The sequence below is a fragment of the Acinetobacter sp. CAU_H_56 genome, assembly GCF_058599425.1.
Window position 1 is genome coordinate 2,998,073 of record NZ_CM178654.1, and the last position, 45,114, is coordinate 3,043,186.

36 protein-coding genes, 2 tRNA genes, 3 rRNA genes and 2 pseudogenes (1 of these 43 running past the window's edge) are annotated in these 45,114 nt (G+C 44.1%); 19 read left to right on the top strand and 24 right to left on the bottom strand.

Translation table 11 applies throughout. The features are described 5' to 3' along the window. The 3 genes from ssuC to AC4MCC_RS14175 form a co-directional block, all read left to right on the top strand. Positions 1–548: the 3' portion of an aliphatic sulfonate ABC transporter permease SsuC gene (gene ssuC, locus AC4MCC_RS14165; RefSeq protein ID WP_419374899.1), read on the top strand. It extends 268 nt beyond the left edge of the window; the window shows 548 of its 816 coding nt (coding positions 269–816); its start codon lies beyond the left edge, outside the window; its stop codon occupies positions 546–548. A gap of 25 nt (positions 549–573) precedes the next feature. Further along, positions 574–1,380: an ABC transporter ATP-binding protein gene (locus AC4MCC_RS14170; RefSeq protein ID WP_180011124.1), complete on the top strand. Its 807-nt coding sequence runs from the start codon at positions 574–576 to the stop codon at positions 1,378–1,380. Between the two features lie 349 nt (positions 1,381–1,729). Next, complete coding sequence (locus AC4MCC_RS14175) at positions 1,730–2,353, top strand: TetR/AcrR family transcriptional regulator (RefSeq protein ID WP_005232857.1); 624 nt, start codon at positions 1,730–1,732, stop codon at positions 2,351–2,353. Positions 2,354–2,425: 72 nt separating this feature from the next. Here the strand turns inward: AC4MCC_RS14175 and AC4MCC_RS14180 are convergent, their stop codons facing one another. Continuing rightward, positions 2,426–2,989, bottom strand: coding sequence for a 5'-methylthioadenosine/S-adenosylhomocysteine nucleosidase family protein (locus tag AC4MCC_RS14180; RefSeq protein WP_491885471.1), 564 nt, complete (start codon positions 2,987–2,989; stop codon positions 2,426–2,428). 255 nt (positions 2,990–3,244) lie between these two features. Here AC4MCC_RS14180 and ribF point away from each other — a divergent pair, with 255 nt between their 5' ends. The 5 genes from ribF to AC4MCC_RS14205 all read left to right on the top strand — a co-directional run bounded on the left by ribF (position 3,245) and on the right by AC4MCC_RS14205 (position 8,840). Then, positions 3,245–4,246, top strand: a complete 1,002-nt coding sequence (ribF, locus tag AC4MCC_RS14185; RefSeq protein ID WP_104426775.1) for a bifunctional riboflavin kinase/FAD synthetase — start codon at positions 3,245–3,247, stop codon at positions 4,244–4,246. A 64-nt stretch (positions 4,247–4,310) separates the two neighbouring features. Beyond that, positions 4,311–7,157, top strand: a complete 2,847-nt coding sequence (ileS, locus tag AC4MCC_RS14190) for an isoleucine--tRNA ligase (protein WP_419365434.1) — start codon at positions 4,311–4,313, stop codon at positions 7,155–7,157. After that, positions 7,150–7,689: a signal peptidase II gene (gene lspA, locus AC4MCC_RS14195; RefSeq protein ID WP_004781354.1), complete on the top strand. Its 540-nt coding sequence runs from the start codon at positions 7,150–7,152 to the stop codon at positions 7,687–7,689. The genes ileS and lspA overlap by 8 nt, the downstream gene beginning before the upstream one ends. Beyond that, on the top strand, positions 7,682–8,164 hold the full coding sequence (locus AC4MCC_RS14200; protein WP_125278879.1) for an FKBP-type peptidyl-prolyl cis-trans isomerase: 483 nt from the start codon (positions 7,682–7,684) through the stop codon (positions 8,162–8,164). The genes lspA and AC4MCC_RS14200 overlap by 8 nt, the downstream gene beginning before the upstream one ends. Positions 8,165–8,297: 133 nt before the next feature. Beyond that, positions 8,298–8,840: an NADPH-dependent FMN reductase gene (locus AC4MCC_RS14205; RefSeq protein WP_005232867.1), complete on the top strand. Its 543-nt coding sequence runs from the start codon at positions 8,298–8,300 to the stop codon at positions 8,838–8,840. A 256-nt stretch (positions 8,841–9,096) separates the two neighbouring features. On the opposite strand, the pseudogene AC4MCC_RS14210 reads toward AC4MCC_RS14205, so the two are convergent. The 10 genes and pseudogenes from AC4MCC_RS14210 to tyrS form a co-directional block, all read right to left on the bottom strand. Beyond that, a pseudogene (locus AC4MCC_RS14210) lies at positions 9,097–9,492 on the bottom strand (tautomerase family protein). Between the two features lie 351 nt (positions 9,493–9,843). Next, positions 9,844–11,001 carry a PQQ-dependent sugar dehydrogenase gene (locus AC4MCC_RS14215; protein ID WP_491880455.1) on the bottom strand — a complete coding sequence of 386 codons (1,158 nt, stop codon included), beginning with the start codon at positions 10,999–11,001 and terminating at the stop codon, positions 9,844–9,846. 143 nt (positions 11,002–11,144) lie between these two features. After that, positions 11,145–12,539, bottom strand: coding sequence for a GGDEF domain-containing protein (locus tag AC4MCC_RS14220; RefSeq protein ID WP_491885472.1), 1,395 nt, complete (start codon positions 12,537–12,539; stop codon positions 11,145–11,147). A 578-nt stretch (positions 12,540–13,117) separates the two neighbouring features. Further along, positions 13,118–13,232: ribosomal RNA gene (gene rrf, locus AC4MCC_RS14225) — 5S ribosomal RNA — on the bottom strand. Positions 13,233–13,466: 234 nt separating this feature from the next. Beyond that, positions 13,467–16,358 (bottom strand): 23S ribosomal RNA (locus tag AC4MCC_RS14230). A 461-nt stretch (positions 16,359–16,819) separates the two neighbouring features. Continuing rightward, positions 16,820–16,895: transfer RNA gene (locus tag AC4MCC_RS14235), tRNA-Ala, on the bottom strand. A gap of 57 nt (positions 16,896–16,952) precedes the next feature. Next, positions 16,953–17,029 (bottom strand) — tRNA-Ile (locus AC4MCC_RS14240). 61 nt (positions 17,030–17,090) lie between these two features. Beyond that, a 16S ribosomal RNA gene (locus tag AC4MCC_RS14245) occupies positions 17,091–18,628 on the bottom strand. Together the 16S, 23S and 5S rRNA genes with 2 tRNA genes alongside form the textbook arrangement of a ribosomal RNA operon. A gap of 730 nt (positions 18,629–19,358) precedes the next feature. Further along, positions 19,359–19,649, bottom strand: coding sequence for a hypothetical protein (locus tag AC4MCC_RS14250; RefSeq protein ID WP_104426812.1), 291 nt, complete (start codon positions 19,647–19,649; stop codon positions 19,359–19,361). A gap of 501 nt (positions 19,650–20,150) precedes the next feature. Beyond that, positions 20,151–21,383: a tyrosine--tRNA ligase gene (tyrS, locus tag AC4MCC_RS14255; protein WP_161792066.1), complete on the bottom strand. Its 1,233-nt coding sequence runs from the start codon at positions 21,381–21,383 to the stop codon at positions 20,151–20,153. Between the two features lie 63 nt (positions 21,384–21,446). Between tyrS and AC4MCC_RS14260 the strand changes: the two genes are divergently transcribed. Next, positions 21,447–22,574 carry an anhydro-N-acetylmuramic acid kinase gene (locus AC4MCC_RS14260; protein WP_180105176.1) on the top strand — a complete coding sequence of 376 codons (1,128 nt, stop codon included), beginning with the start codon at positions 21,447–21,449 and terminating at the stop codon, positions 22,572–22,574. A gap of 103 nt (positions 22,575–22,677) precedes the next feature. Here AC4MCC_RS14260 and AC4MCC_RS14265 read toward each other — a convergent pair whose 3' ends face one another. From AC4MCC_RS14265 to AC4MCC_RS14280, 4 genes are all read right to left on the bottom strand, one after another. After that, positions 22,678–23,973, bottom strand: coding sequence for a lytic murein transglycosylase (locus tag AC4MCC_RS14265; protein WP_491885473.1), 1,296 nt, complete (start codon positions 23,971–23,973; stop codon positions 22,678–22,680). A 711-nt stretch (positions 23,974–24,684) separates the two neighbouring features. Further along, the gene (locus tag AC4MCC_RS14270) at positions 24,685–25,806 is read right to left on the bottom strand and encodes a 5-(carboxyamino)imidazole ribonucleotide synthase (RefSeq protein ID WP_419365841.1); all 1,122 of its coding nucleotides are present in this window, start codon (positions 25,804–25,806) and stop codon (positions 24,685–24,687) included. A gap of 28 nt (positions 25,807–25,834) precedes the next feature. After that, on the bottom strand, positions 25,835–26,347 hold the full coding sequence (gene purE / locus AC4MCC_RS14275) for a 5-(carboxyamino)imidazole ribonucleotide mutase (RefSeq protein ID WP_180004433.1): 513 nt from the start codon (positions 26,345–26,347) through the stop codon (positions 25,835–25,837). A 197-nt stretch (positions 26,348–26,544) separates the two neighbouring features. Beyond that, positions 26,545–26,886: a DMT family protein gene (locus AC4MCC_RS14280; RefSeq protein ID WP_004780323.1), complete on the bottom strand. Its 342-nt coding sequence runs from the start codon at positions 26,884–26,886 to the stop codon at positions 26,545–26,547. Positions 26,887–27,127: 241 nt separating this feature from the next. Between AC4MCC_RS14280 and mpl the strand changes: the two genes are divergently transcribed. Continuing rightward, positions 27,128–28,492, top strand: coding sequence for a UDP-N-acetylmuramate:L-alanyl-gamma-D-glutamyl-meso-diaminopimelate ligase (mpl, locus tag AC4MCC_RS14285; RefSeq protein WP_491885474.1), 1,365 nt, complete (start codon positions 27,128–27,130; stop codon positions 28,490–28,492). A gap of 346 nt (positions 28,493–28,838) precedes the next feature. Further along, complete coding sequence (locus AC4MCC_RS14290) at positions 28,839–29,921, top strand: zinc-dependent alcohol dehydrogenase family protein (protein WP_491885475.1); 1,083 nt, start codon at positions 28,839–28,841, stop codon at positions 29,919–29,921. A 57-nt stretch (positions 29,922–29,978) separates the two neighbouring features. Here the strand turns inward: AC4MCC_RS14290 and AC4MCC_RS14295 are convergent, their stop codons facing one another. Next, positions 29,979–30,449, bottom strand: a complete 471-nt coding sequence (locus tag AC4MCC_RS14295) for a BLUF domain-containing protein (protein WP_491885476.1) — start codon at positions 30,447–30,449, stop codon at positions 29,979–29,981. Between the two features lie 202 nt (positions 30,450–30,651). Here AC4MCC_RS14295 and AC4MCC_RS14300 point away from each other — a divergent pair, with 202 nt between their 5' ends. Beyond that, positions 30,652–31,005 (top strand): hypothetical protein, encoded by a 354-nt coding sequence (locus AC4MCC_RS14300; protein WP_419365837.1) that lies wholly within the window; start codon positions 30,652–30,654, stop codon positions 31,003–31,005. On the opposite strand, the gene AC4MCC_RS14305 is transcribed toward AC4MCC_RS14300, so the two are convergent. Continuing rightward, positions 30,998–31,285 (bottom strand): GNAT family N-acetyltransferase, encoded by a 288-nt coding sequence (locus AC4MCC_RS14305; protein WP_004780333.1) that lies wholly within the window; start codon positions 31,283–31,285, stop codon positions 30,998–31,000. The two genes, AC4MCC_RS14300 and AC4MCC_RS14305, sit on opposite strands and share 8 nt — an antisense overlap. Before the next feature lie 292 nt (positions 31,286–31,577). On the opposite strand from AC4MCC_RS14305, the gene AC4MCC_RS14310 reads away from it, so the two are divergent. The 5 genes from AC4MCC_RS14310 (at position 31,578) to AC4MCC_RS14330 (ending at position 36,813) form a co-directional block, all read left to right on the top strand. After that, on the top strand, positions 31,578–32,771 hold the full coding sequence (locus AC4MCC_RS14310; RefSeq protein WP_491876870.1) for a sugar transporter: 1,194 nt from the start codon (positions 31,578–31,580) through the stop codon (positions 32,769–32,771). A gap of 331 nt (positions 32,772–33,102) precedes the next feature. Then, positions 33,103–34,068, top strand: coding sequence for a TerC family protein (locus AC4MCC_RS14315; RefSeq protein ID WP_419365836.1), 966 nt, complete (start codon positions 33,103–33,105; stop codon positions 34,066–34,068). A 252-nt stretch (positions 34,069–34,320) separates the two neighbouring features. After that, positions 34,321–35,640, top strand: a complete 1,320-nt coding sequence (gene guaD, locus AC4MCC_RS14320; protein ID WP_491885477.1) for a guanine deaminase — start codon at positions 34,321–34,323, stop codon at positions 35,638–35,640. A gap of 211 nt (positions 35,641–35,851) precedes the next feature. After that, complete coding sequence (gene hpt, locus AC4MCC_RS14325) at positions 35,852–36,379, top strand: hypoxanthine phosphoribosyltransferase (RefSeq protein WP_004780337.1); 528 nt, start codon at positions 35,852–35,854, stop codon at positions 36,377–36,379. 176 nt (positions 36,380–36,555) lie between these two features. Beyond that, entirely contained in the window at positions 36,556–36,813 is a 258-nt protein-coding gene (locus tag AC4MCC_RS14330) for a GlsB/YeaQ/YmgE family stress response membrane protein (RefSeq protein WP_034171345.1), read from the top strand. Between the two features lie 84 nt (positions 36,814–36,897). Here AC4MCC_RS14330 and AC4MCC_RS14335 read toward each other — a convergent pair whose 3' ends face one another. Together AC4MCC_RS14335 and dmeF are read right to left on the bottom strand one after the other, a co-directional pair. Continuing rightward, complete coding sequence (locus AC4MCC_RS14335) at positions 36,898–37,596, bottom strand: DsbC family protein (RefSeq protein ID WP_419365834.1); 699 nt, start codon at positions 37,594–37,596, stop codon at positions 36,898–36,900. 136 nt (positions 37,597–37,732) lie between these two features. Further along, positions 37,733–38,669: pseudogene (dmeF, locus tag AC4MCC_RS14340) on the bottom strand (CDF family Co(II)/Ni(II) efflux transporter DmeF). A gap of 56 nt (positions 38,670–38,725) precedes the next feature. Between dmeF and AC4MCC_RS14345 the strand changes: the two are divergent. After that, complete coding sequence (locus AC4MCC_RS14345) at positions 38,726–38,989, top strand: metal/formaldehyde-sensitive transcriptional repressor (protein WP_491885478.1); 264 nt, start codon at positions 38,726–38,728, stop codon at positions 38,987–38,989. Positions 38,990–39,128: 139 nt separating this feature from the next. Then, positions 39,129–40,307: an MFS transporter gene (locus AC4MCC_RS14350; RefSeq protein WP_491885479.1), complete on the top strand. Its 1,179-nt coding sequence runs from the start codon at positions 39,129–39,131 to the stop codon at positions 40,305–40,307. A gap of 43 nt (positions 40,308–40,350) precedes the next feature. On the opposite strand, the gene mnmE is transcribed toward AC4MCC_RS14350, so the two are convergent. The 5 genes from mnmE to rpmH all read right to left on the bottom strand — a co-directional run bounded on the left by mnmE (position 40,351) and on the right by rpmH (position 44,456). Next, positions 40,351–41,706 carry a tRNA uridine-5-carboxymethylaminomethyl(34) synthesis GTPase MnmE gene (gene mnmE, locus AC4MCC_RS14355; RefSeq protein ID WP_104426795.1) on the bottom strand — a complete coding sequence of 452 codons (1,356 nt, stop codon included), beginning with the start codon at positions 41,704–41,706 and terminating at the stop codon, positions 40,351–40,353. A gap of 91 nt (positions 41,707–41,797) precedes the next feature. Next, positions 41,798–43,561: a membrane protein insertase YidC gene (gene yidC / locus AC4MCC_RS14360; protein WP_491885480.1), complete on the bottom strand. Its 1,764-nt coding sequence runs from the start codon at positions 43,559–43,561 to the stop codon at positions 41,798–41,800. 5 nt (positions 43,562–43,566) lie between these two features. Then, positions 43,567–43,887, bottom strand: a complete 321-nt coding sequence (gene yidD / locus AC4MCC_RS14365) for a membrane protein insertion efficiency factor YidD (protein ID WP_419375191.1) — start codon at positions 43,885–43,887, stop codon at positions 43,567–43,569. Positions 43,888–43,896: 9 nt separating this feature from the next. Next, entirely contained in the window at positions 43,897–44,292 is a 396-nt protein-coding gene (gene rnpA, locus AC4MCC_RS14370; RefSeq protein WP_034706193.1) for a ribonuclease P protein component, read from the bottom strand. A gap of 29 nt (positions 44,293–44,321) precedes the next feature. Beyond that, positions 44,322–44,456 (bottom strand): 50S ribosomal protein L34, encoded by a 135-nt coding sequence (rpmH, locus tag AC4MCC_RS14375; RefSeq protein WP_000831329.1) that lies wholly within the window; start codon positions 44,454–44,456, stop codon positions 44,322–44,324. Positions 44,457–45,114: the final 658 nt, after the last annotated feature.

The following is a 45,114-nucleotide window of genomic DNA, read 5'->3' on the forward strand; positions in this document are numbered from 1 at the left end:
GTGGTCTAGGGCTAATTTTGGGTCTACTGAATGGTTCATCCAAAATGGCCTCTACCCTGCTGGATACCACCTTACAAATGATCCGTAACATTCCGGCTTTGGCCTTAATTCCACTGGTCATTCTCTGGTTCGGAATTGATGAATCAGCCAAGCTGTTCCTGGTCGCGATTGGTGTGTTCTTCCCGATCTATATCAATACCTATCATGGCATTCGTTCAGTCGATCCCCAGCTGATTGAAATGGGTAAAAGCTATGGCCTGACCCGCTGGCAGCTTTATAAAGAAATCATCCTGCCAGGGGCAATGCCTTCAATTCTGGTCGGTCTGCGTTTTTCACTCGGTCTGGTCTGGGTACTACTGATTGTGGCGGAAACGATTTCTGCCCAGTCCGGTATCGGTTATATGACCATGAACGCGCGTGAATTCCTGCAAACCGATGTCGTCCTGGTGGGTATTTTACTGTATGCCCTGCTAGGTAAACTGGCAGATGTCCTGGCCGTGGCCTTAGAACGATTCCTGCTGCGCTGGCATGCTGGCTATCAAAAATAATTGAAAAAATATTGAGGAGCATGTGATGACTGATCTCAGCTTAGGGCGTCTTGCCAATGATCCGACTGCAGTGCAGGAGCCTGCTGCAACCGATATCAATCCCAATGCAGTTGCCGGTGCCGAAATCATTATTGAACAGCTGCACAAGTTCTATGGTTCGGTGAAGGTACTGGAAGATCTGGACCTGCATATTCAGCCGGGTGAATTTCTGGCGATTGTTGGACGTAGTGGCTGTGGTAAAAGTACCCTGCTTCGTCTGATTGCAGATTTAGAAAAACAGAGCTACGGCGAAATTAAATTCAAGTCTGCACGTCATATCCGTGAAGGCATTACCGCTGATGATATCCGCGTGATGTTCCAGGATCCGCGTTTATTGCCATGGCGCAGCATCGAACAGAACGTGCAACTCGGCCTACCCAAAGACCAGCATGGTAATGCTTCACAAATGCTGGAGAAAGTCGGCTTAAAAGAAAAAGCTGGGCTTTGGCCTTCACAACTGTCTGGTGGTCAGCGCCAGCGTACTGCTCTGGCACGTGCCTTGTCACATAAGCCACGTATTTTATTGCTAGATGAACCACTTGGTGCGTTGGATGCCCTGACCCGTCTGGATATGCAGAACCTGATTGAAAAATTATGGACTGAACAGGGCTTTACCGCGATTCTGGTCACCCACGACGTCAGTGAAGCCGTACAACTGGCAGACCGGATTATCCTGCTGGACAAAGGCCATATTGCCAAAGAGTTTAAAGTTGATCTTCCGCGTCCACGCCAAAAGAATGTGAAATTCGCCGAACTTGAACAACAGGTTCTGAATGCCGTTCTTGCAACCTGAAATGCGTGGGAATCTGGAATAGCTGGTTATTCTGGATTCCTTATTTCGAATCAAGAGAATATCTGTCTTACTGATTATTTATTCAGCAATTGGCAAAATTTCAACTTAATTCATTAATTTTATTTTAACTTTATGATGCTTCAAGGTAATAAGTACCCCTTAAAAAATTATCAACCTTTTCAAAAGCTTGGTTTTTAATTCCTGCGCCTTAAACCGATACTAATTGTATCTTTAATCTAAAGAATAAATCATCATTATTCATAAAATTAGCACCTGACTTGATGCACAAATCTGATGATTTGACGTACAATTAAAAATTCCCTTTTTTAATTGTTTTTAATATTTGCTGATGGAACAAAAAAAGAGTACTCAAAAACGCAACCAGCTGCTGAATGCCGCACTCGATGTTTTTTCCCTATACGGTTTTAATGGGGCGAGTTTAGATGAGATCGCACAAATCGCAGAAATGCATAAGTCGAATATTTTCTATTATTACGAAAATAAAGAGGCGCTCTATGTAGAGGTTTTAACGACTGTTCTACAAAAATGGCTGGCACCTTTACAAATGCTAGAAGCCGATCTTGAGCCTGAAGAAGCGATTACCAATTATTTGATGCAAAAAATTGAAGTATCGCGTACCCAGCCTAAAGCTTCACGCCTGTTCGCTCTGGAAGTGATTCAGGGTGCGCCGCACATTTTAGAAATCTTAAAAGGCCCATTGAAAAAACTGGTCAAGCGTAAAGCCAAAGTGATTTCAAACTGGCAGGAACAAGGTAAGATTTCTAAAGATATCGATCCTGAACTGCTGATTCTGAATATCTGGGCGGTAACCCAGAACTATGCAGATTTCGCGACCCAGATGGAAATGGTGACGGGCAAGACCTTGCGTAACCGCAGCATGCAACAACGGATTATCCAGCATACTGTACATATGATGCTGTACGGCGTACTTCCGCGTACACAAGAAAAATAGGTCAACGCAAAAATTATTTGGCATACGACCATAAATTTTATGGTCGCCGACCCCTTCTCTCACCCTTTATTATTATTTTAACGTTTGATATAAATTCAATAATTTCTGCGCACCCAGCAGCAGATTCTCTTCCCAGTCCAAATGAGCGCTATCATCTGCACCGTCAGTAATATATTTGACTGAAATCAGGCGCACATCCAATTTTCTGCATACCTTGGCCAGCGCATAGCCTTCCATATCGACCAGCTGACAAGCCACTTTCGGCAAGCCTGTTTCAAAGCTATCCCCTGTTCCACAAACCCCTTTCGGTAAATGGACAAAAAATGGTTCCAGATCAATTGCGCCTGGCAAATGATCATCCATCGGGGTAATACCAACTTCAAATCCTAGGGGTGAAACATCCATATCACGTTGTACAAAACGCTTAACTTCGACCAGTTCATGCGCCTTGAAATGGGAACTGCCTGCTGTGCCGAGATTAATCAGGGTTTTACAGCAGGTTTTCTGAATCACTTCAAAAGCCTTAAAAGCAGCATTCACCTTGCCGATGCCACTATAGTGGACTTCTACACCTTCTGCTTCGAACAAACCTTTGGATTCACTGGCCAATGCCATAATGAGCACTGAATCTGACATGCAAACTACCTGAGACTGAGAAAACCGTGACATTAGAAAGCAAAATCCAGGCAATGAAAAGCGGGTTTTTAGATTTCTGTTTTGCAGATCTTTCACTTAAATAACCACAGAAGATTCTTGGATGGCACACTTTCTTCTTGATGTGTTTCGTGATTTTTCAATAATTTTTTTGCATAAAAACACAACAGCAAGACGAATCGTTGAGATTATGGCAATATATAGCCTTTCCTATTTTTCAATTCCCTGATTTCGCCTATGCAGCTGCTCCGTCTCAATGCTTTAGCGTCACATTCTGAATTGCCAAAAACCGCCGTTACAATTGGTAATTTTGACGGCGTGCATCTGGGTCATCAGGCCATGATCAAACAGTTAAAAGCTGTTGCAGAAGCTGAGCAACTAAAAACTGTTGTGATGATCTTCGAGCCACAACCGCTTGAATTTTTTAAAGGTTATGAAGCACCGCCGCGTATTTCTTCTTTGCGTGAAAAGGTGGAATATTTAAGCGAACTGGGTGTGGACTATATTGCGGTCGCCAAGTTTGATCATCATTTTCGAAGCCTGAGTGCCGAAGCCTTTGCCGATATTCTGAAAGATAAACTGAATGCGGCACATCTGGTCTTGGGGGATGATTTTCACTTTGGTAAAAACCGTCAAGGCAATAGTGAATTCCTGCGAGATTATGGATTTAAGGTCACCAACCTGCATACCATTGCCTTGGATGGTGAACGGGTCAGTTCTACCCGCATCCGTCAGACCCTGCAAGCGGGTGACCTGGCTCTGGCAGCCAAATTGCTGGGACGTCCTTATAGTATTACCGGCCGGGTGCAATACGGCGACCAGATTGGCCGTACCATTGATTTCCCGACCATTAATGTCCGGTTGAACCGGCATAAACCCTGCCTGCAGGGCATTTATGGGGTTGAAGTCGTCTGTGAAACCGGATCACTCAGCGCCAAGGTTCAGCAGGAAAATCCTGAACAGCCGGGTATTGCCGGCTATGATCAGGGCAGCCTGTTTGGTGCCGGTCATGTGGGTACCCGCCCTGCGATCAAACAGACTCATCCGGAATGGCGATTAGAAGTACATTTTCCTGATGTTTCTGCTAATCTGTATGGCCTGTTAATGCGGGTAACCTTCTTGAATTATCTGCATGGCGAAAAAGATTATCCTTCGCTTGAAGCGTTAAAGGCCGGAATTGATGATGATGTTGAGAAACTGCTTGAGTTTCGTCGAAAACACCCCACATTTCCCTTTTAATGTCCCGTATTTTTATTGTAAAACGTGTCAGTCTAATGACTGATTAAATTGGAAGACAACTTGCATGAGCGATAAGCAAACTCCTGAAAATGCAGTGGATTATAAAGCCACGCTGAACCTCCCAGGTACTGACTTTGCAATGAAAGCAAATCTGGCAGTACGTGAAGCGAAATGGTTAGAAGAGTGGTATGCCGATGACATTTATCAGCAGATTCGTGCATCGCGAATTGGCAAGAAAAAATACGTGCTTCATGATGGCCCTCCATATGCCAATGGCCAGATTCACTTAGGTCATGCAGTCAACAAGGTACTTAAAGACATCATCATTAAAAGCCGTATCATGGACGGCTTTGATGCGCCTTATGTACCAGGCTGGGATTGTCATGGTCTTCCAATTGAACTGAAAGTTGAAGAAAAAGTCGGTAAGGTCGGCGTTAAAGTAGATGCGCCTACTTTCCGTAAAGCTTGCCGCGAATATGCATTGAGCCAGGTGGAGCTACAGAAAAAAGACTTCATCCGTATGGGTGTATTTGGTGACTGGAGCAATCCTTATCTCACCATGAACTTCAAGCAGGAAGCCAACATCGTGCGTTCACTCGGTGAAATCGCGAAAAATGGCCATATCCAGCCAGGCCTTAAACCGGTGAACTGGTGTCTGGACTGTGGTTCAGCACTGGCTGAAGCTGAAGTTGAATATGAAGATAAAAAGTCAGACGCGATTGACGTGGGTTTCACCGTGGTGGATCTGGCGGATCTGTCTGCACGTTTAGGTGTTGAAGTTAAAGACTCAACCGATATCGTGATCTGGACGACTACGCCTTGGACCCTGCCTGCGAACCAGGCAGTTGCCTTACATGCTGAAATTGAATACCAGCTGGTCGTTGCACGTGGTGAAGATAAAGCTGCACAAAACTTTATCCTGGCCAAAGATCTGGTTGAGTCTGCAACTGAGCGTTATGGCTTTAACGCGGTTGAAGTGATTGCCGATTTTGCCGGTGCAAAACTTGAGAATCTGGTACTGCAACATCCTTTAATTGCTGAGCGTCAAGTGCCAGTCATTCTGGGTGAACACGTTATCGCAACCAGCGGTACTGGCGCTGTACATACTGCGCCTGGCCATGGTGTGGACGACTATAAAGTTGGTCTGCTGTATAACCTGAAAGTGGATAATCCTGTAGGTGGTAATGGTGTGTATTTACCGACTTCACCACTATTTGCAGGCGAACATATCTACAAGGCCAATCCACAAATTATTGCGACGCTTGGCGAAGCTAACAAGCTATGGGCACATAAGCCTATTAAGCATAGCTACCCGCACTGCTGGCGTCATAAAACTCCGATTATCTTCCGTGCGACCCCACAATGGTTCATCAGCATGGATGAAAAAGGTCTGCGTCAGGGCGCGTTGAATGCCATTGAAAATGACATCAGCTTTGTACCGGATTGGGGTAAAAACCGTATTCAGGCGATGATCGAAGGCCGCCCGGACTGGTGTATCTCACGTCAACGTACTTGGGGCGTACCAATCCCATTCTTCGTGCATAAAGACACCAATGAACTGCACCCGCGTACACCTGAACTGATCGAAGAAGTCGCGAAACTGATCGAACAGGAAGGTATTGATGCCTGGTATAACCGTGAAGCCAAAGACTTCATTGGTGATGATGCTGAGCAGTACAACGCGGTTCGCGATACCTTAGACGTATGGTTTGACTCTGGTACAACCCACTATGCAGTGCTGCGTGACCGTGAAGAATTAACCGATCCGGCTGATCTGTATCTTGAAGGTTCTGACCAACACCGTGGCTGGTTCCAGTCTTCATTATTAACCTCTATGGCGATCAATCAACGTGCGCCATACAAAGGCTTGCTGACTCACGGTTTCGTGGTCGATGAGAAAGGCCGCAAGATGTCAAAATCGCTGGGTAATATCATTACTCCGCAAGACATTATCAAGAACATGGGTGCAGACGGCCTGCGTTTCTGGATCGCTTCAGCAGATTACCGTTATGAAATGACCGCAGGTAAAGAAATCTTTAACCGTGCATCAGATGGTTACCGTCGTATCCGTAATACTTTGCGTTTCTTGCTGGCAAACCTGAATGGCTTCAACCCGGCAACTGATGCCCTACCCGTAGATCAACTGATTGCACTGGATCAATACATCCTGCAACGCGCGAATGATGTACAGGAAACCATCAAGAAAGCATATGAAGATATGAACTTCCATATCGTGACCAATGCCTTGACCAACTTCTGTATTAACGACCTCGGTGGTTTCTACTTAGACATCATCAAAGACCGTCAGTACACTACTAAAGCAGACTCGCAGGCACGTCATTCTGCGCAAACTGCACTGTATCATCTGGTACAAGCCTTTGTTCGCTGGATGGCGCCAATCCTGAGCTTCACTGCTCAAGAAGCATGGCCACTAATTCCAGGTCAAAGTGAGAAATATGTCTTCACTGCTGAATGGTACGATATTCCAGTTTCTGCACAAGCTAACCTGTTATCTGAAGCAGACTGGCAAACCCTGATTGCCGTGAAATCCGCGGTGAACAAACACATTGAAAATGCGCGTAACGAGAAACTGGTAGGTTCAAACCTGTCTGCCAAAGTTGAGCTGTGGGCCAATGATGAACTGAAAGCTGTTCTAGACCGTCTGGGTGATGAGCTGCGTTTCGTTCTGATCACTTCTCAGGTAATCGTGAATCCGTTTGATGCTGCTCAAGGCAATGACGCTGAACTTGAAGGCCTACGCGTAAAAGTATCTGCGGCAGATGGCGAGAAATGTGTACGCTGCTGGCATGTGCTTCCTGATGTGAATACACATGCCTCACATCCAGGACTATGCGGTCGTTGTATCATTAACCTCCCGAGCGGCCAAGGTGAAGAGAGAAAATATGCCTAACCCACAGCAGAAAAAGGGTCTGTTCCAGTTCTATCCTCACAATTTGTGGTGGATCGGACTGGCTATTCTGGCGATCATTCTAGATCAATGGACCAAATGGATTGCGGTAACACATCTGGAATATGCAGATCCGGTGCCCGTCCTGCCCTTTTTAAATTGGACACTATTACATAACTATGGCGCTGCCTTTAGTTTCTTGTCCGATGCTGGTGGCTGGCAACGCTATTTCTTTACCTCTCTTGCAGGTTTAGTGTCTGTGGTTTTCGTGTTCTGGCTGATGCGTATGCCAAAGAGCATGAAAGTCTTGCCACTAGCAGTTGCCCTGATTCTGGGTGGTGCTATTGGTAACCTGATTGACCGCATTTCTTTAGGTTATGTGGTCGACTTTATTCATGTCTATTATCAGAACAGCCACTTCCCTGCTTTTAATATTGCGGATAGTGCCATTACTTTAGGTACGATTCTGCTGCTGATTGATACGTTTTTCCTGGAAAAACACCGAATTCAACGTGCACAGGCGCAACATGACTGATTTTATTAATCCTAACGAGGAAACTCGTGTTGAAGACGGCTCTAAAGTCGAGCTTCATTTTTCTGTCGCGATCGAAAGTGGCGTAGAAATTGACAATACCCGTAGCCGTGAAGAACCGGTAAGCCTGACCATTGGTGATGGCAACCTATTACCAGGTTTTGAAAAAGCCTTGATGGGCTTGCGTGCTGGTGACCGTCGTACCGTCAGCCTCCCGCCCGAAGAAGCTTTTGGTCCGTGGAATCCTGAAAATGTCCAAAAATTTGATACGGTGAAATTTGGCGAACGTCCGATCGAAGGTCACATGATCGAGTTTGAAGACAAGGCCAAATCGACTTTGTATGGCGTAGTAAGATCCGTAAATGATGATATTACCGAAGTGGACTTTAATCATCCGCTTGCAGGTAAAAATATCACCTTTGAAGTCGAAATCTTCAAAGTTACTCCAGCTGGCCAGCAAGGCGTGAAGCTGATGTAATATCGGCTAATCACATGATTTAAAAGAGCTCCTTCGGGAGCTTTTTTAGTTTCTGGATACAAATCCTCTCTAGTCTCTGTTCAGAAATCTGATTAATTTAATTTGATGAGCATGCGATAAGAAAGGGAAAGATATGAAAATTTATATTGTGGTTGGCAGTGTGCGTGAAGGACGTACAGCAATTAAGGTCGCACATTGGGTACTACAGGAAATTAAAAAATATGGTTTTAGCACGCTTGAAACCGAACTTGTCGACTTAAAAGAATGGGATCTTCCGCTTTTTGCTGGTTCTCATCCCCCATTGACCGGTATTTATGATCAGCCGAAACAGCAGGAATGGGCCGACTTTATTGCCCTTGCGGATGCATTTATTTTTATCAGCCCTGAATATAACCATGGCTATAGCCCGGCATTAAAGAATGCGCTGGATTATCTGGCCAAGGAATGGCAAGGCAAACCGGCAGCTTATATCGGTTATGGCGTCACCAACGGCTCACGTTCCATTGATCAGATCCGTCAGGTCGGCACTCAGCTTGGCATGGTGGATACCAATGCGATTGTAGAGCTTCGGGATATTTTTAGTCGTAATAAAGACTACAGCTTTGAAGGGAATGAATTCGACAATAAAACACTCAGAGATGTCGTGGATAAACTGATCCAATATGTCAGTGCCTGAGGACGACAGCAATGTGCGCTTTAGCCTACAGGCAGCACAGAATTTGTCGGCTATTCTCACTTTCAGTTCAAGGCTATAGTTTGATTCATAGACAGACAGGAAGTCTGCAAAGCGATACAACAACAATAAAAAGCGCAGAGTAATAGGACGTTGACAGGTCAGACAGGAGTCAGATCTGAGAAGCAAATCCAGAAAAGCCTCAACAGGATGTTGGGGCTTTTTTGTATTTAAAATCTTTTATTTTTCTTAAAAAAAATCAGATCTCTACATTAAAGCCTAAATTGACATCACAGGCCGTTTGCCCACCGCGGATTCCCCAGTTTTCCAATGGACTTTCTCGCAGATGAATCAGAATATGATCAGGCGGAATGCCCAATTTTCCCAAGCTTTCTACAATCTGCTGATACAGTTTGCGCTTGGTCTCCAGACTTCGGCCAGCGAAGCAGTCAATACTGATCAAGGTAAAGTATTAAGGCTGAGCCAGATGAGTCATATACTGAAAACGATGCGCTTCATGTACCACCAGCCGGATATTACGGTCATAGTCAGGCAGTTGAAAGGCATTTTTCACACATTGAAATACGCAATTGAGTAACTGCTCTTCATCAGCATGGGAATATTGCTGCTGGACTTCAATTTGAACGGTAGGCATGTGCTTCTCCTTTTTATTATTTTATTGAATAGAGAGATGAGCTTCAATAAGGCCTCCTATCTCTACCATATCGTAAAATTATCCTGAGAACTCTGGAATTAATCGGATAAATATTTTCAAGTGAGCTTGTCGCCTCTGGCCTACAGCAGATGCGGTCAATGCCTCTACTCGGTCTTTCTGACTCAGGCTATATTGAGTACATACCAAGACAGGAAGTCTTGCAAAAACAAGAATAAAACATCGGCAGGATGCTGATCGATACCGGAGGAAAGGTATCTGAGCTAAATTTGAAAAGGCCCTCACAGGAGTTGGGGCCTTTTTCTTTCATTCTGATATTAACTATTTAGCTTTTTACTGAGGGGTGGTCATCTTAAGCAACTTGGCTTTTGGACTATCTTCAATCACCCAGAGTGAGCCATCTTTGGCCTGAATCGCACCACGAATCCGCTCTTTCATATCCAGTCGCTGTATTTCTTTCGCAGGATTTTGAGTGGTATCAATTACAATCATTGCCTGAGAAGACAGACCTGTAGCAATGGCTTTATTTTTCCATTGAGGAAAGCTATTGCCAGTATAGAACAACAAGTCTGAAGGAGAAATTACTGGAGTCCAATCTAGTGCTGGTGCTTCAAACTCTGGTCGGGTGCTGTGATCTGGAATCGGCTTGCCATCATAATGATCCCCATTGGAGACGATCGGATAGCCATAATTTTTGCCTTTTATCACTTTATTCAGCTCATCACCGCCTTTAGGACCCATTTCAATCACCCAAAGCTGCCCTTGTGGATCAAATGCCAAACCGAGAGGATTACGGTGTCCCAGACTCCAGACCTGCTTGGCAATTTCGCCCTGATTCATAAATGGATTATCGGAAGGAATTGAACCATCGTCATTCAGACGAATAATCTTGCCGGCATTGGAGTTCATGTCCTGGGCTGGATTAAATTGCTGACGTTCACCCGAACTGATCCAGAGCTTATTGTCTGAGCCAAAGATAATCCGGTGCCCATAATGACCCTGTCCTGAAGAAAATTTCGGTACCTGAGTCCAGATTTTTTTGATCTGAGTGAGTTGAGGGGTGCTCTTGGTGAGATCTAGTTTGCCATGAACCACGACTGCACCATAGCCACCCTGCCCCTGTTCGGCATAACTGAGATACACCCACTGATTCTTGGCAAAGTCAGGATGGAGTGCAATATCGCCTAAGCCACCTTGTCCGCCATAGGCCACTTGAGGGATACCCTGAACAGTTTGAGTGCTGCGATTGGCTGGATTAAATATTTTTAACTTTCCAGATCTTTCAGTAATCAGTAAGCGCTGATCCGGCAGCTCAGTCAGTGCCCATGGCTCATTCAACTGCGCAAATTCTTCGACTTTATAGGCTTGCTGTGTGGTTTTGGCAGCGGATTGTCCAGCGGGCGGTGCTGAAGTCTTGTCTTGGGCACAGGCAGTCAGGCTATAGGAACCTAAGCCTAATAATAAAATTGCTGCTAGTTGAGTCTGTTTCATTGTTATTCTTCATGCTAATTTCATTCAGATAAATACCAATTTAGCATTCCAGACAGCGGCTAAAATAATAAAAAAGTAAAGGAATCGTAAGCGGATATAACTTGATCAGATAAAGAGAGCTGATGTATTGATTGGATTTTTTATTATTTAATACAGGCTGAATCACGAAGAATTTTTGCCTGATACAGCTGTTGATCAGCTGTTTTCAGTAAACGGTCAACATTTCTATAGATATGTTCAGCATCCATAACCGCTGCCCCAACACTGATACTAATCCAGGTCTTGTCATCCCCACGATTGGCATGTTCCAAATTGAGCTGACGAATAGCCTCACAAAGTTGCTCGGCAAAATCTTTGGCTTCTTGCCAAGAAATATCTGCCAGTAAAACGGCAAATTCCTCACCACCATAACGTGCCAGAAAGCCATTTTCAGGCAATATTTGCTGAATAGTTTGAACCAGTGTTTTTAAAATATAGTCACCTTTGAGATGGCCATAATAGTCATTATAGTTTTTAAAATAATCTACATCGATCATATAAACAGCCAGCGAAGTCTGATTTGCGATTGTATATTCATATTGCTGCTGAAGCTCTTCATTTAAGGCAAAGCGATTATAGGCACCTGTCAGCGAATCCAGCCTCACCTGCTGCGCGAGTTTCTCATTGAGCAAGGTGATATCACGCGTACGGTCCCGAACCTTCTGATCAAGTTCTTTATTCAGGCGCAAAAGCTGCTTGTTTAACAACTCGGTATTAATACTTTGCACCGCATAATCACGGCTGAGCTGAAAGGTAATTAAAATGAAATAGGCACAAGATGTATAAAATGCAATTTCAACTGAATCTATCACCTTTAAAGCAAGTAAATAGTCATGCAGGAAGGTCAGGCAGACCAGCACCACCGCAATAGAATTGATCTTGGAATAACGCACATGCGATTTATGCATGCGGTAAGCGCCATAAAGCAGATTAATAAAGACCAGTACTGCAATACTAAAGCTCTGGAAAAAGAAGCTCTGGAATATATAAGGCAGCGTAAACAGGGTCACAGCCACATTGATACTAATTAACAAAGCTGTGATTTTTAATAAATAAGGATTTAACAGTCGATAAGGCAATAAATAGATATAAATCAGGAAAAATAGAGTCGCCAATTCAGTCAGTAAATACTCAAATCGTGTGCCCCATACCCAGGAAATATTCGTGAATAAAGTATAAATAAATGGAACTGCAAAGAAGCTACGCAGGCTCAAGCACAGAATAAATAACCCTAGAAACAGCAGCAAATTACCTGCTTGCGTTTTAAGGCTGCGAAATACTGCAAAGAACACCATAAAGCAGCCAATCATCAGCAGAACGCCACTGATCACACTTAAAGGAATCACCTGATCATAAAACTTATCCAGAATAGGCTGGTTAAAGCCAATAAACATGCTGTTTTCCAGCCCGCCACGGATATGGTGATAACTTGAAGCCTGAATGGTAATCGTCACTTCTCGCTGTGAGGGAAAGAAAGAAGCCAGCTTTGGCGCCATCATGGTCTGATGCTGACCATGTATGCCTACCTACCCTACTTCTATCAGGAGATAATCATCGACATACATGCTATAAGCCCCATACTGGTATGGTACATAAACATAAACCGCATGATTAATGGCTGATTCAGGTAGCCTGAAGGCTTTTTGAAAAGTTCCAATATGGTCTTTATGACCTGTTAAGGTCAGGAAAGAATTAGGTAAATGAACTTTTTCAGCAGCAAGAGTCTGATTAGAGGAAGTTAACTGAGATGGTCACTGCCCAGAAGTGGGATCAATCAGCTGATTGGGGTAGAAATCCCATTCTCCATCGAGTTTGACATACTGATGATGATCAAAATTTAATTCTGTTACAGCGTATAGCTGTGGAGAAATCAAACTGAGCCATATCAACACAAATGTGTTTATGAGAATCTGCTGCATATGACTCAGAGAATAAAAAATATTTACACGAGTAGTATAACATTTTACAGCTGATCAGAGATTATACAGCTGTAAAAAATTAGTCGTTAAAGAGAGAAAAGTGATTATATAAATATAAAAAAAGCCCCCTGCATGAGCAGAGGGCTTTTGGAATAATGAGCTGGCGATGACTTACTCTCACATGGGATACCCCACACTACCATCAGCGCTAAGAGGTTTCACTTCTGAGTTCGGGAAGGGATCAGGTGGTTCACTCTTGCTATGGTCGCCAGCACAACTGGTATGCTTACTCGCTATGGTCTTATTTACGTTGCTTGCGCTTCGTTTGCCTAGCTTTCTTCAAATAGAATGCATTAACAGATGTATCTGAGTTCTTGCGAGTAGAACTAAGCAGTGCTTAATTATACTCTCATTTGTTCGATTAGCTTAACTAAATCAAGGCTTCGTCTGATCGTTAGATCAATATGAAATCAATTGATGCTTTATATACAACTGCTTGGGTGTTGTATAGTCAAGCCTCACGAGCAATTAGTATTGGTCAGCTTCATGCATCACTGCACTTCCACATCCAACCTATCAACGTCGTAGTCTTCAACGGCTCTTTAGGAGACATAAAGTCTCGGGGAAATCTTATCTTGAGGTAGGCTTCCCGCTTAGATGCTTTCAGCGGTTATCCCTTCCGAACATAGCTACCCGGCGATGCGACTGGCGTCACAACCGGTACACCAGAGGTTCGTCCACTCTGGTCCTCTCGTACTAGGAGCAGATCCTCTCAAATTTCCAGCGCCCACGGTAGATAGGGACCGAACTGTCTCACGACGTTCTAAACCCAGCTCGCGTACCTCTTTAAATGGCGAACAGCCATACCCTTGGGACCTGCTTCAGCCCCAGGATGAGATGAGCCGACATCGAGGTGCCAAACACCGCCGTCGATATGAACTCTTGGGCGGTATCAGCCTGTTATCCCCAGAGTACCTTTTATCCGTTGAGCGATGGCCCTTCCATACAGAACCACCGGATCACTAAGACCTACTTTCGTACCTGCTCGACTTGTGGGTCTCGCAGTTAAGCGCGCTTTTGCCTTTATACTCTACGCGTGATTTCCGACCACGCTGAGCGCACCTTCGTACTCCTCCGTTACTCTTTAGGAGGAGACCGCCCCAGTCAAACTACCCACCAGACATGGTCCTCGCTCCCGATCAGGGAGCAGAGTTAGAACCTCAATATTACCAGGGTGGTATTTCAAGGACGGCTCCATGGCAACTAGCGTCGCCACTTCAAAGCCTCCCACCTATCCTACACAAGTAAGATCAAAGTTCAATGTCAAGCTGCAGTAAAGGTTCACGGGGTCTTTCCGTCTAGCCGCGGGTACACCGCATCTTCACGGCGAATTCGATTTCACTGAGCCTCTGCTGGAGACAGCGCCGCCATCATTATGCCATTCGTGCAGGTCGGAACTTACCCGACAAGGAATTTCGCTACCTTAGGACCGTTATAGTTACGGCCGCCGTTTACTGGGGCTTCGATCAATAGCTTCGCTTGCGCTAACCACATCAATTAACCTTCCAGCACCGGGCAGGCATCACACCCTATACGTCCACTTTCGTGTTTGCAGAGTGCTATGTTTTTAATAAACAGTTGCAGCGGCCTGGTTTCTGAGGCTGCCAACAGCTCAAGGAGCAAGTCCTATCACCGCCGGCAGCGTACCTTCTCCCGAAGTTACGGTACCATTTTGCCTAGTTCCTTCAGCAGAGTTCTCTCAAGCGCTTTGGTCTACTCGACCTGACCACCTGTGTCGGTTTCGGGTACGATTCCAGTGTAACTGAAGCTTAGAGACTTTTCCTGGAAGTATGGTATCAGCCACTTCACCAGTAAACTGGCTTGCTATCAACTCTCAGCATAGAGCACCCCGGATTTGCCTAAGATGCATGCCTACTGTCTTCCACCTGGACAACCAACGCCAGGCTGACTTAACCTTCTCCGTCCTCTCATCGCATTACACTGAAGTATTGGAATATTAACCAATTTCCCATCGACTACGCCTCTCGGCCTCGCCTTAGGGGTCGACTCACCCAGCCCCGATTAACGTTGGACTGGAACCCTTGGTCTTTCAGCGAACGGGTTTTTCACCCGTTTTGTCGTTACTCACGTCAGCATTCGCACTTCTGATACCTCCAGCATGCTTCTCAACACACCTTCATCGGCTTACAGAACGCTCCCCTACCACTTGCAATAAATTGCAAATCCGCAGCTTCGGTACATAGTTTTAGCCCCGTTACATCTTCCGCGCAGGCCGACTCGACTAGTGAGCTATTACGCTTTCTTTAAAGGGTGGCTGCTTCTAAGCCAACCTCCTAGCTGTCTATGCCTTCCCACATCGTTTCCCACTTAACTATGATTTAGGGACCTTAGCTGGCGGTCTGGATTGTTTTCCTCTTGACTACGGACGTTAGCACCCGCAGTCTGTCTCCCGGATAGTACTCATTGGTATTCGGAGTTTGCATCGGTTTGGTAAGTCGGGATGACCCCCTAGCCGAAACAGTGCTCTACCCCCAATGGTATTCGTCCGAGGCGCTACCTAAATAGCTTTCGGGGAGAACCAGCTATCACCGAGTTTGATTAGCCTTTCACCCCTATCCACAAGTCATCCCCTGGCTTTTCAACGACAGTGGGTTCGGTCCTCCAGTTAGTGTTACCCAACCTTCAACCTGCTCATGGATAGATCACCCGGTTTCGGGTCTATACCCAGCAACTAAACGCCCTATTAAGACTCGATTTCTCTACGGCTCCCCTATTCGGTTAACCTCGCTACTGAATATAAGTCGCTGACCCATTATACAAAAGGTACGCAGTCACCACACAAAGTGGCTCCCACTGCTTGTATGCATGCGGTTTCAGGATCTATTTCACTCCCCTCACAGGGGTTCTTTTCGCCTTTCCCTCACGGTACTGGTTCACTATCGGTCAGTCAGGAGTATTTAGCCTTAGAGGATGGTCCCCCTATATTCAGACAAGGTTTCACGTGCCTCGCCCTACTCGACATCATCATATCAGCCCTTTCGTGTACAGGACTATCACCCACTATGGTTGCACTTCCCAGAGCATTCCACTAAAACTGATATGACTTAATGGGCTGTTCCCCTTTCGCTCGCCGCTACTGAGGGAATCTCAATTGATTTCTTTTCCTACGGATACTGAGATGTTTCACTTCTCCGCGTTCGCCTCATAAACCTATGTATTCAGTTTATGATACCGACCTTATAGCCGGTGGGTTTCCCCATTCAGACATCTCCGGATCACAGGATATTTGCCGCCTCCCCGGAGCTTTTCGCAGGCTATCACGTCTTTCTTCGCCTCTGACTGCCAAGGCATCCACCACATGCACTTAATTACTTGACTATACAACCCCAAACAGTCGTTCATCCCTACAAGTAGGATAAACAACATAATCAACCGATCACTCAGTTAATTACACAGTTAGAGTCTCGTGAACTTAATCACTGTACAGCTTCAATTAGATTCATATACCAAAACGCTTGATTCAGTTAATTTCGCTAGTTCTCATTCAATCACTTCAACTTCACAACCGAAGTCGTGTCGTTTCCGCTCTTGTATGAGTATGAACAAATTATTTCAACTCAAATATATTCTGTTAATGATTTAATGCATCCTCGTCGGACTGCATTACTGTGATAAATCACAGAGGTTAATAACAATGCCGCGCATTATACGCCGCTTTCTTACTAAGCTCTATAAGCTATCAAACCGTTTGCCTAAGGCTTAACCTCCAAGACAACTACGCGATCACTTCGTGATCTTGTCTTGCATACTTTTTAAAAGCAGTGCTTTAAAAAGTATTCTGGTGGAGACTAGGAGAGTCGAACTCCTGACCTCCTGCGTGCAAAGCAGGCGCTCTACCAACTAAGCTAAGTCCCCAGCTTATCAATAAGTCAATGTATCTTACTTCGTCTGCAATTAACGCTTCGTCAGTAGTGGTGGGTCTGACAAGACTTGAACTTGTGACCCCACGCTTATCAAGCGTGTGCTCTAACCAACTGAGCTACAGACCCTCAGATACATCGTCATGAAGAACAACTTGTTGTGGATTCTTACCAATCGTCAATCTTTCGTTAAGGAGGTGATCCAGCCGCAGGTTCCCCTACGGCTACCTTGTTACGACTTCACCCCAGTCATCGGCCACACCGTGGTAAGCGTCCTCCCTAAGGTTAGACTACCTACTTCTGGTGCAACAAACTCCCATGGTGTGACGGGCGGTGTGTACAAGGCCCGGGAACGTATTCACCGCGGCATTCTGATCCGCGATTACTAGCGATTCCGACTTCACGCAGTCGAGTTGCAGACTGCGATCCGGACTACGATCGGCTTTTTGAGATTAGCATCTGCTCGCGCAGTAGCAACCCTTTGTACCGACCATTGTAGCACGTGTGTAGCCCTGGCCGTAAGGGCCATGATGACTTGACGTCGTCCCCGCCTTCCTCCAGTTTGTCACTGGCAGTATCCTTAAAGTTCCCACCCGAAGTGCTGGCAAATAAGGAAAAGGGTTGCGCTCGTTGCGGGACTTAACCCAACATCTCACGACACGAGCTGACGACAGCCATGCAGCACCTGTATCAGAGTTCCCGAAGGCACCAATCCATCTCTGGAAAGTTCTCTGTATGTCAAGGCCAGGTAAGGTTCTTCGCGTTGCATCGAATTAAACCACATGCTCCACCGCTTGTGCGGGCCCCCGTCAATTCATTTGAGTTTTAGTCTTGCGACCGTACTCCCCAGGCGGTCTACTTATCGCGTTAGCTGCGCCACTAAAGCCTCAAGGGCCCCAACGGCTAGTAGACATCGTTTACGGCATGGACTACCAGGGTATCTAATCCTGTTTGCTCCCCATGCTTTCGCACCTCAGTGTCAGTATTAGGCCAGATGGCTGCCTTCGCCATCGGTATTCCTCCAGATCTCTACGCATTTCACCGCTACACCTGGAATTCTACCATCCTCTCCCATACTCTAGCTAACCAGTATCGAATGCAATTCCCAAGTTAAGCTCGGGGATTTCACATTTGACTTAATTAGCCACCTACGCGCGCTTTACGCCCAGTAAATCCGATTAACGCTTGCACCCTCTGTATTACCGCGGCTGCTGGCACAGAGTTAGCCGGTGCTTATTCTGCGAGTAACGTCCACTTATCCCAGGTATTAACCAGGTAAGCCTCCTCCTCGCTTAAAGTGCTTTACAACCAAAAGGCCTTCTTCACACACGCGGCATGGCTGGATCAGAGTTGCCTCCATTGTCCAATATTCCCCACTGCTGCCTCCCGTAGGAGTCTGGGCCGTGTCTCAGTCCCAGTGTGGCGGATCATCCTCTCAGACCCGCTACAGATCGTCGCCTTGGTAGGCCTTTACCCCACCAACTAGCTAATCCGACTTAGGCTCATCTATTAGCGCAAGGTCCGAAGATCCCCTGCTTTCTCCCGTAGGACGTATGCGGTATTAGCGTCCCTTTCGGAACGTTGTCCCCCACTAATAGGCAGATTCCTAAGCATTACTCACCCGTCCGCCGCTAGGAATCAGGTGCAAGCACCCTATCCCCGCTCGACTTGCATGTGTTAAGCCTGCCGCCAGCGTTCAATCTGAGCCATGATCAAACTCTTCAGTTAAAATCATTTCGAGTTTTATAAGTAAAACTCTTAAACTTGGCTCATCAATTTTCTGACAAATATTTCTCAAATAAACTTCGAGTAATTTCTACCATTCAATCAATGAAAATAATTTCGATTAATCAACCAGTAAAAATCCACACAAGTTGTTCTTCATAATCTCTTAATGATCTTTCTAACATCTCGTCAATGCCAGAAGCTGGACTTCGATAAACTCAACAACTCAACGCTTCGCGTTTCGTTTGTTTCCGTCTATCTCGTCGGTATGGGTGCATTCTAGAGGATTTCAGAATCATTGCAACCCCCAATTCACTATATTTTTCACGTATGTATCTTTTTTCTACGAATTTCGTTAAAAAATTGCTTTTTTATCTAAATTTTGAGCATTTTTCTTCAATAAAAGCCGTATTCATTGCAATTCAATTTAAAACAGTAAAATTTATTAAGACCTGATAACTATCAAAAAACTGTAATTTTTAAATAAGGCCGTAAAATTTAAGGGCTGTATCCAGAATTTTCCGAAACTTTCTTATATCAGGTTATATATTTTGCTGTTTTCTATCCGACTTATATATATGGGGCTTTTTGCAAGGTCAAAATCCTTGCTGTATACAGATTTTTCTTAACACTCGGTTTTAAAGAACAAAAATAAGGATATGATCTTTCTAGGTTTCAGATCATCCAAAAATCTTACTTAAGCGCAGAAGAATAAGCAGAAGATTAAAATCGATTAAGCCACATTTGAGTATTTATCTTTTATCCAGTGCTGCATCACTTCCTCAATCACTTCTTTCTTACCACTATAGTCTTCAGCAGCAAACAATAATTTGGCCCGACGTGGCAGGCGTTCTTTGACTAATGAAAAGAGTAAATAGTGGGAGGCAAGATCTAATTGCTGAAATAAGGCCTGTACCTGATCAAAAGATTTTTGTTTTCGCTCAGCAGACTCATATTCGAAGAGAAAACGCAAAATGAAATCGATGTCTTCATCAAACATCTGTTCAGTCTGGTATTGATACACCTTATTTACCTTTCTTTTTATAGATGGATTGAGATTCAAAGATGATTCATTCATCTCACTATGGATTTAACCTGAATCCAAGCTGATTCATCCATCTTTGTGTTGAATTTATTGAAGATTGAACATCATATAGCCAGACAACACCAATAAAAAAGGAAGAGATCTCTCCCAAAATCTCTTCCTTAGAATTGAATCTTTACCCGATCCATTATGTCATTATTATAGTTATTCACATTATATTAACTTGTCTCTTTACTTAGAGACCTGATCAATTATGGAGTTGTCTGTTATTGATCATTACCCTCTAGATATGCTTTTCACGTAATCTCTAGACGAATAAATCTTATACACAAAAAACCAGAAATGCAAGCCAAATGGCAAAATTTAAATGTTGTTTTTATAAGGTTTTTTTTGAATTTCTATATTTATATAATTCATATACAACTTAAAAAATAAAAGCAGGCCGAAGCCTGCTTTTATTTCAATAACTTAGAACCAGCCTTAGTCAACGAAGGTCACTTTTGCAATTGCTTTTTTGCTGGCCTGAATAATTAAAGTTACATTCTCTTTCACAGAAAAAGACGCATCAACCGGTTTCCAGTCCACTTTCACAGTGCCGCGGCCTAAGGCATCTTTAGCTTGAGCAGCATTTTTGGTTAAGCCAGCTTCACGTAAAATTGAAGTAATGAAGATCTCACCACCAAATTCGCCACGTGAAATAGTCACTTCTGGCGTACCTTCAGGCAGTTCACCTTCAGTAATGATATTACCTGCACCTTTATGGGCGTGAGCGGCAGCTTCAGCACCATGGAAACGTTCCACCAGTTCCAGCGCAAGAATGCGTTTCACTTCCTGCGGGTTACGGCCTTCTTCGATTTCTTTCAGTAAGCCTTGGATTTCTTCTATAGACTTGAAGCTGAGCAGATCGAAATAACGCTCAATCAATGAATCTGGCATAGACAGTACTTTCTGATACATCGCGCCAGGTGCATCAAATACACCAATATAGTTGCCTAAAGATTTAGACATCTTGTTCACGCCATCTAGACCTTCAAGAATTGGCACAGTGATACACACCTGCGCTTCCTGATTATAACGGCCTTGCAGAGTACGACCCATCAACAGGTTAAAAGTCTGGTCTGTACCCCCTAACTCTACGTCAGCTTCCAAGGCGATTGAGTCATAACCTTGAACCAGTGGATATAAGAATTCATGAATCGCAATCGGTTGCTGATTGTTATAACGCTTGGTGAAGTCATCACGCTCTAACATACGTGCAACTGTTTGTTGTGATGCCAATTGAATCAGGTCAGCTGCAGTTTTTTGTGCAAACCATTCCGAGTTAAACACGACTTTGGTTTTGTTTGGATCAAGAATTTTAAATACTTGTTCCTGATAGGTTTTTGCATTTTCCAACACCTGCTCACGTGACAATGGCGGGCGGGTTGCACTTTTACCAGTCGGGTCACCGATCATCGCAGTGTAGTCACCAATCAGGAAGTACACTTCATGACCCAAGTCCTGGAATACTTTTAATTTATTGATTAAAACTGTATGACCTAGGTGCAGATCCGGTGCAGTTGGGTCAAAACCCGCTTTAATTTTTAAAGGACGATTCTGCTTTAATTTCTTCAGAAGGTCTTCTTCAGAAATAATTTCGTGGGTGCCTCGTTGGATGAGGGCAAGTTGTTCTTCAGCCGGCAGGAAATTTGACATCACAAAATCCAAATAGATCAGTTATACAATTTGTGCGATATACTAACACTTTTTCAGCACATTGCAGGCTTAAGAATAATCATGACAGCGATCTATATTGGGGTAATGACCGGCACAAGCATGGATGGTGTCGATATTGTTGCTGCTTCTTTTGATCCACTTCAGCTTCATGCTACCCTCACCTTGCCTTTTGATCCCGATCTTCGTGATGAACTGATGGCACTGACTTTGCCAGATGACAATGAAATCGACCGCATGGGCAAAGCTGATGTCGCACTGGCACAAATGATTGGTCATGGCATCAATACGCTGATTAAAGAAAATAATTTAGATCGATCTCAAATCAAGGCCATTGGCTCGCATGGTCAGACCATCCGGCATCGTCCTGAACATGGCTTTACCCTGCAAATTGGCGATCCAAATATTATTACGGAAATCACCCAGATTCCGGTCATTTCTGATTTCCGTCGTCGTGATCTGGCTGCTGGCGGTCAAGGTGCTCCTTTAGTCCCTGCTTTTCATCAGGATATTTTCCAGCATGACAGTATTCACCGTGTGATTCTGAATCTGGGCGGCATTGCTAATGTCAGCATTCTGCCGGCAGGTCAACCAGATCAGGTTTATGGCTTTGATACCGGCCCTGCCAATATTCTGATGGATGCCTGGTGTCAGCGTTATACTGGCCAGCCTTTTGATGAAAATGGTAACTGGGCGGCTTATGGCACGCCAGTCCGTAGCCTATTGGATCGTTTACAGGAACATGAATTCTTCTCAAAAGAGCCACCGAAAAGTACCGGCCGCGAAGACTTTAATCTGGAATGGCTGGACGAACAGATTGCCGACTGGCGCAATGACCTTCAATATGATGAACTTGAAGATACACCAGAGAATGTGCAAGCCACTTTAATGAAGCTCACTACCCGCGCGATTAAAAAAGCCATTTACCGTTCTGGTCTGGATACCGGTGAAGTCTATGTCTGTGGTGGTGGTGCCTATAATTCGCATTTATTGGAACAGTTACGCTGGCGTTTACGCAAACATCATTGGAGCGTACAAACCACAGCCGATCTTGGCTTAAATCCGACTTGGGTAGAAGGCACGGCTTTTGCCTGGCTGGCGATGCGTTTTATGAATCAACTCAGCGGCAATCTGCCGGCTGTGACAGGCGCATCAGGTTATCGTGTTCTGGGCACGATTACCTCTGTATAAGAGCAGCTTTAAACTCACTATATATAGTTATAAAAAAGGTCTGCATATTGGCAGACCTTTTTTTATGATGAAGAACCATATTTAGATCATGTCTAAATTCTTCCTAACGCATCATTAGTTTGGCATTTTCATTTCTAAATGCACGCAGGATTTGCTGTCCTGCACGACCGGTCGGGCTTAAACCCAGACGGCTCTGTTCCTGACGAATCGCCTGACGGGTTTTATCCCCAATCAGACCATCTACCTCACCAATATCATAACCACGGTTTAACAGGAATTGCTGGATCTCGCGACGTTCCGAACGTGACGTGCCTGGATCATCGGTTGGCCAAGCTGCCTGGATGCTTCCCTTACCTTGTAAGCGGTCAGATAAATGTGCAATCGCTAAAGCATAACTTTCTGCTGTGTTATAGCTGTAAATAGCATCAAAGTTTTTAAAGACTAAAAATATCGGGCCATTTTCGCCTGCAGGCGCCAATAAGCCAGCCTGAGAAGATTCTGATAAATTGCCCTGCAATAGCGGAGTACCGTCAGCACGCACCACACCACGGTTCATCCAGCTACTCAGTGATTTTTTATTGCGTCGGCTTTCGCCTGCAACAGACATGCCTTGTGGAGTTTTTACTTCAAAGCCCCAGGGTTGGCCAGTCTGCCAGCCACGTTTTTTCAGGAAATTGGCTGTAGAAGCCAGTGCATCAGGAATACTGCCGACTAAATCACGACGACCATCCCCATCAAAATCAACCGCCAGCTCATCATAAGTCGATGGCATAAACTGGGTATGACCAAAAGCCCCTGCCCACGAACCTTTTAATTGGTTTTCATAGACATCACCCCGTTGCAGCAATTTCATGGTGGTAAAGAACTCACCACGGAAATAACTTTGACGACGACCTTCACAACTCAAGGTACCCAAAGACTGTAATAAAGGATATTTCCCGGAAATATCACCAAAATTACTTTCTACGCCCCATACAGCTACGATAGTTTCTGCCGGCACTCCATAGGCTGCGCTAATCCGGTTTAATACCTCATGATGTTGCTGTAATTTTTGTCGGCCTAGCTGCACACGTTCTTCATCCACCAGTCCAGACAGATAGTCCCAGATCGGAGTCGAAAACTCAGGCTGATAATTCAGCTTTTCAATCACAGAATAATCGGGTGTTAAATTTTGTGTATAACGATCGTAGGTTGAACTACTTACACCTTGTGCAATCGCCTGACTGCGCAAATTGGCAAGACAATTCTGAAAATTATTTTGGGAAGCATAATTGACCGGGCTGCTCGGCACAGAAGATATATCCGTTGATGTCACACGCTGACCATTAATAATCAGTTCTGCCTGTGCCTGTGTAGCAGCTAAAACCAAAGAACCAACAAAAAGTGCAAGCCGTTGCATAAGACCCTTAAATATTTAGATTTTGAATTATGTTTCTACCTTAGCAGTTCATGATGAAAATTAAAGCGCCAATGCGTAAATTTAAATTCATAATTCCTACACTTTTGAATTCATTTTGTAGCTTTTAAATTTAAAAACTTATCCACAATTCCGATTTAAATTCAAATCAGGCTCTTTTTTAAATTTAAATTCAAAACTCAGGAAATTACTTTTGAATTTAAAAAATTATTATGGATAACTTACCTTTAAATCAGGACTCTTCAATCAACCAAAGGCTTATGGTATATAGCATTTCTGTTTTAAATTCATTTTTATTAGAAGTAACTATTTTTAAATTCAAAACTTTGAATTCATTAATCAGCTTTTAAATTTGAATTCATATTTTTGAATTTAAACAGCAAAGTTTAAATTCAAAGTTCAGCTTTAAATTTGAATTTATTTTTATGAATTTAAATTCAAAACCTATTTCCAGTTTTAAATTCAAACTCAATGTTAAGTTTATCCACAAGTGAATAACACAGAATTCAGCTCAAAATAGCAGCGAATTAAATTATTATATTTATACTCAATTGATCAGTTTATAAGCAATTGATTTTAAAAATGATCCGACCAATGGCAGGGGATTTTTAAAGAGGCGCAATCATGCCTGAATCTGGACAAATAAAAAAGCGATCATCGAAGTGATCGCTTTTTTTATCAGCAGCTTAAAGCTTAGATGGTCATATCTTCGCTCAATGCCAATGGATTCGGTAAAATCTTCGCCAGTTGACGGCATAAAATGGTCAGCTGAGTGCTGTCTATGGGCATCAAAGTGACGTGGCCAATCTTGCGACCTTCGCGTTCTGTTTTGTTATACAGATGCAGGTGTGCGCCTTCTAAAGCCAGGACTTCTTCAGTTTTTGGATGCTGACCGATAATATTCACCATCACGGTTGGACGCACCACTTCAGTTGAACCCAGTGGCAGACCTGCGACCGCACGAACATGGTTTTCAAACTGCGAGCAAACAGCGCCTTCAATCGACCAGTGACCTGAGTTATGCACACGTGGTGCCATCTCGTTTGCATACAGGCCTTTGTCTGTCACAAACAGCTCAAGGGTCAATACACCCACATAATTTAAGTGATTGAGCAGGCGAGTGATGTAGTCTTGCGCGACTGGCTGCAGATCCGCACTATTTGGCGCAGGTACAATCGAATGCGACAGGATGCCGTTGTGGTGATGATTTTCCGCCAATGGCCAGGTTTTGACATCACCATTTTGACCACGTACCGCAATGATCGATACTTCACGCGAGAAAGTCACAAAACTTTCTGCAATCAGTTCACCGGCAGGGCCGAGTTCCGCCCAAGCCTGATCAATTTGATCGGCTGAACGTAAAACAAACTGACCTTTACCATCGTAGCCACCACGAGAGGTTTTCAGCACGATCGGTAAGCCAAGCTCAGCAACGGCCGCCTGCAAGCTTTCCAGTGAAGTCACCGCTTTATACGGTGCAACCGGAATTTCCAGTTCATCAAATAGGGCTTTTTCAGACAGACGATGCTGTGCGATGGCTAAAGCCTGACGTGGCGGATGCATATCTTTGTTTTGCGTTAAAACATCGACATCAGCCAATGGTGTATTTTCAAACTCCAGGCTGAAGACATCTGCGCTATTGATAAAGTCCTGCAAGCCATTTACGGCTTTGGTTGAGAAAACCGGACCCAAAGCCGCAGAAGGGCAATCCGTATTGGCTTCAAAGAAGGTACATTGAATATTTAGAGGTAGTGCGGCTTGTGCCATCATCCGGCCTAGCTGGCCGCCACCAAAAATACCGATGGTTTTATCCATTGTATTTGATCCCGTATTAAGCTTGGACTTACATTTGACCTGGAATATTGTTACTTGCGACTTTCTCGGTTTGTGCCGCGCGAAAATCTGCGACATTTTTTGCGATCTCTGGACGGGTTAAACCTAAAATCTGTGCTGCCATAATGGCTGCATTGGTTGCACCGGCAGGACCAATGGCCAATGTTCCTACGGCGATACCCGCTGGCATTTGCACAATAGAAAGCAATGAATCGACACCATTTAAAATCGAAGATTTGACGGGTACACCCAATACTGGCAGATCGGTTTTGGCTGCACACATACCTGGTAAATGCGCTGCACCACCTGCACCGGCAATAATCACCTGAATACCACGATCGCGCGCTTGTTCAGCATATTCAAACAGACGGTCCGGGGTACGGTGTGCGGAAACGACTTCGGCTTCAAATGGGACACCAAGCTGCTTGAGCATATTGGCAGTGTGTTCGAGAGTTGCCCAATCTGATTGAGAACCCATGATAATACCTACGAGAGGAGTATCTTGTGCAGCAGCCGCATTCATTGCAAATTTTCCAGAGATTAAAGTAAGAAAGATAAATCTCGACGAGAGAGCCAAGCTTGAATAGGAATGCATATTATAGACTGATTTTTCAGCTTCATAAAATTTAACGGTCAAAGCAAGGCTCGATTTTTCTTATTTTTTTAGCAGATTCTTAAAAACTGGAATAAAAATAGGGAAGTAGTGGCTAGTAGATGATTTCAAGAACTGCGGAATACAAAATAGACACAACCACAGAGACATAGCGCCGCCCATAAATAATCCAGTTTAAACGGCTGTTTGAACAGGAAGATCATAAAGGGAACAAAGACCAGTAGAGTGACGACTTCCTGAGTAATCTTCATTTGACCCACCGCCAGTCCCTGTTGGGCTAATAATTTGGTTGCTGGAATCATCAGGCTATATTCAAACAAGGCAATGGCCCAGCTAAATAAAATCGCCTGCCACAGCGGTGCATCATGCGGCAGGAATTTGAGATGTCCGTACCAGGCCAAGGTCATAAAACAGTTGGCAATCACCAGAAGAAATAGAGCCGGTAGCATCTGCATGCACTCTGCAAAAAGTTCGGGCTTATTTTACGATTTATTTTGCCAAAAGATATTCCGGAAGCTTGAAAATTTCCCTGAATTTGTCTGTGAAACAGGATTTAAAAAATCCCGCAGGAATGCTTGAACTTTGACTATCTTTTCGGTCAAAGCCTTGCTATCGTTGCTTGCAAATCGAATAAATCATGGCAACAGCACCAGTACAAAGTGATGTGTCAGGCAAAATGGAGTGAAGTAGATGCATCTGCATATTTTGGGTATTTGTGGCACCTTTATGGGTTCACTGGCATTACTGGCACGTGATCTTGGCCATAAGGTGACAGGATCGGATCAAAACGTTTATCCACCGATGTCGACCCAGCTGGAAAATGCAGGCATTACTTTAATGCAGGGCTATGACCATAGCCATTTACAGCCGCATCCGGATCTGGTGATTGTCGGCAATGCCATGAAACGTGGTATTGATGCCGTGGAATATATGCTGAATGAAGGTCTGCCTTATATTTCAGGCCCGCAGTTCCTGGCAGATCATGTGCTACAAGGTAAACACGTTTTAGGTGTGGCCGGTACCCATGGTAAAACCACAACCACCACCATGCTGGCATGGGTACTGGATCAGGCCGGTTTAGAACCTGGCTTCCTGATTGGCGGTGTACCGCTTGGCTTTTCTGAAAGTGCACGTTTAGGGGGCGGGAAATACTTCTGTGTTGAAGCCGATGAATACGATTCTGCTTTCTTCGACAAGCGTTCCAAATTCGTACATTACCATCCTAAAACTGCGATTCTGAACAATCTGGAATTTGACCATGCCGATATCTTTGATGATCTGGCAGCAATCCAGAAACAATTCCACCATTTAGTGCGTACCATTCCAAGTGAAGGCCGCATTATTGCGCCAATTACTGAAACAAATATTGATGAAGTGCTAGAGCAGGGCTGCTGGACACCTGTGGTTCGTACTTCATTAGATGCCAATGAAAAATCTGAGCTTTATGCTGAACAGCTTTCAGAAGATGGTTCTCACTTCAAGGTACTCCAATACGGTATCGTGAAAGGCGAAGTGAAATGGAATATGACGGGTCAGCATAGTGTAGCCAATGCACTGGCAACGATTGCTGCTGCTGAACATGTCGGTGTCTCTATTGAAATGGCTTGTGAAGCACTTTCAAACTTTGGCGGTGTTAAGCGCCGTATGGAACTGCTGGACACTGTACGCGGCATTGAAGTCTATGATGACTTTGCCCATCACCCAACCGCGATTGATACCACCCTTGATGGCGCACGCAAGCGTCTCGGTGAACGTAAGCTGTGGGCAATTATTGAACCACGTTCCAATACTATGCGTATGGGCAGTCATAAAGATGGCTTGGCACATTCCGCGCGTCTAGCGGATGAAGTGATCTGGTATCAACCTGAAGGTCTGGACTGGGATCTGCAACCGGTAATTGACGCTGCGCCAAATAAAGCTGTAGTCGCACGTACTCTGGATGAGATTATCCAGACCGTAGTGGCTGAAGCAGGTGAGGGCGATGCCGTGGTGATCATGTCCAATGGCGGTTTTGGCGGGCTACATCAGAAACTGATTAGCGCTTTAAAAGCTTAAAAATTTATATAAAAAAGCCCGTAATAGCGGGCTTTTTTATTTTAAAAATTAAATTCGCTTTCTATCTTTTCTTAAGAAAATAGAACCTCATCCGAGATTAAATCAACTTTCTTATTTCACTGTTAGAACAGCTAAAATTTATCTTTTTTCTTTTCATTATCTTTTGTTGCAATCTAAACATAAGACTCATTGCAGTCTTTGAGTGCCCTAGGCACAATCAATAAGAACAACAGTATTTCGATCCTTTTTATTCTCAACCCTCCTGATGATTTTCCAGGCTGTAAAGGCAGCAAAAAAATAGCTTTATCTCTCTTGTTCAGACCCTCATTTCCTTAGGAGATCTGTCATGACAACAATGAAAGCCATGGTTTATTACGGCGCCAATGATATCCGCTTTGAAGAACGCCCCATTCCCCAAATTCTGCAACCTACTGATGCCATTATCAAACTTAGCAAAGTCACCATTTGTGGTACCGACCTCGGGATCTGGAAAGGTAAAAATCCCGAAATTGAGGAGGTTGCAAAAGAAAAAACCGGCAGCTTTAATGGCCGGATTCTCGGTCATGAAGGTATTGGTATTGTGGAAGAAGTCGGTTCAGCAGTCAAAAACTTCAAAAAAGGCGATCGGGTGATTATTTCCTGCGTCAGCCGCTGTGGAACCTGTGAAAACTGCCAGAAACAGCTCTATGCCCACTGTCGTAATGATGGCGGCTGGATCATGGGCTACATGATTGATGGTACTCATGCCGAATATGTGCGTACCCCATTTGCCGATACCTCACTGTATCATTTGCCTGAAGAGTTAAATGAAGATGTCGCGGTCTTTCTTTCCGATATTTTGCCGACCTCACATGAAATTGGGGTGCAATATGGTCAGGTTAAACCGGGAGACAATGTGGTGATCGTCGGTGCCGGCCCGATTGGCATGAGTGCCTTGCTCACTGCCCAGTTTTATTCTCCAGCCAATATCATCATGGTCGATGTCGATGATAACCGGCTGGAATTTGCCAAAACTGTTGGGGCCACCCATACCGTGAATTCAGCCAATGAGGATGCTATTCAACGTGTACTGGAACTTACTGATGGGCGAGGGGTGGACTGTGCTATTGAAGCGGTGGGCCTGGAAGCCACCTGGAATATTTGTCAGCACATTGTAAAAGAGGGCGGCCATCTGGCCAATGTCGGTGTACATGGTAAATCGGTTAATTTTGAACTGAATAAACTCTGGATTAAAAACCTGACCATTACCACAGGCCTGGTCAATACCAATACCACTGGCATGCTGCTCAAAACCTGCTGTTCCGGCAAATTGCCACTGGAAAAACTGGCCACCCATCACTTCAAGTTTGCTGAATTTGAAAAGGCTTATGAGGTGTTTAAACATGCCTCTGACGAAAAGGCTTTAAAGGTCATGATTGAAATGACTTAAATCATTATCGACAACAAAAAAGTCCGCATAGCGGACTTTTTTTGTTTTTAGCGTCAATTAAAAATAGGGAATATAACCACGCTGTTTATAACCTTGAGGAGAAGCAAGATTGGCCTGATTTTCATCCAGACGATAGAGCAGTTGCAGAAATCCGCCCAGCTGTTCCTGTTGCAGTGCATGAGGTTCAAACTGACCTAAACCTAAACGTGAAAATAAAGAAGAAATTTCACTGTGTTTATGGACATATTTCATTGACCATTCCGAGAAATGTGGACGTTCTACCGTTGCATCCTGAAAGCGAAGCACCTGATGATGGCGTGAATCACGGCAAATGCTCTGAAACAGATTTTCTACCACCTCTGCTTCACCTTCCAGACATTGAAAAAACTTACCATGGGAATAATATAAAACCCCGTTAATCTGATGAGCTTTATTAAATTTTCTCGCTACAGATAATATATCGCTAAGATCCTGCAATAACTCTTGTTCAGATTCTACCCGCTCACTGGCGTAGCAAAGCTGTAGCATCAGGTCATCTCACTGAAGAAAGAATTAAAAGCATAATTTAATCAATTATTTTAATTTAAGTCGATCATTTTTTAAGCAAATATCCGTTTTTGCTTACATTGTTTTAGGTTTGCTTTTCCAAAGAAAACTTCTAACAATTACCTCCTGAGAGGAAATCAATGATTTCAGATATATAGCGATAATGATGAAGGAGTGAAACCTGATGTTAAAAGATCTGATTTTCACTGTAGCGTTGTTGTGTATATGTTTTATGCTTTTGATTATGCTGAATGAGATGGCCTTGATGACCGAGACCAACATTTTGCTCAGTTCAGTTTTTGTAGGCTGGACGCTTTTACAGTTTGTTCGCCGTCGTATGTTTTTTTATATCAGTGTAAGCCTGATGATAGGAATACTTACGCTGTTAGGCAAATATGAAGAAGTGTTATGGAACAGCATAGGCCTGATGGCAGGTTATGGCGTATATAACCTGCTGCAGCGTATTTCTGTACCTGCACTTAAAGGCAAATTACAACATATCTCTATCTTGGATAAGTTTAATTCAATTGCTAAATAGCAGCTGCCACATCCTGTAGGCTGCGATCACGTTTAAACATGACATCTACATAGGAACACTGGGGAATAATTTTTAAGCTATTCTTGCGGGCAAAGTCGACCAGTACATCCAGCATTTTGCGTGCTACGCCTTGACCGCGTAAGGAATTATCTACCCAGGTATGATCAGCCACGATGGTCGATGCTTCTTGCCACTGATATGTAATTTCAGCAAGACGTCGACCATCTTCCTCCATAAAAAATACACCGCCGCGTTTTGAATCTTGATGTTGAATGTCCATACTGAAGGCTGATCTCTTGATAAAATTATTGGTTTATTTAATTTAAAACATCTTCCTCAAGAAATAATATGAATTATTGTTAAGTTTTTAATATTGGATGAAATTTTTTATTCTCTTTCATCATTTCCTGTGAATTTTTTCAAATATTGATAACTTTTTATTTCTCTATTTTGCTTGATCACGGATGATCCAGTTTGAGTCATTACATGTCATCCCAAAAATTTAATTTTAGCTACTCCCTAATTCAGAAAGACAGGATTAGAATGCAGCATCTTTTTGCATGCAAATTCGTATGTCTGACTCATCTTCCGCTTCTTCCGTCACCAAGCAATGGATTGGTGTCATCGCTTTAGCCTGCGCGGCTTTTATTTTTAACACTACCGAATTTATTCCTGTGGCCTTACTGAGTGGAATCGGGCAAAGCTTTGCCATGTCCGCCACTCAGGCTGGCATCATGCTGACCATTTATGCCTGGATCGTGGCTCTACTATCTCTTCCAATCATGCTGCTCACCAAAGCTATAGAACGGCGTTTTCTACTGATGCTGGTCTTTGCAGTTTTTATTTTGAGTCATGTGCTGTCCTATTTTGCCTGGAGTTTTAGCACGCTGGTGATCAGCCGGGTGGGAATTGCCATAGCGCATGCCTTGTTCTGGTCGATTACCGCTTCACTTGCGGTTCGGGTCGCACCGAAAGGTAAAGAGTTTCAGGCACTCGGTTTATTGGCCACAGGAACGGCGATGGCGATGGTGCTCGGTATTCCATTTGGCCGGATGATTGGCGAGGCGTATGGCTGGCGTAACAGTTTTGCCCTGATTGCATGTCTCGCATTGATCATTTGCCTGATTCTGGCCAAAACCTTGCCATTGCTTCCAAGTGTTAATTCAGGCTCCCTCAGCAGTTTAAAAAGTCTGATCAAACGTCCAAGCCTGATGTTGGTCTTTGTCCTCACCATTCTGGTGATTACAGCGCAATTTACCGCTTATAGTTATATTGAACCGTTTTCCCTGAATATTGCCCGGTTTGATTCAGCCCAGACCACGACTTTACTTCTGGTTTATGGTGGAGCAGGATTCCTGGGTTCTTATCTGTTTGGCCGCTTTGCCGCACAGTTTCCGAAAATGATTATTCCTGCTTTTACTTTTGGACTGGTTATTTCCATGCTGCTGTTATTGCCCTTGTCGAGCACAGTCACAGGCCTCTCTGGCTTATCTCTTCTGTGGGGTTTGAGCATCATTGGTTTCAGCCTGGCTCTACAATCCAAAACCCTGAACCTGGCTGCAGATGCCACAGATGTTGCCATGGCCATTTATTCCGGCCTGTATAACGTCGGTATTGGTGGAGGAGCTTTGCTTGGCAGTATAGTTACGCTTCAGATTGGACTATCGAGCATTGGCTGGGCCGGAGCAGGGCTGGCAATCCTTGGATTTCTGCTCAGTCTCTATCTGGTTCAGCGCCTAGATTTTTTACCCAAAACTGCTGATTAAACGCTACTTTTTGTAAAATAATTTGTGATTATGCACAAAATCTGTCATGCTCATTTGATATTGAGCAATTGCTCAAACAGAATTGAGTTTGAACAAGGGGAGTAGCCTCCTCCAAACGTTTAAGAATGGAATTTCAGTTTTTGAACGTGTCAGAATATCGTCATTACACTTTGCAAAAAGTCGGTATCTGAGCATCTTGAAATGCGACTGGATCTCATCCAGTAGAGCACAAAGATGTAGGCAAGACCTTGATCATGTTGTTATAGATGTATTTCATCTGACAGCAGGTCAAGGTTTTTTTATGGCCGATTGTCAGATGTGGAGAATTCCCATGGAAACAATTGGTACACCCTGGCTGTATCTGGCTTTTTTCACTATCGTTGCAGTGATGCTGGTTATCGATTTTATCGGCTTTAAGCATCAGCACGGACAGCCCACCAAAGTTCGTACTGCCGCCTACTGGAGTGTTGCCTGGGTCAGTGTAGCGACCCTGTTTGGTGGTGCATTGTGGCTGTATCTAGAACAGACTTCAGGTGCTGCTCTGGCAAACCAGAAGGTGATGGAATACTTTGCCGGTTATCTGCTGGAAAAATCCCTGGCAATTGATAATGTCTTTGTCTGGCTGATGATCTTTGCTGCCTTCGCCATTCCTCCTGCACTGCAACGCCAGCTGCTGCTCTATGGTGTTTTGGGTGCCATTATTCTGCGGACCATCTTTATTTTTATTGGCGCATGGTTCGTACAGGAATTCTCATGGATTCTGTATATCTTCGGTGCCTTCTTGGTTTATACCGGTTTTAAATTCCTGCGCGGTCAGGGAGAAGAGCATACCAATATTGAAGATATGGCGGTTCTGAAATGGCTACGTAAACATATCCGGATTACGCCGCAAATGCGTGGCAATAAATTTTTTGTGCATCAGAACGGTGTCCTGTGGGCAACGCCATTATTTCTGGTGCTGATTCTGGTCGAAGCTTCTGATGTGATCTTTGCGGTAGATTCAATTCCGGCTATTTTTGCTGTCACCACCGATCCCTTTATTGTTTTAACGGCGAACCTGATGGCGATCCTGGGTCTGCGTGCCATGTTCTTCCTGCTCGCTGGTGCTGCATCGAAAATGTATTATCTGCCTTATGGCCTCGGGATTATTCTAGTCTTTATCGGCTTCAAGATGCTGATGCTGGAAGTATTCCATATGCCGATCTGGATTTCCCTGAGCTTTATTGTCATTGTGCTGACGATTACCGCATGGTTATCGATCCGTCATAGCAAAAAATACAATGAAACAGCGCTATAAATAATTTCCTCCTTATTCCTAATAAGTCCGCAAAATGCGGGCTTTTTTATTCTAGGCTAATAATCTTTTTACTACTTTAATTAGCATCATTTTCTTTATTTAAATCTAATTTAAATATCTCGTGATAATTGCTCTGATCTTGGCCGCTATTTTGCATGATTAAAATCAGGGGATTTTAGTTGTGTATTTCCCTTACAAGGTAGAACTTTTCAGCTACAATCAATCGAAAAAATTACAAAGTGCAGGTTTCCAATGTCTTCTCACATTGCGACGACAGCCATCCGCGGTCGTTTCCTCGATATCCAGAATACAGTTGCCCAAGCACGTGAAATTCACGACCAAGTGCGTTATATAGAAGATGGTTTACTCATCATAAAAAATGGAATAATCCAGTGGTTTGGTTCCTGGCAGGAAGGTCAGCAGCAGCTTCCTGAAGGTCTTGATGTTACTCATTATCCTGAACAGCTCATCATTCCGGGCATGATCGATACTCATATCCATTTCCCGCAAACCGAAATGGTCGGTGCTTATGGTGAACAGCTACTGGAATGGTTAAATACCTATACTTTCCCGACTGAAATCCAGTTTCAGGATCCGGCATATAGCCAGAAAATTGCACAGTTTTTTATTCAGGAACTGCTGAAGAATGGCACAACCACAGCTTTGGTATTCTGTACCGTTCATCCGGCTTCGGTAGAAGCACTGTTCGAAACGGCTACGGCACAGAATATGCGACTGATTGCCGGTAAAGTGCTGATGGACCGCCATGCACCTGAAGCCCTGACTGATACCGCAGAATCCGCCTATAGCGACTCTAAAGCCCTGATTGAGAAATGGCATGGTAAAGGACGTAATCTTTATGCGATTACCCCACGTTTTGCTCCAACCTCAACACCTGAACAGCTAGAAAAAGCAGGGCAGTTAAAAGCCGAATATCCAGATGTCTATGTCCATACTCATCTCAGTGAAAACAAAAATGAGATTGCCTGGGTAAAAGAACTCTTTCCGGAACGTGAAGGCTATCTGGATGTCTATCATCATTATGGGCTGACCGGCGCTAAATCCGTATTTGCGCATTGTGTGCATCTGAAAGAAGGGGAGTGGGATTGTATGCATCAAACCGACTCTGCGATTGCCTTCTGCCCAACCTCAAACCTGTTCCTGGGTAGTGGTTTATTTCCGCTAAAGAAAGCCTGGGATAAAGGCGTAAAAGTCGGCTTGGGTACCGATATCGGGGCAGGAACCTCCTTTAACCAGCTGCAAACCCTGAATGAGGCTTATAAAGTGCAACAGCTGCAAGGAGAAAAACTTTCGGCTTTTGAGTCGCTATATCATGCGACCCTAGGTGGTGCGAAAGCCTTAAGTCTGGATGACCGCTTGGGGAATTTCAATGTGGGCAAAGAAGCAGACTTTGTGGTGCTGGATCTCAATGCCACCGCTTTACAACAACTGCGCCAGAGCAGGGCTAAAAATATTGAAGATACCTTTTTTGCACTGACCATGCTGGGAGATGACCGTAATATTGCAGCAACTTATGTCTATGGACAGGCTGTCTATGTCAAAGCCCAATAAATCGCGCCAGCGTCGGATCATTTTGGCTGCAATCGTCGCCGTCTGTGCCTTTGCGCTGAAGAAAGATTCACAGCAGCCCAAAAATTGATTACATTTACAGCAAGTAAAACAGGTGCATCTCAAGCAAGGATGTATTAAAATTGCTGCAATTCAGGTGTTGCAGGTCAACACCTTTTTTATTTTGCTATTTTTATTTTTTAGGTATCTACCCATGACCGTTCAAATGAGCGTAATGATTTCCGCTGAAGAAATTCAAGCTAAAGTCAAAGAGCTTGGTGCTAAAATCGATGCACACTATGCCAATAGTGACAAAGAGCTTGTACTTATCGGTTTATTACGCGGTTCAGTGATTTTCATGGCAGACTTGTGTCGTGCCATTACCAAGCCACATGAACTCGACTTCATGACTGTATCCAGCTACGGCGGTGGTACGATTTCGAGCCGTGATGTCAAAATCCTGAAAGATCTGGACGGTGAAATCCGTGGTAAAGATGTGCTAGTGGTTGAGGATATTATCGACTCAGGTAATACCTTAAGCAAAGTCCTGGAAATCCTGCAAACCCGTCAGCCAAACTCAATTGAACTATGCACTCTGGTGAGTAAACCTTCACGTCGTGAAATCGAGCTGGAAGTAAAATTCCTGGGCTTTGAAGTCGAAGACAAGTTCATTGTTGGTTATGGCCTGGACTATGATCAAAAATACCGTCATATTCCATTTATTGGTGAAATCGGTCTTTAAGAACCAGTTTAAAAGAAGTGGCTTCGTGCCACTTTTTTTTATTTCTTGAATCATTTCAGTAACACAGAGAACAAAAACACTACAGCCCGTTGCAGGACATGACTTTTTTCAGTGCTTTTCTTGCCGCAAGATAAACCTGATGTAAAAACAAAGACATGATAACAAGGAGTATGCTGATGTGGTCAATTATCGTTGCGATTGTGGTGGGTTTTATTGCGGGTCTGGTTGCACGCGCGATTCATCCTGGTGATGACAAAGCTGGATTCATTGTTACGACCCTGCTGGGGATTGCCGGTTCACTGGTTGCGACCTTTGCCGGACGTATGCTGGGCTTGTATTCTCAAGATTCTGCCGCAGGTTTTATTGCCTCAGTGATCGGTGCCGTAGTCATCCTGTTTATCTATAATATGGTGACTAAACGTAAACGGATCTAAGCTCTGCTTGGAATAAGTTACTTTCATAAAAAAGAGCGCCTAGATAGGTGCTCTTTTTTTTATTTGCTGATCATGGTCAGAATTTTACAGGCCGAATTCTTTGAAGCCTTGTTCAATCTGTTCTGCTGGCTGAGCGCCCATGACCTTAAAACCATTCGAGAAAATAATTGCTGGTGTGCCATTTACACCGAGTGATTGTGCCAGCTGTTTATTACGTTCAATTGGATTGCTACAGCTCTTTTTCGATTTAGGCTGTATGCCTTGACCAATCAGGTCTTCCCAGGCCTGGGCCGGATTTTTTTCACAATAAACTTGTTTAGATGGCGCAATTGACTGCTGTTTTAAAGGCAGAATAAAAGTATAAATGGTGACGTCTTTAAGTTTTTTCAGCTCTACTTCAAGCTGTTTACAATACGGGCAATTTGGGTCAGAAAAGATGGCAAGCTGACGTTTTCCTGTCCCTCTGACTGATTTAATCGCATCCTGAAGCGGTAACTTTTTCCAGTCGACACTGTTTTGTTTGAGTAATAAATCCTGAGTCAGATTATGCTGATCCTGGATACGGAACATTGAACCGGCTAGGAGATGCTGGGCATCTTCATTCAGATAGACAATCTGCCCCTGCATGGTACCGCTATAGATTCCTTTCATTTCGGTAGGCTGAATATTTTCAATTTTCAGGTTGGGACTGTTTTTTGCCAGATTGGCTTTAACCGTATCCACATTGGCAAAGCTGAGGCCAGGGAAGAGGGTCAAAGCCAGCAGCATATTTCTTATTTGCATGAATGTCCTGCTCAGGTCCAAGTTAAATGTGTTTCAATTCTAGTCTTTTTACAAAGAAAATTCTGACTATTTTATGTAGCGTGATTTTCAAATCGAATTGATCAATCAACCATGTTTCACGTGGAACATTAACCCTTTAATACGGATTCACTTCCACCGAGATATGTACGATTTCTTCATGAATAGAGATCGCCTCACGGATCTGATCAGCACTCATGGGGATTCCTGTTTGAACGGCAACAAAACAGGAAAATTTACCTTTACCGACTCTCGATACATGCAGGTCAGTTAAGTGTAGATCATTTCCATATTCAGCAATGACTTCACGTATTTCGTCGACCACTGGGGCATCCATATCGGCATCCAGTAAAGTCTTGGCACTTTGCTTTAGCAGGCCAATCGCCCAACGTGCAATCAGGACTGAGCCGACCAGTCCCAGTACTGCATCGAGAAAATCCCAGCCCATATATTTTCCAGCAATCAAAGCAATAATCGCCAGAACAGAAGTTACAGCATCAGCAACCACATGCAGAAAGGCCGCTTTATGGTTCAAGTCATGATGACCATGATTATTATCATGCTCGTGATGGGAATGCCCATGATGATGATCATGGTGATGGTGCCCATCATCATGCAGCAACCAGGCACAGGCCAGGTTAATCAATAGTCCTAGAATCGCGATTGGAATGGCTTCGTTATAATGAATCTGAACTGGCGAAAATAGGCGTTCTACCGAATGAATCGCCATAAACCCGGCTACGACGAGTAATAAAATCGCACTGCTATAACTGGCCAGAATTTCAATCCGCCAGGTGCCCATATTAAAGCGGGGATCATCCGCATAATGGCGGGCCGCTTTATAGGCAAAGTAAGCCAGTCCCAAGGCCAACACATGCGAGCCCATATGCCAGCCATCAGCAAGTAAAGCCATTGACTGGAAGATCCATCCCCCCTAATACTTCCAGCACCATCATGACGGCGGTCAGAATCGTGGCAAACAGAATCTTTTTCTGTGCGAGTGGATTACCTTCATCAAATTGATGACTGTGCGAATCGGCGGTATGTTTTTGCATAAAAGGAAACTGTTATTAATACTCCCCCCTAGTATATTTATTTTTGGAGATTTGTGGTGAGTCATGTACATGATGATAAAAAAATATTAAACCGGGTACGGCGCTTGCAAGGTCAGATGAACGCCGTAGAGCAGTCTCTCCAGAATCCTGAGACAGGCTGTATTCAGGTCCTGCAACAGGTTGCAGCCGTTAAAGGTGCCATAAACGGTTTAATGAATGAATTGATCGAGACTCATTTAAAAGAGCATGTCATTGGAGAAGCTGCGGTCAATGAAGAAGAGCTGGCTGAGTTTTTAAAATTATTAAAGCGTTATGGCTAATTGTTTAGTTCAACATTTTTGTTTTCTTTACAGCAAGATAATTGACCGCTTTTTCATCTAACCGATACACTGCCACCCATTCTCTTCTTTCTTCCACATCATTCTTTTTAAAGTGTGGTGAAACTTTTACGGCAGCTACATGACAGAAAATATCTCATGGCGACCTTTCGCCATGGTCAGTCTTGCATTGATTATGGGTACTATCGGCACAGCACTGGCAAGTCCGCTTTACCCCATTTATCAACAGATCTGGCATTTATCCCCAAGCCAGATTACCTATATTTTTGTCGCCTATATGTTTGGCTGTCTGGGTACCTTGTTATTCCTGGGACGTACCAGCAACACGATTGGTTTCTTAAGAACCCTGCAAATTGGCCTGGTATTTATTAGCATCGGCTTGGTCATTTCAGTTTTTGCCGAGAATGCGCTGATTTTGTCGGTGGGCCGTTTTATTATTGGTATTGCTTCAGGCCTGATGACCACTTCAGCAATGCTAGGCATGATGCAAACCATTCCAGAGACTCATAAGCAGCTTGCACCACAACTGGTATCGATTCTGACGGCTATAGGTTTTGGTTTGGGGCCGTTTGTGGGTGGGGTAATTGCGCAGTTTTCTCAAGCTCCATTAATTACTCCATACCTCCCAATTATTCTTGGGGCAGTGCTGTGTTTTGTCGGATTATTCTGGCTAAAAACCCCTGCTTTTGAACGTCAGCTTTTTAGTATTGCACCGAAATTACTGCGTCCTGAACCTCAGTATCATGCTGTGTTCATGATTGTGGGATTAACTGCATTTAATGCCTTTGCTGCTTTCAGTTTATTTGCTTCACTGTCACCGTCTTTTGTGCAGGATATCTTGCCCTGGCATGGTCCTTTGGTCAGTGGTACCGCCATTACCTGCATTTTGCTGATTTCTGCTGTGGTGCAGTTCTTTGCTAAAGCTGTTCCTGCAAAAAAATGTCTGAATATTGGCCTGATGATTATGCTGGTGAGCTTGGTTAGTCTTGCTCTTTGTATGATCCTTAAAGCAAGTATCTTGTTCTTTGCCAGTGATATCCTATTCGGGATTGGACATGGTTTTGCCTTAATGGGCGCATTCGGTGTGATTCATGCGATCACAACCTTGCAAAATCGGGCAGCCGTGATGTCGACTTACCTGTTTATTGGCTATTTGGGCACGATTGTGCCGATTATCGCGGTGGGGTATCTGGCTGATCACTTCGGCTTAGGATTTGCCGTGATCAGCTTCTGTGTAGTGATCAGTGCACTCTGTCTAATCTTGTGGTTATGGCATCAAAAACTGCAGGTAAAAGCCTAATAAAAAAGCCCTCGAATGAGGGCTTTTTTATATAACTTAAGGATTATTTTCCAATACAGAATGATCCAAAGATCTTGCCCAGCAGGTCATCAGCACTAAAGTCACCGGTAATCTCGCCCAGTGCATTCTGTGCTAGACGTAAAGACTCTGCGACCAGTTCACCTGCGTTATAAACAACAAGTTGCTCACGTGCTTCAGCTAGGTACATCTGAGTGCGCTTCATTGCGTCTAAATGGCGGGTACGGGCAATAAAGGTATCTTCCTCCGGCTGGAAGCCTGCATGCGCTGTAATCGCATCTATGAGCGATTGAACGCCAGTTTCCTGCTTGGCTGAGACAGTAATATGACGGAAGCCGTTAAAATCTCCCATGACAGCATCGGCACCGGTCAAATCCGCTTTGTTCCCGATCAGGACCAGACGTTTCGGCTCGAGATGTTCGGCAAAATATTCTTGAGCGAGTTGTAATGGGTCATCACCTTGGCTCAGGTCATAAACCAGCAACAGCAGATCGGCCTGTTCAATTTCTTTAATCGCGCGGCGAATACCTTCTTTTTCCACGATATCGCCGGTTTCACGCAGACCAGCAGTATCAGTCAGGGTAATCGGCAGGCCATTCAATGTGATCTTTTCATGCAATACATCACGGGTTGTTCCGGCAATATCGGTTACAATCGCACGTTCATTACCTGCTAGGGCATTGAGCAGGGATGATTTACCTGCATTCGGTTTACCGGCAATTACCACTTGCAGACCTTCACGCAGTAACTGACCCTGACGTGCAGATTGCTGAACCTGAGTGACGGCATTCGCTACGCCATCTAGTAGGTTTAAAATCTTGCCATCAGCCAGAAAGTCAATTTCTTCTTCCGGGAAATCGATCGCCGCTTCGACATGCAGGCGCAGGTGAATCAGCTGTTCTAATACCGTATTCACCTTGGTTGAGAATGCCCCTTGCAGCGAACGTACGGCAGACCGGGCAGCAGCTTGGGAGGTCGCATCAATCAGATCGGCAATGGCTTCCGCCTGTACCAGATCCAGCTTGCCATTTTCAAAGGCACGCATCGAGAATTCACCGGCTTTGGCTGCAGTGGCACCCAGTTCCAGCAAACGGCCTAGCAGCGCATTCTGAATCACCGGGCCACCATGACCTTGTAGTTCCACTACATCTTCACCAGTAAAGGAATTCGGATTCGGGAAGCAGATCACCAGACCTTCGTCCATCACTTCGCCGGCTGCATCATAGAACTGGCGAAACCCAGCAAAACGGGCTTTGGGCAAATCTTTTTGGCTCAAAGCCTGGGCAATTTCATAAGACTTGGGACCCGACAGGCGAATGACACCTACACCGCCACGTCCTGGGGGAGTTGCAATCGCAGCAATCGTAGTTCGGTCGAGCATAACATTCACCTAGAAAAACTTAAAAGCACAGCAAAAAAAATCCGCTCAAGATTACCATCTTAAGCGGATTTATTCAGCCCATCAGTACAACTTAGTTGACTGGTGTTACCTCATCGCGTTTAGCACGGTCTTTGGCAACCGACTTGTTGATCAGTGTTTGCTGCAAGATCGTGATCAAGTTGTTCACAATCCAGTACAACACCAGACCTGCCGGGAAGAACAGCAAGAATACTGTAAAGATCACTGGCATAATCTTGAACACTTTCGCCTGCATTGGATCAGTTGGCTGCGGATTCAGCATCTGCTGAATATACATGGTCGCACCCATGATCAATGGCAGGATGAACCAAGGATCCATTGAAGATAAATCTTGGATCCAGAACATCCATGGGGCATGACGCAGTTCAACCGATTCCATCAATACCCAGTACAAGGCCAGGAAGATTGGCATTTGCAGTAACAATGGTAAACAGCCAGCAAGTGGATTCACCTGCTCACGTTTGTACAGTGCCATCATTTCCTGAGAGAAGCGCATACGGTCTTCACCGAACTCTTCTTTCATGCGTTGCATTTCAGGTGCAATCACACGCATTTTCGCCATAGAGCGGTAGCTCTTCGACGACAATGGCCATAGGATCAGTTTCACCAGTACGGTTAATAGGATGATTGCCCAGCCCCAGTTACCCACTAGACCATGGAAGAACTCAAGACCAACAAACAGCAGTTTGGCAATTGGCCATAACCAGCCATAGTCTACAGTCTGGTTCAGACCAGTCGCTAGGTCTTTCAGCTCCGATTGAACTTTTGGACCAGAGTAGAAGGTCGCATCGATTTCAGCTACGGTGCCTGCAGGCACATTGAAAGTTGGAGAAGTAAAACCAATGATATTCATGTTATCAGTTGATTTACGTGATTCCAGCTTTGCGCTGTAAGCTTCACCATTGGCTTGAGTCAGCTTCAGGTTACCTGGCACCCAGGCACTCACAAAGTAGTGCTGAACCATTGCAACCCAGCCACCTTTGGCTTCAGTATTCAGTTTTTCTTCAACAAAGTTGTCAAATTTTAACTTGTTGTAGTTTTCATCCGGTGTACCCCAAGCGCCGCCCAGGAACGTTCCCAGTGTGAAGATACCCTGATCAGATTTACCAGGATCTTCGGAATTGTCACGTTTGATCTGACCGAACATCTGACCTTGCCAGGTCTGGCCGCTGCGGTTGACCACTTTGTGATTCACAACTACCGGATATTCACCTTCAGTAAAGTTGAAGGTTTTAATGACTTCTACACCATCAGCCGTTTTAAAGACCATAGGTACAGAAAGTACTTTGACAGTTTCGCCATCTTTATTTTTAGCGGCTTTGGCATCTGCCAGTGTATAAACCGTTTTTTCCAGCTCATAGGTTGGACGGCCATTACGGCTGCTGTCCGGTCCATTAAGACCGATCAGACCCGACTGAGCGACATAAGTCCGTTTCGCATCGCTTTCCAGCATAACGAACGGTTCATCGCTGTCTTTATTCTTGTCATGATTGAGTAATTCAACACGAACAATATCACCACCTTTAGGATTGATCCAAAGATGATAAAGGTCAGTTTGTACTGAAATAAGCTGCTGACTTACAGGTGCGGTGGCATCCGTTGCTTGCTGCGCTGGCATATTTGCTTGTGGCAGATCAGAGGCGGTCGTCGCCGTCTGAGCATTTGGCAAATCTGCAGATACTTCATGTGAAACAACCGCAGCTTCTTGCTGTGGTTTGGTTTCAGCATTGCCATAATCTTTTTGCCACGCCAAAATGAGCAAATATGCGACAACAAACATGGCTCCGAGAATTGCAATCCTGGCCCATTGTTGCATATGTATTACCCCAAGTGGTTAGAGTGATTTTGGTTCAATAAACGATCACGAAAGGGTACAGCAACGTGAAGCGTTTGAGAATCTATTTGCTGAAATGAAATAAAACGAATCGCTTTCGGGGGAACCGGATCATATCCAGAGCCACCCCACGGATGACAACGGCAAATACGCTTAGTAGCCAGCCACACACCACTTACAGCTCCATGTGTATGGACTGCTTCCAAGGAATATTGAGAACATGTTGGAATATAACGACAGCGTGGTCCCAATAAAGGACTAATCGCAATCTGATAGAAACGTATTAACCAATGCAGTAAACGTACCATTGGCCATCTCTACTTTTGTGGGGAGGATGATGCTATTTTGGAATGCTTTTTGGCAAGACGGTTGAGTTTCTGCCAGGCAAATTGTAATTGCTGATGCAACTCTGCGTTCGGTACCGCTTCTATACCTACTTTAGGCATAACCACAATATCCAAATCATCTAGTTGCTGTTGATGCAGGCGAAAACTTTCGCGAGCAAGTCGTTTTACTCGATTTCGTTCGTGCGCACGGCGCACTTTTTTCTTAGCAACAACTAAACCCAAACGGCTGTTTGGCAGTTCGGAATGTTTTGCAAGAAAAAGGAAATGGGGTTGATGCACTTTAAAAAGCGCACCATCAAAGACTCCTTTATAATCTGCAGCACAGCGTAAACGAAGCTCTGTACCAAAACTATAAAGTGTAGTCATAACACCCAAAATCGGCAAAGCCTAACTGATTAAACAGTTAAGCTGTGACGACCTTTTGCACGACGGCGAGCTAGAACTTGACGACCAGCTTTAGTAGCCATACGAGCACGGAAACCATGAACGCGTTTACGCTTTAATTCAGATGGTTGGAATGTACGTTTCATATTGAAACTCCAAAAATGATCTTTCTATAAAGGTCCGCGATTTTAGTGCTCATTGCTTGAGCTGTCAATGCAAAAGCCATTTTCTTTTCAAATAAGACTGAAATTAAAATTGTAAATAGGGATTAAAGAAATTGTATTCAAATACTTATATATAAGTTAACCACAATATAACCATTTGTTTTAAAATTAAATATAAGTTATTAACACTTATATCAACATAGTTATCCACAACTTATGTGAAATCTAAATTTAACTCCTGAGTTTTAAATTTAAATTTAAACTTTTCTCAGTTATCCACAAAAGAACCGAATCTTATAAATAAATTCAAATTTATAAATTTAAATTTATTACTATTAGGGTGGACTTTTTCTGTGGAAAAGCTAATTTTTCATTGAATAAACAAAAGCTTAGTTTGTGGATAAAACTGTTTTTATTAATTTTATACTTTGTGGATAACTTTGTGCTATATTTTATCCACAGCTTGCGGATAAACTTATCCACACCAGCTTTTTAAATTTAAATTTATCCACCATGACTGCTTTTTGCGCAAAATCTGTGGAAATTGCCATGACAGATGTGGATAACTTGGTTAGAATGGCGACCCGCTTTGGTCGCGGTCAGCCTTTTTGATTAACAATGGAATGAATAGGGGATTCAC

Bases quoted from the DNA above. Each gene is read 5' to 3' on its own strand.
- AC4MCC_RS14315 (WP_419365836.1), top strand. From the start codon at position 33,103: ATGGAAACAATTGGTACACCCTGGCTGTATCTGGCTTTTTTCACTATC.
- AC4MCC_RS14300 (WP_419365837.1), top strand. From the start codon at position 30,652: ATGTTAAAAGATCTGATTTTCACTGTAGCGTTGTTGTGTATATGTTTT.
- AC4MCC_RS14305 (WP_004780333.1), bottom strand. From the start codon at position 31,285: ATGGACATTCAACATCAAGATTCAAAACGCGGCGGTGTATTTTTTATG.
- hpt (WP_004780337.1), top strand. From the start codon at position 35,852: ATGACCGTTCAAATGAGCGTAATGATTTCCGCTGAAGAAATTCAAGCT.
- rpmH (WP_000831329.1), bottom strand. From the start codon at position 44,456: ATGAAACGTACATTCCAACCATCTGAATTAAAGCGTAAACGCGTTCAT.
- AC4MCC_RS14350 (WP_491885479.1), top strand. From the start codon at position 39,129: ATGACAGAAAATATCTCATGGCGACCTTTCGCCATGGTCAGTCTTGCA.
- AC4MCC_RS14175 (WP_005232857.1), top strand. From the start codon at position 1,730: ATGGAACAAAAAAAGAGTACTCAAAAACGCAACCAGCTGCTGAATGCC.
- AC4MCC_RS14260 (WP_180105176.1), top strand. From the start codon at position 21,447: ATGACAGCGATCTATATTGGGGTAATGACCGGCACAAGCATGGATGGT.
- mpl (WP_491885474.1), top strand. From the start codon at position 27,128: ATGCATCTGCATATTTTGGGTATTTGTGGCACCTTTATGGGTTCACTG.
- AC4MCC_RS14265 (WP_491885473.1), bottom strand. From the start codon at position 23,973: ATGCAACGGCTTGCACTTTTTGTTGGTTCTTTGGTTTTAGCTGCTACA.
- AC4MCC_RS14270 (WP_419365841.1), bottom strand. From the start codon at position 25,806: ATGGATAAAACCATCGGTATTTTTGGTGGCGGCCAGCTAGGCCGGATG.
- mnmE (WP_104426795.1), bottom strand. From the start codon at position 41,706: ATGCTCGACCGAACTACGATTGCTGCGATTGCAACTCCCCCAGGACGT.
- AC4MCC_RS14330 (WP_034171345.1), top strand. From the start codon at position 36,556: ATGTGGTCAATTATCGTTGCGATTGTGGTGGGTTTTATTGCGGGTCTG.
- ribF (WP_104426775.1), top strand. From the start codon at position 3,245: ATGCAGCTGCTCCGTCTCAATGCTTTAGCGTCACATTCTGAATTGCCA.
- AC4MCC_RS14290 (WP_491885475.1), top strand. From the start codon at position 28,839: ATGACAACAATGAAAGCCATGGTTTATTACGGCGCCAATGATATCCGC.
- AC4MCC_RS14200 (WP_125278879.1), top strand. From the start codon at position 7,682: ATGACTGATTTTATTAATCCTAACGAGGAAACTCGTGTTGAAGACGGC.
- purE (WP_180004433.1), bottom strand. From the start codon at position 26,347: ATGAATGCGGCTGCTGCACAAGATACTCCTCTCGTAGGTATTATCATG.
- yidD (WP_419375191.1), bottom strand. From the start codon at position 43,887: ATGGTACGTTTACTGCATTGGTTAATACGTTTCTATCAGATTGCGATT.
- AC4MCC_RS14215 (WP_491880455.1), bottom strand. From the start codon at position 11,001: ATGAAACAGACTCAACTAGCAGCAATTTTATTATTAGGCTTAGGTTCC.
- guaD (WP_491885477.1), top strand. From the start codon at position 34,321: ATGTCTTCTCACATTGCGACGACAGCCATCCGCGGTCGTTTCCTCGAT.
- ileS (WP_419365434.1), top strand. From the start codon at position 4,311: ATGAGCGATAAGCAAACTCCTGAAAATGCAGTGGATTATAAAGCCACG.
- rnpA (WP_034706193.1), bottom strand. From the start codon at position 44,292: ATGACTACACTTTATAGTTTTGGTACAGAGCTTCGTTTACGCTGTGCT.
- AC4MCC_RS14180 (WP_491885471.1), bottom strand. From the start codon at position 2,989: ATGTCAGATTCAGTGCTCATTATGGCATTGGCCAGTGAATCCAAAGGT.
- AC4MCC_RS14310 (WP_491876870.1), top strand. From the start codon at position 31,578: ATGTCTGACTCATCTTCCGCTTCTTCCGTCACCAAGCAATGGATTGGT.
- AC4MCC_RS14170 (WP_180011124.1), top strand. From the start codon at position 574: ATGACTGATCTCAGCTTAGGGCGTCTTGCCAATGATCCGACTGCAGTG.
- lspA (WP_004781354.1), top strand. From the start codon at position 7,150: ATGCCTAACCCACAGCAGAAAAAGGGTCTGTTCCAGTTCTATCCTCAC.
- AC4MCC_RS14280 (WP_004780323.1), bottom strand. From the start codon at position 26,886: ATGCTACCGGCTCTATTTCTTCTGGTGATTGCCAACTGTTTTATGACC.
- yidC (WP_491885480.1), bottom strand. From the start codon at position 43,561: ATGCAACAATGGGCCAGGATTGCAATTCTCGGAGCCATGTTTGTTGTC.
- AC4MCC_RS14220 (WP_491885472.1), bottom strand. From the start codon at position 12,539: ATGATGGCGCCAAAGCTGGCTTCTTTCTTTCCCTCACAGCGAGAAGTG.
- AC4MCC_RS14295 (WP_491885476.1), bottom strand. From the start codon at position 30,449: ATGCTACAGCTTTGCTACGCCAGTGAGCGGGTAGAATCTGAACAAGAG.
- AC4MCC_RS14205 (WP_005232867.1), top strand. From the start codon at position 8,298: ATGAAAATTTATATTGTGGTTGGCAGTGTGCGTGAAGGACGTACAGCA.
- AC4MCC_RS14335 (WP_419365834.1), bottom strand. From the start codon at position 37,596: ATGCAAATAAGAAATATGCTGCTGGCTTTGACCCTCTTCCCTGGCCTC.